General features: G+C 37.9%; 53 protein-coding genes and 1 tRNA gene (1 of these 54 running past the window's edge). 35 read left to right on the top strand and 19 right to left on the bottom strand.

From position 1 onward, the window contains the following. A protein-coding gene (locus RIB54_RS02440) for a sensor histidine kinase (protein WP_350099112.1) crosses the window boundary here: on the top strand, positions 1-138 show its end. Its footprint begins 1938 nt before the window's first position; 138 of the gene's 2076 nt are visible here — the last part of the coding sequence; its start codon lies beyond the left edge, outside the window; it ends in the stop codon at positions 136-138. Positions 139-147: 9 nt separating this feature from the next. Here the strand turns inward: RIB54_RS02440 and RIB54_RS02435 are convergent, their stop codons facing one another. Next, positions 148-1113: a phytanoyl-CoA dioxygenase family protein gene (locus tag RIB54_RS02435; protein WP_350099111.1), complete on the bottom strand. Its 966-nt coding sequence runs from the start codon at positions 1111-1113 to the stop codon at positions 148-150. Positions 1114-1261: 148 nt separating this feature from the next. Between RIB54_RS02435 and RIB54_RS02430 the strand changes: the two genes are divergently transcribed. Beyond that, positions 1262-2110, top strand: a complete 849-nt coding sequence (locus tag RIB54_RS02430; RefSeq protein ID WP_350099110.1) for an AraC family transcriptional regulator — start codon at positions 1262-1264, stop codon at positions 2108-2110. Between the two features lie 171 nt (positions 2111-2281). Here the strand turns inward: RIB54_RS02430 and RIB54_RS02425 are convergent, their stop codons facing one another. After that, a complete protein-coding gene (locus RIB54_RS02425) occupies positions 2282-2539 on the bottom strand; it encodes a hypothetical protein (RefSeq protein ID WP_350099109.1) in 258 nt (85 codons plus the stop codon). 17 nt (positions 2540-2556) lie between these two features. Here RIB54_RS02425 and RIB54_RS02420 point away from each other — a divergent pair, with 17 nt between their 5' ends. From RIB54_RS02420 to RIB54_RS02405, 4 genes are all read left to right on the top strand, one after another. Beyond that, positions 2557-3360 carry a restriction endonuclease gene (locus RIB54_RS02420; protein ID WP_350099108.1) on the top strand — a complete coding sequence of 268 codons (804 nt, stop codon included), beginning with the start codon at positions 2557-2559 and terminating at the stop codon, positions 3358-3360. Then, complete coding sequence (locus RIB54_RS02415) at positions 3353-3538, top strand: hypothetical protein (RefSeq protein ID WP_350099107.1); 186 nt, start codon at positions 3353-3355, stop codon at positions 3536-3538. The genes RIB54_RS02420 and RIB54_RS02415 overlap by 8 nt, the downstream gene beginning before the upstream one ends. Positions 3539-3761: 223 nt before the next feature. After that, complete coding sequence (locus RIB54_RS02410) at positions 3762-4433, top strand: hypothetical protein (protein ID WP_350099106.1); 672 nt, start codon at positions 3762-3764, stop codon at positions 4431-4433. Next, the gene (locus RIB54_RS02405; RefSeq protein WP_350099105.1) at positions 4415-5149 is read left to right on the top strand and encodes a DUF3307 domain-containing protein; all 735 of its coding nucleotides are present in this window, start codon (positions 4415-4417) and stop codon (positions 5147-5149) included. The genes RIB54_RS02410 and RIB54_RS02405 overlap by 19 nt, the downstream gene beginning before the upstream one ends. An 8-nt stretch (positions 5150-5157) precedes the next feature. On the opposite strand, the gene RIB54_RS02400 is transcribed toward RIB54_RS02405, so the two are convergent. The 3 genes from RIB54_RS02400 to RIB54_RS02390 form a co-directional block, all read right to left on the bottom strand. Further along, the gene (locus tag RIB54_RS02400; protein WP_350099104.1) at positions 5158-7923 is read right to left on the bottom strand and encodes an outer membrane beta-barrel protein; all 2766 of its coding nucleotides are present in this window, start codon (positions 7921-7923) and stop codon (positions 5158-5160) included. A gap of 4 nt (positions 7924-7927) precedes the next feature. Continuing rightward, positions 7928-8695 (bottom strand): GLPGLI family protein, encoded by a 768-nt coding sequence (locus RIB54_RS02395; protein ID WP_350099103.1) that lies wholly within the window; start codon positions 8693-8695, stop codon positions 7928-7930. 444 nt (positions 8696-9139) lie between these two features. After that, positions 9140-10003 carry a DUF2911 domain-containing protein gene (locus tag RIB54_RS02390; protein WP_350099102.1) on the bottom strand — a complete coding sequence of 288 codons (864 nt, stop codon included), beginning with the start codon at positions 10001-10003 and terminating at the stop codon, positions 9140-9142. A 61-nt stretch (positions 10004-10064) separates the two neighbouring features. Between RIB54_RS02390 and RIB54_RS02385 the strand changes: the two genes are divergently transcribed. The 4 genes from RIB54_RS02385 to RIB54_RS02370 all read left to right on the top strand — a co-directional run bounded on the left by RIB54_RS02385 (position 10065) and on the right by RIB54_RS02370 (position 13840). Beyond that, a complete protein-coding gene (locus RIB54_RS02385; protein ID WP_350099101.1) occupies positions 10065-10649 on the top strand; it encodes a DNA-3-methyladenine glycosylase in 585 nt (194 codons plus the stop codon). Between the two features lie 54 nt (positions 10650-10703). After that, positions 10704-11528 (top strand): universal stress protein, encoded by an 825-nt coding sequence (locus RIB54_RS02380; RefSeq protein ID WP_350099100.1) that lies wholly within the window; start codon positions 10704-10706, stop codon positions 11526-11528. 17 nt (positions 11529-11545) lie between these two features. Then, positions 11546-13114 (top strand): OmpA family protein, encoded by a 1569-nt coding sequence (locus RIB54_RS02375; RefSeq protein ID WP_350099099.1) that lies wholly within the window; start codon positions 11546-11548, stop codon positions 13112-13114. An 87-nt stretch (positions 13115-13201) separates the two neighbouring features. Continuing rightward, positions 13202-13840: a TetR/AcrR family transcriptional regulator gene (locus RIB54_RS02370; protein WP_350099098.1), complete on the top strand. Its 639-nt coding sequence runs from the start codon at positions 13202-13204 to the stop codon at positions 13838-13840. On the opposite strand, the gene RIB54_RS02365 is transcribed toward RIB54_RS02370, so the two are convergent. Genes RIB54_RS02365 through RIB54_RS02355 form a run of 3 tightly spaced genes read right to left on the bottom strand, consistent with a single transcriptional unit; the run spans position 13833 to position 15839 of the window. Then, a complete protein-coding gene (locus tag RIB54_RS02365) occupies positions 13833-14828 on the bottom strand; it encodes a glycosyltransferase (RefSeq protein WP_350099097.1) in 996 nt (331 codons plus the stop codon). The two genes, RIB54_RS02370 and RIB54_RS02365, sit on opposite strands and share 8 nt — an antisense overlap. Beyond that, positions 14825-15550, bottom strand: a complete 726-nt coding sequence (locus RIB54_RS02360; RefSeq protein ID WP_350099096.1) for a tetratricopeptide repeat protein — start codon at positions 15548-15550, stop codon at positions 14825-14827. The genes RIB54_RS02365 and RIB54_RS02360 overlap by 4 nt, the downstream gene beginning before the upstream one ends. Further along, complete coding sequence (locus tag RIB54_RS02355) at positions 15522-15839, bottom strand: hypothetical protein (RefSeq protein WP_350099095.1); 318 nt, start codon at positions 15837-15839, stop codon at positions 15522-15524. The genes RIB54_RS02360 and RIB54_RS02355 overlap by 29 nt, the downstream gene beginning before the upstream one ends. Positions 15840-15977: 138 nt before the next feature. Between RIB54_RS02355 and RIB54_RS02350 the strand changes: the two genes are divergently transcribed. Further along, complete coding sequence (locus tag RIB54_RS02350; protein WP_350099094.1) at positions 15978-17027, top strand: DUF6340 family protein; 1050 nt, start codon at positions 15978-15980, stop codon at positions 17025-17027. 21 nt (positions 17028-17048) lie between these two features. On the opposite strand, the gene RIB54_RS02345 is transcribed toward RIB54_RS02350, so the two are convergent. Together RIB54_RS02345 and RIB54_RS02340 are read right to left on the bottom strand one after the other, a co-directional pair. Then, positions 17049-17639 carry a hypothetical protein gene (locus tag RIB54_RS02345; protein WP_350099093.1) on the bottom strand — a complete coding sequence of 197 codons (591 nt, stop codon included), beginning with the start codon at positions 17637-17639 and terminating at the stop codon, positions 17049-17051. A gap of 53 nt (positions 17640-17692) precedes the next feature. Further along, entirely contained in the window at positions 17693-18901 is a 1209-nt protein-coding gene (locus RIB54_RS02340) for an AAA family ATPase (RefSeq protein ID WP_350099092.1), read from the bottom strand. A gap of 328 nt (positions 18902-19229) precedes the next feature. On the opposite strand from RIB54_RS02340, the gene RIB54_RS02335 reads away from it, so the two are divergent. Genes RIB54_RS02335 through RIB54_RS02325 form a run of 3 tightly spaced genes read left to right on the top strand, consistent with a single transcriptional unit; the run spans position 19230 to position 21649 of the window. Beyond that, positions 19230-20354: a ComEC/Rec2 family competence protein gene (locus RIB54_RS02335; RefSeq protein ID WP_350099091.1), complete on the top strand. Its 1125-nt coding sequence runs from the start codon at positions 19230-19232 to the stop codon at positions 20352-20354. Further along, positions 20338-21012, top strand: coding sequence for an SEC-C metal-binding domain-containing protein (locus RIB54_RS02330; protein ID WP_350099090.1), 675 nt, complete (start codon positions 20338-20340; stop codon positions 21010-21012). Before RIB54_RS02335 ends, RIB54_RS02330 begins: the two co-directional genes overlap by 17 nt. Continuing rightward, positions 21002-21649 (top strand): hypothetical protein, encoded by a 648-nt coding sequence (locus RIB54_RS02325; protein WP_350099089.1) that lies wholly within the window; start codon positions 21002-21004, stop codon positions 21647-21649. Before RIB54_RS02330 ends, RIB54_RS02325 begins: the two co-directional genes overlap by 11 nt. An 88-nt stretch (positions 21650-21737) precedes the next feature. Here the strand turns inward: RIB54_RS02325 and RIB54_RS02320 are convergent. Continuing rightward, positions 21738-21811, bottom strand: a tRNA-Asp gene (locus tag RIB54_RS02320). Between the two features lie 156 nt (positions 21812-21967). Between RIB54_RS02320 and RIB54_RS02315 the strand changes: the two genes are divergently transcribed. The 8 genes from RIB54_RS02315 to RIB54_RS02280 all read left to right on the top strand — a co-directional run bounded on the left by RIB54_RS02315 (position 21968) and on the right by RIB54_RS02280 (position 29260). Beyond that, the gene (locus tag RIB54_RS02315) at positions 21968-22915 is read left to right on the top strand and encodes an acetyl-CoA carboxylase carboxyltransferase subunit alpha (protein WP_350099088.1); all 948 of its coding nucleotides are present in this window, start codon (positions 21968-21970) and stop codon (positions 22913-22915) included. Positions 22916-22977: 62 nt separating this feature from the next. Continuing rightward, positions 22978-23622, top strand: coding sequence for a DUF6090 family protein (locus RIB54_RS02310; protein WP_350099087.1), 645 nt, complete (start codon positions 22978-22980; stop codon positions 23620-23622). A gap of 2 nt (positions 23623-23624) precedes the next feature. Continuing rightward, positions 23625-24464 carry an MBL fold metallo-hydrolase gene (locus RIB54_RS02305; RefSeq protein WP_350099086.1) on the top strand — a complete coding sequence of 280 codons (840 nt, stop codon included), beginning with the start codon at positions 23625-23627 and terminating at the stop codon, positions 24462-24464. Next, positions 24465-25241, top strand: coding sequence for a patatin-like phospholipase family protein (locus tag RIB54_RS02300; RefSeq protein WP_350067569.1), 777 nt, complete (start codon positions 24465-24467; stop codon positions 25239-25241). It begins immediately after the preceding gene. Next, complete coding sequence (hutU, locus tag RIB54_RS02295) at positions 25238-27223, top strand: urocanate hydratase (RefSeq protein ID WP_350099085.1); 1986 nt, start codon at positions 25238-25240, stop codon at positions 27221-27223. The genes RIB54_RS02300 and hutU overlap by 4 nt, the downstream gene beginning before the upstream one ends. Before the next feature lie 88 nt (positions 27224-27311). Further along, positions 27312-27851 carry a PorP/SprF family type IX secretion system membrane protein gene (locus RIB54_RS02290; RefSeq protein ID WP_350099084.1) on the top strand — a complete coding sequence of 180 codons (540 nt, stop codon included), beginning with the start codon at positions 27312-27314 and terminating at the stop codon, positions 27849-27851. A gap of 316 nt (positions 27852-28167) precedes the next feature. Next, a complete protein-coding gene (locus tag RIB54_RS02285; RefSeq protein ID WP_350099083.1) occupies positions 28168-28620 on the top strand; it encodes a hypothetical protein in 453 nt (150 codons plus the stop codon). Positions 28621-28678: 58 nt separating this feature from the next. Next, positions 28679-29260 carry a porin family protein gene (locus tag RIB54_RS02280; RefSeq protein WP_350099082.1) on the top strand — a complete coding sequence of 194 codons (582 nt, stop codon included), beginning with the start codon at positions 28679-28681 and terminating at the stop codon, positions 29258-29260. Positions 29261-29336: 76 nt separating this feature from the next. Here the strand turns inward: RIB54_RS02280 and tyrS are convergent, their stop codons facing one another. Continuing rightward, entirely contained in the window at positions 29337-30626 is a 1290-nt protein-coding gene (tyrS, locus tag RIB54_RS02275) for a tyrosine--tRNA ligase (protein WP_350099081.1), read from the bottom strand. Between the two features lie 204 nt (positions 30627-30830). On the opposite strand from tyrS, the gene RIB54_RS02270 reads away from it, so the two are divergent. The 5 genes from RIB54_RS02270 (at position 30831) to RIB54_RS02250 (ending at position 45770) form a co-directional block, all read left to right on the top strand. Then, positions 30831-32009 carry an efflux RND transporter periplasmic adaptor subunit gene (locus RIB54_RS02270; protein WP_350064555.1) on the top strand — a complete coding sequence of 393 codons (1179 nt, stop codon included), beginning with the start codon at positions 30831-30833 and terminating at the stop codon, positions 32007-32009. A gap of 6 nt (positions 32010-32015) precedes the next feature. Then, a complete protein-coding gene (locus RIB54_RS02265; protein ID WP_350099080.1) occupies positions 32016-35207 on the top strand; it encodes an efflux RND transporter permease subunit in 3192 nt (1063 codons plus the stop codon). Positions 35208-35228: 21 nt separating this feature from the next. Next, complete coding sequence (locus tag RIB54_RS02260) at positions 35229-36602, top strand: TolC family protein (RefSeq protein WP_350099079.1); 1374 nt, start codon at positions 35229-35231, stop codon at positions 36600-36602. 109 nt (positions 36603-36711) lie between these two features. Continuing rightward, on the top strand, positions 36712-37179 hold the full coding sequence (locus RIB54_RS02255) for a pyrophosphohydrolase domain-containing protein (protein WP_350099078.1): 468 nt from the start codon (positions 36712-36714) through the stop codon (positions 37177-37179). Between the two features lie 266 nt (positions 37180-37445). Continuing rightward, complete coding sequence (locus RIB54_RS02250; RefSeq protein ID WP_350099077.1) at positions 37446-45770, top strand: Ig-like domain-containing protein; 8325 nt, start codon at positions 37446-37448, stop codon at positions 45768-45770. 70 nt (positions 45771-45840) lie between these two features. Here RIB54_RS02250 and RIB54_RS02245 read toward each other — a convergent pair whose 3' ends face one another. The 3 genes from RIB54_RS02245 to RIB54_RS02235 all read right to left on the bottom strand — a co-directional run bounded on the left by RIB54_RS02245 (position 45841) and on the right by RIB54_RS02235 (position 47240). Next, complete coding sequence (locus RIB54_RS02245; protein ID WP_350099076.1) at positions 45841-46626, bottom strand: phosphatidylserine decarboxylase; 786 nt, start codon at positions 46624-46626, stop codon at positions 45841-45843. A 124-nt stretch (positions 46627-46750) separates the two neighbouring features. Next, a complete protein-coding gene (locus tag RIB54_RS02240; protein WP_350099075.1) occupies positions 46751-46933 on the bottom strand; it encodes a hypothetical protein in 183 nt (60 codons plus the stop codon). A 61-nt stretch (positions 46934-46994) separates the two neighbouring features. Further along, positions 46995-47240, bottom strand: coding sequence for a hypothetical protein (locus tag RIB54_RS02235; RefSeq protein WP_350064569.1), 246 nt, complete (start codon positions 47238-47240; stop codon positions 46995-46997). A 324-nt stretch (positions 47241-47564) separates the two neighbouring features. Here RIB54_RS02235 and RIB54_RS02230 point away from each other — a divergent pair, with 324 nt between their 5' ends. After that, positions 47565-48464 (top strand): hypothetical protein, encoded by a 900-nt coding sequence (locus RIB54_RS02230; RefSeq protein ID WP_350064571.1) that lies wholly within the window; start codon positions 47565-47567, stop codon positions 48462-48464. A gap of 130 nt (positions 48465-48594) precedes the next feature. Continuing rightward, complete coding sequence (locus RIB54_RS02225) at positions 48595-50640, top strand: carboxy terminal-processing peptidase (protein WP_350099074.1); 2046 nt, start codon at positions 48595-48597, stop codon at positions 50638-50640. 178 nt (positions 50641-50818) lie between these two features. Here the strand turns inward: RIB54_RS02225 and RIB54_RS02220 are convergent, their stop codons facing one another. From RIB54_RS02220 to RIB54_RS02210, 3 genes are all read right to left on the bottom strand, one after another. Then, complete coding sequence (locus RIB54_RS02220; protein WP_155178084.1) at positions 50819-51058, bottom strand: hypothetical protein; 240 nt, start codon at positions 51056-51058, stop codon at positions 50819-50821. A 115-nt stretch (positions 51059-51173) separates the two neighbouring features. Continuing rightward, entirely contained in the window at positions 51174-52466 is a 1293-nt protein-coding gene (locus RIB54_RS02215) for a M20/M25/M40 family metallo-hydrolase (RefSeq protein WP_350099073.1), read from the bottom strand. An 84-nt stretch (positions 52467-52550) separates the two neighbouring features. Next, the gene (locus RIB54_RS02210; RefSeq protein WP_350064576.1) at positions 52551-52820 is read right to left on the bottom strand and encodes a hypothetical protein; all 270 of its coding nucleotides are present in this window, start codon (positions 52818-52820) and stop codon (positions 52551-52553) included. Between the two features lie 116 nt (positions 52821-52936). On the opposite strand from RIB54_RS02210, the gene RIB54_RS02205 reads away from it, so the two are divergent. The 4 genes from RIB54_RS02205 to RIB54_RS02190 all read left to right on the top strand — a co-directional run bounded on the left by RIB54_RS02205 (position 52937) and on the right by RIB54_RS02190 (position 55663). Next, entirely contained in the window at positions 52937-53821 is an 885-nt protein-coding gene (locus RIB54_RS02205) for a helix-turn-helix domain-containing protein (RefSeq protein ID WP_350099072.1), read from the top strand. Positions 53822-54087: 266 nt separating this feature from the next. After that, entirely contained in the window at positions 54088-54798 is a 711-nt protein-coding gene (locus tag RIB54_RS02200) for a pirin family protein (RefSeq protein ID WP_350099250.1), read from the top strand. 2 nt (positions 54799-54800) lie between these two features. After that, a complete protein-coding gene (locus tag RIB54_RS02195) occupies positions 54801-55094 on the top strand; it encodes a hypothetical protein (RefSeq protein ID WP_350099071.1) in 294 nt (97 codons plus the stop codon). Next, a complete protein-coding gene (locus RIB54_RS02190) occupies positions 55091-55663 on the top strand; it encodes a nitroreductase family protein (RefSeq protein ID WP_350099070.1) in 573 nt (190 codons plus the stop codon). Before RIB54_RS02195 ends, RIB54_RS02190 begins: the two co-directional genes overlap by 4 nt. Before the next feature lie 32 nt (positions 55664-55695). Here the strand turns inward: RIB54_RS02190 and RIB54_RS02185 are convergent, their stop codons facing one another. Beyond that, complete coding sequence (locus RIB54_RS02185) at positions 55696-56241, bottom strand: hypothetical protein (protein ID WP_350099069.1); 546 nt, start codon at positions 56239-56241, stop codon at positions 55696-55698. 147 nt (positions 56242-56388) lie between these two features. Here RIB54_RS02185 and RIB54_RS02180 point away from each other — a divergent pair, with 147 nt between their 5' ends. Both RIB54_RS02180 and can read left to right on the top strand, forming a co-directional pair. Next, on the top strand, positions 56389-56691 hold the full coding sequence (locus RIB54_RS02180; protein WP_350099068.1) for a hypothetical protein: 303 nt from the start codon (positions 56389-56391) through the stop codon (positions 56689-56691). Positions 56692-56781: 90 nt separating this feature from the next. Next, positions 56782-57423 carry a carbonate dehydratase gene (gene can, locus RIB54_RS02175; protein WP_350099067.1) on the top strand — a complete coding sequence of 214 codons (642 nt, stop codon included), beginning with the start codon at positions 56782-56784 and terminating at the stop codon, positions 57421-57423. Positions 57424-57671: the final 248 nt, after the last annotated feature.

Here is a 57671-nt window from a genome sequence, read left to right as displayed (position 1 = left end):
GTGAACGTGTTGAAAGGCAGTATTGAAGTGGATTCCGTGCAGGGCGAATACACCAGAATAATTGTGAATGTACCCGTTGATGATTCAAAAGGCCATTCTTTGGACTTTTTGAGGCAAAATGAACTAGCTGAGGCCTGATTGAAGAAATCACCAATCTTCCAGCCCAAGCAATTTCTTTCCAAGTGCTGACAGCTCAGGTGTTTTGTATTTCGTTTGCTCAAACTTCCTTGGATCACCGGGAAAGGCGTGACCTTCAGGTGCCAGTCTGTTCTTCCATGAATTAATCCTCCATTCGCGCATAGCAATATTATCAGGCTCTGCAGGCATCATAGAGATATATTGCGCTATTCTCACCTTGTCTTTTGACAGATTGGGACGGATGCCATGTGGTTGTGAGCTGTTGAAGATCAATAGATCGCCAGCTTGCATTTTGGCCTTGTGATAATCATTTTCAAAGCCTGTAGTATCTGGTTTAAAATGGTCACGGTCTGCTGGTTGTGTTAGCTTCCACTGGTCATATGTTCTGAATAGCTCAGGAATGCACTGAAAGCCACCCATTTGCTCATCTTCCTGATCGGCCAGTGCCAGCACACCCTGCACGTTTTGAGGCTTGGTTTCAGGGTCATAATCCCAATGAATAAAACCTTTGTACTCAAAACCCGGCCTTAAGGGGAAGTTAAGGTTAGCACGGTCAATGGTCACCCATAGCTGCTCATGATCCCAGATGTCTACAAAAGCATCATACACTTTTTGCGTTTGCCTGTTGTCCCAGAGGTATTGGTGATTGTAAACCTCCACCATACCCGTACCGACAAGCTCTTTCATTCCGGCTGCAGCCCGCTCTTTGGTGTACCATGTGTCCTGATTGTTCTTGTCCTTTTCTTCAAACTCCCAGATAAAATCGGCAGTCTTTAGTGCTTGCTCACGTGGTACAGCATTTCTGATAATCACATAACCATTATGCCTCCAAAACTTCCAGTCCTCTTCTGTCAGTACACGAAGCGATTTGCTGTCGGCTTCTGTTCTAAGCTTTATTTTACTGCTGGTAGCCGTTGAAGGATTACCAGGAATGGCTTTATGGTTTTTATTTGGATTATCTACTGCTTGTTGCATGGTGGCGGTGTTTAGTCTTTTTACAATACAAATGTAAGCACATAAGGAAAACGTTTGCTTTATTGATTTTAGCCTAAATTTTCACAATATTGACTTCTTATAAGTTTTGTATCGATCTAAATGGTAATTTAGGTCAATAACCATTGCAATGAAAACACAACTCGAACAGATAGCATTACCAGCGGATAGTTCATTTAACATTATGGTTAACCCATATCTCAATGACTTTTTCTTCTGGCACTTCCATCCTCAATATGAGCTGGTTTATATTGATGGTGCCGATGGTGTGCGCAATGTTGGCGAGAATGTTTCTAAGTATGAGGGTAATGATTTGGCGTTTATAGGGTCTAATATTCCTCATTTGAATTTTGATTATGGGGTTAAGACCAAATATGAGATCAGGGTGCTCCATCTTGACGCTGATTTTCTAAGCCATGCTTTGAACAAAGTTCCGGAACTACAGTCGGTGCAAGCTCTTTTTGCCAGGGCCAGTCACGGTATTGCCTTTGGTGAGCGTACCAAACAGCTTGTAGGACAGAAGATATTGACATTGCATGAAATGGAACACTTTGAGCGTTTTGTTGAAGTGCTAAAGATTTTTAAAATATTGGGTGATGCTGAAGATAGTTTTCTACTGCATGATGAGCCCGTACGTACGCAGCACACGCGCAAGGATCATAACCGCCTAAAGACAGTATATGCGCTTATTGAAGCAGAATATCATCGCAAGATTGATATTGCAGAGGTGGCTGATCTGTCCAATCTCACCAATGAATCATTTTGCAGGTTTTTTAAACGCATGACCAAGCTGACTTTTATTGAGTTTTTAAACCACTACCGTATTAACATGGCCAAAAAGCTGCTGATGCAAGACAAGAACGTAACGGAAGTTTGTTTCGAATGCGGCTTTGAAAGTTTGTCTTACTTTAACCGAACCTTCAAAAAGGTGACCGGAGAGAACCCGTTGGCTTATAAGAGGGGGATGCTTACCACATAGGTAGAAATTGCTGAGGCTTTGTTAAGGATTGCCTCATTAATAAATAGTTTTAGTTTGGAAATCATTATAACCAATTCTGGTTTTGAACCCTTTTTTGTTGATAGGCGAACAAGTTGCAAACTTGAAGTAGGTGAAATACTTTTTAATGAAAATCAAAAATATGTAGAATTATTATTCAGAAGATAAGAAAAGACATTCCATTTCTATTGCTTTTTTGAAGAAAGGGTCGTTTTTCAAATCCTGACTTGATATCTCTTGATATGATTCATCTATTTCATGAATTATATAGAACTGGTCAAATTTACGGTCAAAGCTGATTCTCTTAGATGATTTGGCAATTCCACCTCCAAGAAGAATATAAAAATCCTGCATATCTCCGTTTTCTGATGTTGCCAATTCTTTTAAATGCTCAAAGTTGCGTATTTTCATATTTCATCAATAGTTATATGGATAATTTACCTAAAAGAGAGATGTTTTTCAAGCCTGTTTTAAAATCAATTCATGATTTAGGTGGATCTGGAAGTAATGATGAGATTAATAATAAAGTAATTGAGCTTTTGGCAATTCCTCCTGAATTACTTGAACTAACGCATAGTGAAACTCAATCTAAATTTCAATACGAAATGGCCTGGGTAAGGACTATGCTTAAAAATCAAGGTTTAATTGAAAATTCTTCAAGGGGAGTATGGGCATTAAAAGCGGACCAACCTCTTAACTTCAACTTTAATATTACCTCCAAGCAGTCAAAAAGAATCTCTGAAGAAATTGAAGAATCTAAGAGTTGGAAAGATGAATTAATTGGGACAATTACAGAAGAGTTATCACCTAATGCTTTTGAACGTCTTGTAAAGAGACTTTTAAGAGAAACAGGGTTCATTCAAGTCGAAGTAACGGGAAGGTCTGGTGATGGTGGAATTGATGGAAGGGGAATAGCAAAAATTAATGGGATATTAAGTTTTCATATAATATTCCAATGCAAGAGATATAAAGGGAAAGTTAGTTCAAATGAGATTAGAGATTTTCGAGGTGCCATGGTAGGCAGGACTGATAAAGGACTTTTTATTACAACAGGACAATTTACAAGAGATGCAATGATTGAAGCTTCTAGGGATGGAGCGCCTGCTATTGACTTAATGGATGGAGAGAAGTTAGCTGAAAAACTGAAGGAATTGGGCCTAGGAGTTGAAATTAAGATTAAAGAGGAAGTGCTTGTAAATAGAGAATGGTTTAAAAATTTTGAAAATGATTAAAGTAAAAATCCTTTTTGGTCAGGAAGAATGCTATAAGTATGAAGTTGAACAAGTGTCACTAAGTAATTTTTATAATTCGGTTCAAGTATTTAATTTCAATAGCCTTGTGGAAAAGGAATCATTCCTTAAAGGACTTGAAGTTGGTATGGGTTGGGAAAGATTTGTTGTGGTTAATTGATATTAAATATTTTCTGTTTGCTGTCACCCCTCATGCCACTCCCTAACCACAACATCCCTTTTATTTTTTATCCAGCACTTAGAACTTCCCAAGGTTCTACAAGGCACTTAGAACGGTATAGCGTTCTATTAAAGAGTAAGAAGTATCAGCAAAACAATAGATTTAGAACTTTATAGGGTTCTAATACTTGTTTAGAACGATATAACGTTCTATATTAGTTGATATGAACAAGGGCATACATGGCGTAATAACCGGTGATATTGTAGGTTCTACAAAACTGGACAGGGAATACAGGGCAATACTTGAAGGGATTGCTGAAGATATTGTGCGCTATAAAATGCCTGAATTCAGGTTGGAGTTTTATAGGGGTGACGGGTTTCAGTCAATAATAACCCACCCGGAAGAAGGACTTACCATCATGCTGCTGCTTAAGTCGGGGCTAAGAAGGCACCCTTTAAAAGCAGCGAGCAACCGGGTTGAAGATGCTATTGATGCCAGATTGTCTTTGGGAATAGGGGAGATCAGCGGTACACTAACCCAAGAAAAACCACTGGGGCAGATGGATGGTTCAGCTTTTATCAGGTCGGGCAGAAGTTTAGAGAAGATGAAAGAGGACAAGTCAATGTTAAAAATTACTACCGGGGTTGAAGAATTTGACAAAGAGTTTGAGGCCGTTTGCTATTTACTTGATGCCATTACCAGCAAATGGAGCATTAACCAGGCGCAGGCCATCTATTTTTACCTGCTTCAAAACCTAACCCAGAAAGAAATAGGCCAACAGCTGGGCATTTCACAAAGAGGGGCAGGCAAAAGGCTCATCACAGCAAGTATCGAAGAAGTAATGATCTATAATTCAAGATTTAAATCCCTTATGCAATGGAAGTACAGCAGTTAGATGTATTGCTGCGGCTAATTATTGCCCATCTATTGGCTGACTTTGTTTTTCAAACAGACAGTATGGTGCAGGGCAAGAGGAAGAAGGGAATAAAATCACCCCATTTCTACTGGCACCTGTCTATTGTGGGTTTGTTATCCTATGTGCTTCTGGCAGATTGGTCAAATTGGAAGGTTCCGTTATTAATTGTGCTGCTCCATGGTGCAATTGATTGGTTGAAGATAAAAATCAATAAAGACAACATATTGCTGTTTGCCGCAGACCAGGGGCTGCATATTGTAAGTATCGTGTTTGTATGGTTTATTTTTTCGGGCAACAGCCTGACAGGGATCATTGAAACCCAGGATTTCTTTAAACTGGATTCCAAACACTTAATAGTATGCATTGCCTATATCATCACAACACTGCCTTCAGCCATACTAATAGGGTACCTTACAAAAACATGGCAAAAGCAGCTAAAAAAGGCCAAAAGGGAGAGTTTGAGGGATGCTGGCAAATGGATTGGGGTCATTGAAAGGGTGTTGATACTTACTTTTATCATTAACAACCAGTGGGAGCCCATTGGGTTTCTATTGGCCGCCAAATCAGTTTTCAGGTTTGGGGAGCTAAAAAACGATGCTGAAGAAAAGAAAACGGAATACATCCTAATCGGAACGCTCATGAGCTTTGCGTTTGCCATATTCACAGGGATTTTGACCCAATATCTGATAAAATAACCAAGCGACTATCTCCGCTCATGCCCCTCTTTAATCACAATACCACTTTTATCACCCCCGAACTTGGACAGTGAGTAGGTAAAAGTCAGCATGGCATATTGGGTAACCACATTAATGCGCTGGTCCTGAATGTAGTTGAAGTTGCTGGTTCTTGATACGCCACTGATTTTATTTAGCAGATCATAAACGCTCAATTTCAATTCGCCACGGTCATTTTTCAGGAAGGTTTTGGCCAAATGCATTCTCCAAATCGGCATTTCTATCTTCTTGTCAAAGGCATCACCATCAAATATCCGGTAGTCAAATGAAGAACCAAGGTTCCATGTTTTCAAAAAGGTAAGGCTCAGATCGGAATACAGCACATTGCGGAAGTAGCTCTGGTTCAGGTTGTCAGACTCAGAGTATTTGGTGTCATTCAGCTCAGTCTTATAACCCACCACCACGTCTACAGCATTTTTCTTTCTGTTCTCCACATTAAAGTCTATCGAGTTCTGAAAACGCTCCACACCATTCTTCTGGTCATTGATAAACAATTGCGTTTTAGTATACGTGTGGCTGGTGGAAATATGGAATTTAATACCCAAGGGCTTCACAGAGGTGCCAAAGGAGAAATAGCCATTGCCGCTCCATTCTTCATTAATATTGGTAGGGCTCACGGTCTGTGTCAAATCATCAGAAATTAGGGTGGTGTTGGTGATCCTATTCTGCACAAGTCGGGTATTCAGTCTGGCAAATAAGTTGGTGAAACTGAAATTATCGAACAAAGAGAAGTTCAAATAAGCATTGTGCATATATTCAGTCTTAAGGTCAGGATTACCAATGTAGATGTTCAGCGGGTTGCTATTGTCCACTACTGGCTGCAACTGGCGCACGCTCGGCTCATTTACACTGGTGCTGTAGCCGAGGCTCAATGATTTTGACCTGGCGAAACTGTAGCGCAAATCCATAGAGGGCAGCACATTGAAGAAATTCTTGTTAATCTTCACATCTTCATTAATCAGTTTGCCTTTAAGGTTTGATGACTGTGCCATTACGCCAGCAGAGAATGTTAAGTCTTCACTATTCATTTGAAGCTTAAACCCTCCCTGATCGTAGAAGTAATCGCGTCTGTAGAGCTGGCTTAACTGGTCGTTCCTGATCCTGTCGGTGCCCACATTGTCGAAGTAAAAAGATTTGTTTTCAGTATCGTAATTTTGTCTTTCATAAATGGCACTAAGGAATTTTAAATTGCCCAATGGTTCCGTATAGGCCACTCTCAGGTTATAATCAAAGGCATCATTTGACATGTCCTGTAACTGATCAAGATTAATGGTGTTTGGGTTATTGCCATAAAAAGACGTGGTAGACAGAATATTCTGATTCTGAATGGTATTGCCATAGCCAATAGTGGCATTGGCGGTGATCAGACGGCCTATATCACTGAGCTTCTTGCGGTAAGCAATTCTTGAGTCAAATGAGACATTGTCTGATGTGCCGTTGTTGTTATTATAACTCTCATTAAGCAGTGCATCGCCCGCATCAAAGGTCTGATTGGAGCGGGTCAGCCTGTTGGAGCCATTATTGAGTTTGATGTTTGACCTTAGAGTAATATCTTGACCGTCATTGATTTTATGTTCCAGTTTAAAAGTAAGGCGGTGGTTGATGTTGTTGCTGGTAGAGTAGGAGGTGTCTCCTGAATTGTAGATGGAGCCGTTCAGGAAGTTCTGCCGAGCAGAAGTCTGATCAATGGTGTTGTCTATGCCATTGAAGAAGTAGGAGGAAGTAAATTCTGTCCTTTTACTAAAATCATGATTGAAATTAATACCGCCAGATGTGGCAGTTGATACTCCACCTTGCTGGCCGCCCATGCCACCATCCACACCTTCAACGGACATCATCATGCCACCACCTGATAGCGCTGATAGCCCACCGGAAAAACCCATATAATCTTGGAATGAGAAATTCTGCTCATTGATGTTATTGGTAGCTGCTAGTGCTGAAAGCTGTGTTTTTTTATTGAACTTGTTGATACTGGCCTTACCTTGAAAACGGTCATCAGTACCATAACCGCCAGCTATTTTACCAAATACACCATTCTTTTTATCATCTTTCAAATCAAGGTTGATGGTCTTTGACCTTTCACCATCATCCACTCCTGTAAATTCCGCCATGTCAGACATTTTATCAAATACCTGCACTTTGTTAATGGCATCAGCGGGCAGGTTTTTAGTGGCAATTTTAGGATCATCGCCAAAGAACTCCTTGCCATCTACAAAAACCTTGTTCACCTTTTCGCCTTGGGCTTTTATATTGCCATCCTGATCTACTTCCACACCGGGCAGCCTCTTGAGCAGTTCTTCTACAGTTGCGTTAGGCTGGGTTTTAAAGGCATCAGCATTATATTCAATGGTATCGCCATTGATCATGATGGGAATTCTGTCCGCAGAGACAGAAACGCCATCCAATATCTCGGTTTTCTCCATGAGTTTTAGCTGCCCCAGGTCTATTGACTCTTTCTGGTCACTTACTGTAAATGGTTTCGAGAGTGTTTCATAACCTACAAAAGCCACCTGCAGTATATAAGAGCCTTTATTGACCTTCTTTAGCAGGAAATTGCCTTCATTGTCAGCAATAGTGAAGCTCTGCATAATGGAGTCAGAAGCATTGATCAGCACTGTACTTGCCGAAGGCAAAGGGTTGTTGTCTTTGTCCATAACTTGACCTGTAACTACGACAGACTGTGCCAGTGCCACACTTGCAATGCAGGTGAGGAGAAAACCGAGTATATAACGCATGGAGCTAGTTCTTTTGAATAAATACCTTTACTCCACCACCTTGATGCGCGCCACCAAATTCAGCTTCCATCTCCTTCAGCTTCTCTTCACGAATCTTGTTAAACTCTTCGCGTGTCACTTTTTTACCTTTTCCGGGCGACTCAATTTCGCTGCTGTAGTCGGCTTCTAAATCAACACTGGTGGCTACATAAGTACGTTCACCATCATTTACGCTCAGTTCTAGAATAGCTCCTGGCAGTCCTACAAATCTGGATGGCCCAATGGATGCGGGGATTTGAGTAGTAAACCATGCTTCATAAGTGGTGCTGTCTTCAGTATAGGTAGCCTTTTGACAATTATAACTCAGTACTGTTTTATTATCAGGTTCAATTTTCCATTTCAGGCTTTTTAAATCATCTTCAATAAGGAAGACCCTGTCCATAAAGTCAACTTTCTGTACGAGCTCCTTTTTAGGCATATTGTAAAAAGTCACATCTTCTGAACGCTTGGTTTTGATTTCTATCTGGGCACCATCATCACTGGTAAACATTTGTTTAGGAGCTTCTTTTTGTTCGGGGTTGGTAGAGGTGCGGTACAGGCTTTTGTCATTACCGAAGATCAATTCATAGGAATTGGTATTGCTTTTTGGAATGTTGGCAAACATGGCCTCATCCATATCACCACCGAAGTTCATTTTGAATTGAACCGTTTCATCATATTCAATTTTGCCCTTAAGGTCCTGTGCCTGGGCGAAACCTGCGGTTAACAAGAATAGTAGTATTAGTCGTTTCATAGTTTTATTTGTTTGTTCAAGGATACTATGAAACGTGATGTATAGGCAGGGAAGGACTCTTAAAAAATGTTAACGTCTTGGTTAAAAAATGTTAATTAATCAATATAAGGCACTATTTTGAAGATTAAACCACAGAGGAAGCAGAGTTACACAGAGAAAATAAAATAGCTACGGACTATGTTTAATCAAATATATGGATAGCCTTTCTCTGAGATCTCTGTGTTCTCCGTGGTGAGATTAAACCGCAAAGTAAACAGAGTTACGCAGTGGTAGAAAAAAAGTACTCGGGATCAAAGGCTGTATGAAATATCAAAAATCTCTGTGCCCTCCGTGGACTCTGTGGTTAAGAATAAAAAGTGAACTAAGGATAACAACACTTGGTATAAAAAAGGCCATCCGCTAGCTAGCGAACGACCTCTTTTCAGTTCTGATTGATTGTAATAATTACTTCAAAGTTGCGATAAGATCTTCGTTTCTTTTAACGTAACCAAAATCTCCGTTAGGGCTAGCCTTAGCTAATTCCATAGACTTAGTAGCAGTTTCTTTAGCCGCTTTTTTGTCACCCATTTTCGCAAGAATTTGTGCTTTGGTGTGTACATGCCAGAATTGCTTGCTATTCTCACCAACAGCAAGGTACATGTCCATCCACTTCAAAGCCTGGTTCAAGTCTTTACCAGCAGCTAAGTAATAGTTTGCAGCAGCAACGTAGTTTCCTGGGTTTACTTTAGTATTAGCCTCAATAGATGCCATTACTTGTGCATCAAAATCTACCTTGATAGGCACTTTAACAGAAACATCAGACCATCTTAGTTCTATAGCAGCAGTTGTATTATCATCACTAATGTCAGCAATATTGTAAGTTAATACTTCAACAGGGGTAGAAAGTGTTCTTGGTTTCACTTTAGCTAGAGCCACTTCTTTTGATTTGTCATAACCACCTACATTTCCACCTAAAGAAATGTCAGAGTATAAAGAAACAGACCACTCATCTTTACCAGGAGTAGCAAAGATTAAGTATTCGCCAGCTTTTACTGCAGTACCACCAAAAGTGATGTCAGTGCTAATGATCAATTTAGAACCTGCGTTGGCACCTGCTCTCCATAGTTGTCCGTATGGCTGAAGAAAATCACTTCCTTCACCGAAGATTTTACGGCCTTTAACTTTAGGTCTTGAGTATTCGATAGTTACATCTGTCAATCCAACTTTGCTGTAAACAGAGCCAGCTGGGCTAGGTGCAGGCGTTTCAATTTGTGCATTAATGCTAAATGCCATAACGGCAGCTAATGCGGTTAGTAGTGTTTTTTTCATTTTGTATAAGTTTAAGTTTGTTACGTTTTGAGTACGCAAATTATATAATTTTGGTTAGAACATGGTTCAAAAGAAACTCGATAATTCATATTATTTAGCTGATGATGTAGTGGCGCTGGCCAAAGACTTGGTGGGTAAGGAGCTACATGTTAAAACTGATTTGGGTCACAGATCAGGGATTATCGTTGAAACAGAGGCCTATTCTTATTTAGAGCGTGGTTGCCATGCCTTTGATAATAAGCTTACGGCAAGAACGGAGCCATTATTTATGACCGGAGGCATAGCTTATGTATATCTCTGCTATGGCATTCATCACCTGTTTAACATTGTTACCAATATTGAGGATAAGGCAGAAGCGGTGCTAATTAGAGCCATACAACCGAATCTCGGTTTTGATCCGGAGGAGCTTAAACCATCATCAAGGATCACTTCAGGACCCGGTAAATTATCAAAAGCATTGGGCATTGGCCTAAATCATAACAAAATAAGCTTAACAGAAGATACTATATGGCTTACAGAACCAGTTGGTAATTCAATGGATGTTGTGGCTTCTAAACGAATAGGCATTGATTATGCTGGTGAGGATGCTAACCTTTTATGGAGATTTACTGCTAAAAACAGCCCATGGGTAAGTAAGAAAATGTAAGCATCCTGGATTTTAATAATATATTACTAACTGAACTTATATATTTGTAGAGCTATGAATAAGATTCTATGTCCGGTCGATTTTTCAAGTGCTTCGCTCAATGCTATTGAGTATGCGCTGGAAATAGCTAAGAAGTTCAAGTCGAGGTTGACTCTTCTACATGTTTTTACTGAAGATGACTTTAATAAAGCATTGGGGCAGGAGGCTAAAGGAAAGACATTCAAGGAGTTATTGGCACTGGCCAATTCTAAATTGAAGTTATTGGTTAACTCAATAGTCGAAGAAACCGAGGGGCAAATAAAGTGCGATTTTCATATTGAAATGGGCGACCTGATTGATAAAATCAAGGAAGTGGCCTATGATGAAAACTATGATTTAGTTGTGATGGGTACCACCGGTGTAAGCAGGGTGCATGGTGTATTTTTTGGTAGCAATACTGAAGATACCATCGATGAAGTACGCAAGCCCATTTTGTGTGTTCCTAATAATGCTAACTTTAAGCATTTCAAAAAGATTGTATATGCCTCTGATTTTCTTGAAGAGGATAAAATGGCCATTCAGGAAGTAATATCTTTTGCCACTATGTTTGATGCACGAATCTATGTACTTCATATCAACCTCAGTGATTCCCAAAAAACCTATAACAGGTTCGTTGAAGAGTTGAAGAGTTTTATTCAATACAACAAAATCACTTTTGTTAACAAGAATTATAAAGATGAAGTAGGGGGAGGTATCAATGAATATATGCAGCAAGAAGATGCCGATCTGCTTGTAGCCTTTAAAAGAAAGCGCAATATAGTAGAAAGTATGTTCAGCAAAAGCATTACCCAGGTGTTGTCCTACTCAACTGACAAACCATTATTAGTTCTAAAATTATAGTAAATCACTCGTTTTAAATGTTTAAAAGCTCTCTGACAGTCCTTGTCTTATCGTTGGTATTTGGTTCTTTGTCTGCTCAATCAATTGATACATTTCATAAAATCAATAGTATTTATGATGAGCAAAACCCGGTTTTATCTCCTGATGGAAGAACTTTGTACTTTACAAGAAGCAGACATCCGGAAAATGTTGGTGGTGTTATAGATTTAGGTGACATCTGGTACAGCAACCTGATGCCTAATGGCATGTGGTCTGAGCCAATAAATGCGAAAAAGCTTAATAATAAAGGGTGGAATGGCGTTTTAGGTTTTGTTGGCGGCAGCGATGTTATCTATCTGTTCAACCATTATTCTGATGACAATAGCCTGATAAAAACGCAGGGAATAGCAAGGTCAACCAAAACTACTTCAGGTTGGTCATTTCCTGAGAACATTAACGTGCCATATTATAAAAACACTTCTGAATATCATGGAGGAGCTATAACCGAAGACGCAGCTGTTATGGTGGTTTCATTGGAAAGCTACGGCAGCGCTGGAGGGGAAGATTTATATGTGTGCATCAACAAAGGAAATGGCCAGTGGTCAGAGCCTAAGAACCTTGGGCAGACTATAAATACCAAGTTTCAGGAGTTTTCACCTTTTCTATCTGACGATAATAAGACATTATATTTCTCTTCCAATGGGCATAACTCAACAGGGGGGACAGACATCTATTATTCAGAGCGGCTAGATGACTCATGGATTAACTGGAGTGCTCCCACACCTTTTACGGAGTTAAATACAGAAGGCAAAGAGCTTGGCCTTCATTTATATAACAATACTTATTTCTACACGTCAACATTAAACAGTGATGGTTTTGGTGACCTTAGAATTTACATTGATCCTGAGTCAGATGAGCCAACACCTTTGGATACCACTGTTGTGGTCGAGCCGACTGGTGTTACCATCGCAGAAAACCTTCCTGTATTTGATGATAAAGTGATAACGCTTTACGGAAATACAACTAATAAAAAGGATAGAAGTATGGTAGAAGCTAAAATTTCTTTAAAGACCACGGATGATACAATGATCAATTCTATAAAATCCGAGAAAGGAAGTTATGCTTTAAAAATAGATGCCATTGGAGATTATCTCATCCGTGTTGAGGCCCCAGGTTATATAAGTCATCAGGAGGTTTTGGAGCTCAAGTCAAATGAGATCAATGCATTTGAAATGAACTTCGCACTGGATCCTATTGAGGTGGGTACTACTGTAAACCTTAAAGATGTGCTGTTCCAGCAGTCAAAAGCAGAGTTTCTGGAGTCATCATATCCAGAGCTTAATCTGGTAGCTGAGTTTATGAAGGAAAACCCTAAGGTAAAGATCAGACTTGAGGGGCATACGGATAATAGAGGTATTGCCAAATACAATGTTCAGCTCTCTAAAGACAGGGTAGAGGCCGTGAAAAAATACCTGGTTAGAAAGGGGATTTCTGCTAAGCGTATTTCGGGCAAGGGGTATGGTGGTAGCCGACCAATTGCTGATAATGAAGACCCTGCAAAACGTATTTTAAACAGGCGGGTGGAGTTTACTATTGTTAAGAATTAAAACAAGTAACACACGTAAGTTTTTTGCCTACTTTCTACTTTTTTTCTAAGCTATTTCATTTAACTTACCTGAGTAAAGTAAATTTAAATGGAAGCAAGTGTAAGGGAAACCAAGTCAGCAAAGATTAAAATAGATATTTTAAATGCTACAGTCAGTCTTGTGGGCAAAAAGTCGTTTAAAGACTTGTATGTAGATGAAATTTGCGAAAAAGTAAATGTTTCCAAAGTAACCTTCTTTAAATACTTTCCTCAGAAGGAAGATATTCTGCTTTATTATTTGCGTGTTTGGTGCCTTGACAGGGTCGTTGATCTTGATAATCAGAACCGTGAAGGCCTTGATGGCGTTCGTTACCTCTTTGATAAGATGGCCAATGCATATGAAAGACATCCGGGCTTAATCTTGAGTTTGATCAGTTATCTTACATCACTACAAAGACCACCTGCACCATTTCCATTGAAAACGGTAGAAAGAGAAATTTTGCACCCTTCTTTGATGATGTCTGATAAAGTTGAACTACTGTCATTACAACAAATGATGGAAAAATTCCTTCTGGAAGCAGTATTCAAAAGCCAGATCACCACTAAGAGCGATACCAAAGAATTAGCTTTAGTTTTTATGACCCTAATGTATGGCTCAATTGTAATGGCTCATCTACGTCAGGTATCACCAATCAATGTGCTCTTCAAGAGAAATATAGATAACCTATTGAAGGGTTTGACTAACTAAGCATAAAGAAGTTCCTGCCTTCATTATAGCCCTGTTCATTTAAATAAGCTTCAATTCGCTTTTTTCCATTTCTATCTCTAACCAAAGAGATAATTAAAGGATGCTTATCCTTATCCAGTTCTGTAAAGTGAATAACCGATCCATCAAGGCTGGTAGTTTTTACATCTATTTGTCCTTGTACTTCTAGATTATACCTATTTAGAAGGTTAATCCACTTGTTGATCTGCCGCCCAGTACCCCAGACCCAAAGGTTATCAGTAGGTATTTGTTGCTTGGCAAGGTGCTGAGCCAGATACTTGATCTTGAGCTCGTAAAACTTCTCCAAATCATAATTAGCATGATTGCGAGAAAGCCGGGCGGCAGAATCATGCCAATGAAGTAGTGGTAAGTTGACCTTTTCAACAACTACGTCATTATGCATCCAGCGGAGCCAGAGCTCATAATCCTCTGGCAGGTGACCTTCATTATAGCCGCCATATTTGTATATCAATGATTTTCTGAACATCACAGATGGATGGGGAATAGGTGACTCGGTAAATCGCTTTTTTAATATGGATTGGCGATCTATAATTTGATTGATTTCATCGACATACAAGGCGTATCCTGTGTTGGCTTCGCGGTTACCTTCGTATTCCACCAGTGAAGAAACGACACCAACTTCAGGATGTTCCTGGAGATAATTGAACTGCAGTTCCAACCGCTGGTGGTGGCAAACGTCATCAGCATCCATTCTGCAAATGATGGCGGAGCTGGACATTTTAATTCCAAAATTTAAAGCTTTGGCTATGCCTCTGTTATTGGTTTTAAAATGTGTAACCCGCTCATTATTAATGGATTGAATTATGCTATTAGTATTATCTGTAGAGCCGTCATCAATGATGATAAGCTCCCAATCCGTAAAGGTCTGATGGGTAATGCTATCAATGGCTGCCTGTAAAGTATGCTCACCATTAAAGACTGGCAGAATAATGGAAACAAGGGGTTTCAATTTTCGGCCTTGAATATTTGTTTGATGAATTTGAAGAACTGCTTTCTTTCCGATTTGTCAGAAGCTAAAGATTTTACAGATTTAAGATATCCTTTGACCGTCAGTTTATCAACAGACAAATCTGTTTTAGCCACTTTCTCAGTTTGTGGTTTATTTAGCTTTGCTCGTTCTTGTCTGGACTTTTCAATTTTATCTGCGTCATAATTGGGGTCAAGTTCATCTGCTCTGGCAAAACTCGCTTTAGAGCGTGCCTGGTAGCCCAATTTCTCTTCTACAAGGCCTTTGTTATTGTGCGCTATGGCATCATCAGGATCTAAGGCAATGCAGCGTTCATAGTCTTCAATAGCCCCTTCAAGGTCACCCATTCTTTCTTTTATATAAGCACGACTGGAATAGCGAAAGGGTTTATTCGGTTCAAGTTCAGCAGCCCTGTTAAGATCAACCATGGCCAGTTCATTCTGCTTGTTCAAATGAAATGCCACAGCTCTTTCACTCAGGAAATAGCCATTATTTGGTTCCTTTTCCACTAAAAAGTTGAAATCAGATATCGAGGCATCAAACTCGCCTAGTTTGAAATGAGCCTTGGCCCGGTCATACCTGATTTTCAGATTGTCCTCATCCAGCTTAATTGCCTTAGAAAATAGGGGTATAGCCTCTTTGTATTTTTTGTTTTGGCAGAGGGTTGTTGCTTCGTTAAAATAATCCTGTGCTGTCTTGCTCATCCGTAGTTTCTTCTATATCCTCAACAGAATCAGTGGTTGTGGTGTTCAGGGAGTCTGATTTAATCTTCTTCTTTTTAGGAGGCTTTACCTTTGCTGGTTTTACTTCAGCCGATTTCTTAAGGATCTTCACTTTTACGTACTTCACCTTTTTCTTGCGCTTGTCCTTTTTAGGATTGTAGTACCTGTTCCTGTTAATAGGCTTAACATGCTTTACAGTGATGTACTTGGAATTGTTGCACCCCTGAAGCAGCGAAAAAGTAAAGAATATGGTTATTATCAGTAGTCTCAAAGCTTACGAACGTAAAGAAGATATAATTATTTGAGAAAATGAAGAATGGCATCAAGCTTGTTTACAGATTTGTGAAATGACAGTACATGACATTATATAAATTTCACTAAATTATATACCAAACCACACCTCAGAACGATGAAAAAGTTAGCCATTCCTATTATAAGCTTAGTTGCCATTGTTATAGTATCATGTTCAGGAACAAGAACCGTGACCATGAATGCCATGCGTCCTGCGGAAATTACATTTCCGCCAGAGGTCAATACCTTGCTGATTGTGGATAGAACAAAATTCGCAAAAGAAAGCATTAATATTCTGGAAGGCGTGCTCACCGGTGAGATGCCTGGTGATGATAAGGCCGGAGTTCAGGAATTAATCAATTCATTTCAACAGCAATTGGGCCGATCACCGAGATTTAGTACTAAGATAGCTGCTGAGCGATTGAACGGTAATAGTATGACCTCAGCTTTTCCCTCACAGCTATCATGGATGGAAGTGCAAAATTTATGTAATAAGTATGGAACTGATGCCATGGTATCCATTGAAATGTTTGATACTGATTTTGTGGTGACCAATGGAAAGAGAAAAGTTAAAAAGACTGTTACTGAAGGTGAAGTTAAAAGAGAAGTTGAAGTCGATGAGTTTTATGCCGAGGGCGTAGGTAATATTACCATAGGTATCAGACTTTATGATCCTGTTGCTAAAACTATAGTTGATCAGCAATTATTGAACAAATCAAATACCTGGAATGCCGCTGGAAGCACCTTAAAGGATGCTCTGGCTGCACTTATCGATAAATCTTCAGCTACACGATATCTGAGTAGAAATGTTGGGAGCGATTATGCCTACAAGATTGCACCCATGCCTGTTAGAATCTCCAGAATGTTTTATGGCAAGTCTAAAAAGGCCATTCAACTAGAACAGGGGAGTAGGCTAGCTGATGTTAACAAATGGCAGGAGGCCGCGGATAAATGGGAAAGTGGTATAAGTTCAGCCCCAACCAAAGAAGCTGGAAAACTAGCTTACAATACCGCTATCGCTTATGAGGTGCTGGGCGACTTACCTAAAGCCAAAGAGTGGGCTCAAAAAGCTTATGTGGATTTTGGTAATAAAGATGCAAGAGACTACGTGCGCACCATACAGAACAGAATGTATGAGGAGGAGAGGATTAAAGAGCAGATGAATTAGATGTCTGCTCTTCTACTTCAACTAATTCTCAGCAGGTGGAGTAATCATAATATGGGCCCTGTGCGTTCCCGGATCCATTATCCAGGGGCCACCTGGCACTAACGGACGAATAGGTAAGCCTGTTGATTCGGGAGTAGCAAAGGGAATATAGACCACGTACCTAAGGTTGGCATTGATAACTTTACCAGAAGCGGCATCATATTTTCCTTCAGCACCCGAGAGTACATGCAGTGTTGACGGATTCTCTGGCATTTTGAGTTTGCCTTCTTTTACCTCTTTCTCCCTGATATCAAATATCTCCTGTCTTTCCTTACCTTCTTCCTTTAAGGCCCGGCCTCTTGCCATGAATGGTTCCAGGTCCTTATGGTAGCATGAAGCATTAAATCCTTCCTGATTAGGGTCATCAGCTAAGCAAATTAATTCATTAGTACCTTGCCTTATCACTACTAGCTTTTCATTTTCATCAAAGCCCATCACTGTGGCTTCAGCTCTTTTTTCTTCAGGCGCAGCCATCACAGCTCCGGCTATTTGCTCTTCCTTGTTAGGAATCTGAGCCTCGCAGCTCATGGTTATAACTACTAGTAGGATTAGGAGGGAATTGAAATTTTTCATGACTTGGATAAGTTGGTTTCCATCAAGTTAATAAACTAATGATGAAAAATAGATTACTCATCTTCATTTTTAAAAATTCCTAATTGATTCATCTTTATGTTAGGTATGCCACCATATTTACCCTTTAGGTAATCTCGCTCAAACGATGCGTCATATCTAATCCCCATACTTTGAACAGTTTTCAAGGTTGTCCCTTTTATTCCTCTTTGTAACATTATCATTTGATCAGTTCTAAGTAATTCAGATGACAATATATGCGGCATATGACTTATCGCAATAAGTTGTCCACCATTTTTATTTTCCGGACGGCAAAAAAGTTCTAGAATGAATTTAACCAATTCACTATGGAGTCTTGAGTCTAATTCATCTACAAACAGAGGATATCCGTTTCTAATACTATTAACAATAGGGCCAGCAAGGGCAAAGAATTTTTGAGTTCCTGAGGATTCTTCACTGAGATCAAAATTAATGAGCTCTTCTCCCAATTTTGTTTCTTCATGGGATCTGTGTTTAGTCCATATTTTAAGCAAATAATCCGTTTGTTGTTTCACAATATCTCTTAATTCAGGAGTAAAATATTTCAAGGAATTGTCATCAACGGACTGTGTTTCAATTTCAATATCGTCAATATCCAACTTAGCGTCTTCGAAGAGTTGTAAAAGTGTTTTTTTGAACTTTTTATCTAATGCTAGTTTGGCTGTCAGCGATGTGTTTGTACCAATGTTATTGTCTGTTATAATATTGGTATTTTCAAACCAATTCATTATTTGTTTTGAAATTGGCCCATTAAAAATCCCAACAGTGCTTAAAAATAGTGAGTCAGGCCTGGCAAATTTCTGTTTACCAAATCCTTCTCCAAATGATGGATTGACCTCAATAGAATCTAATTCTCTACTAAATAGAGTTTTGGATGTTGTTTTTAAAATAGAAATGAGGTTTTCACTATGTACTCTTTTTCTGTCAATACTAAAAGAGTAGTTATAGCGCTCACCGAAAACAATAAATTCTATTTCAAAATAAGTTGGAGCTGTTAAGTTTCTTTTATTAAGCCTGTAAGGTTCCAGGGTTAGCAACTTACTTGAAACAAAACTATTAGCAGATTCTAGGACAAAAGATTTCATAAAACTTAGCCCTTTGAATAAATTAGATTTTCCTGATGCATTTGCACCATAGATAATTCCCGCTTTTAATAGACTTAAGCTTCTGTATTCAGTGTCAAATGTATTCTCTTTGACTCTCTGTCTAATAGGTTCCGCAACCATCGATAGCGTGATTCTCTCATTTATCGACTTGTAATTAGCTATTGTAAAATTAATTAACATGTTATGAGAAATATTCTCTAAAATTAGTAATTTTATTCAACATTATTAGAATCGCTAACAAAGAATGAGACAAACTCATCATGACATGTTGGCAGCAAAAAATATTGTGGAATGATTCTTGATGGAAATGGGGCGAGCGTGGAAGGCTCACCCCAAATTAAAATGGTTGCTCATTAAGAGCGAATAACTTACTGCAAAGATAACAAAGCTAAATGAGCAACCATAATTTTTAAATTTTAAATGTAAAGATTATGATGAAACATGACGATTGCAGGAAAGGGGATTTCCTGTGGGCAATTTAGCTAAAGAAAAACTAATCCCTGATGAAGGTGTGCTAAGATGTGCGCATCTGTACGTTGGACAAGGTGAATCTACTTTGTTTGTTATTCCAAATGGAAGCAATTTTATTTTTGTTCTTCTTGATTGTAATGTAGATCGGAAAAACCGTGGTATTGACTTAGTTAAATTATTAAAGGATCTCCTTGATGATGGTGATGAACTTATTTTTATTAATACACATCCTCATAATGATCACTTAATAGGTCTTAAAAAGCTTCATGATGAAATTGGTTTTAAAGAGGTATGGCACAGTGGACACAAGCCAGGAAAAAAACATGAAGGTGCATACGAGGAATTAAAGTATGTTATTGAGCAGATTGGTGATGAGAATGAGTTTGTATTGTGTGGGAGTAATAGTGATAACACTGTTAGAACTAGCGATAAGGAAACTTCTATAATTAAGAAGCTAGGTGACATTGATTACCAAGTTCTTTCACCTGCCGAGTATGTATCAGATGATGTTGATGGAGAAGATGATGACACTAGATATAATAGAATACATGAAATGTCTGGTGTTATCAAATTTAAATATGGTGTCAATCTAAAGTCTATTTTGCACACTGGCGATTCTGACAAAAAGGCCTGGCAAGATCACATTACCGATTATCATTCCAATAGCCTAGGTTCTGAAGTACTTAGTGCCTCTCATCATGGCTCAAGGTCTTTTTTTAAGAATGATAAAGATGATCAAGAACCATATGAAGATCATATGGATAAGATTGAGCCTGAATATCTTGTTATTAGTGCTCCGAAGCAGTCCGAAAGTCAATTTGATCACCCACATGATGATGCGATAGAGCTTTATAAAAAGTATGTGAATGATGAAAATATTTATCATTTAGGAGATGATAGGCATTCTCTGTTTGTGGATATCACTTCTGATGGAGAAATATCTATTGAAAAGGATTTTGACTTAGTAAAAAGTTACTCATTGTCCGAGAATGAAGATGATGATCCAGATGATTCTGAAAAAAATCAAAAGCTCAAGGCAGCAATGATAATGGCGGAGAGAGCAGTTTCACCTAAACCATATTTTAATGGGGATGTCTCCTGAAGTTCTAAGTAGCTTGCAAGAAGAACTCAAGACTTATGAAAGTCTTGAGTTATCTTCTAGTAATGGTATTTCAATAAGTGGGAGTATTGATTTAGTCGAAGGGGGGGTGCAATTTGAGACTTATGATATCAAGTTACTGTTTCCCTCAAACTATGGAGATTTCTCATCTAAAACGTTTCCGTATAGATACCCATTAGTCTATGAAACAAGTAATAAGATACCGAGTAATATCGGGCATCATAAATCTAAACATGGGCAACTATGTTTAGAAATTCCACCAAGAGAACTTGTAATATGTAAAGACGGTATTACATTAACGTATTTCATTGAAGAAATTTTGAAACCTCATTTAGCCATTCAGTATGTAAAGGTGAATTCAAATGAAAAAAAGTATTTATATGCTGAATATGACCATGACTTGAATGGATATTGGGACTACTTTAAAGAGTACTATCAACTTGATGATAAACAATTAGTATTGAAGGCCTTAGCATACACAACATATAATTTAAGCTGGTCTAAGTCAAAACCGTGCTTTTGTGGAAGTGAAAGACAATATAGCGAATGCCATATGTTGGCAGTAGAATCAGAAATTCATTTAACCAGCAAAGAAATAAGAAGGATATATTTTAAGCTTAAAAGGAATTATGAAAATTGATAAATATGATTGGCAGGCTAGAATTTTGCCATCATTACTTGCGTTTATTCCAATGGTCTGGGTTATCAATAATCTGTTTTTTACCGATCTATCTATTTTGGAAACAGTTTTCTTCAATGGAATTTCATTATTATTAGTATTGGTGATAACCTTATCTTATTTGGTAAGAGAAATCTCGAAGTTTTACCAAGATAGGATATTTGCTAAATCAGGAATGCCAAGTATATATATGCTGATGAATTATGAAATGTATTTTTCAAAAGATTTCTTTAAAAGATATGTCAGTAAGATAAATAAATCTTTTAAATACAAGATTAATAAAAATGATCAACGAAGTTGGCAAGAAGCCTTTGAATTAGTTCTTGCTGATGTTCGAGATTCACAATTTATACTAAAATTAAATATTAGGTATGGGTTTTTAAGGAATCTGTTAGGTTCAGTTTTAATAAGTTGGGTGATTTTATTTTTCGCTACATTGTATTTGTATTTCTGGCCATCAAATCCTGAACTTTTAAGGCAGGCTCTGGTATTGTTGATTTGCTATTCAATTCCTATACTAACAATGAAGAAAGTGATAGTAAAGAATGGTGAATATTTCGTTGCTAAAGTAGTGTCTGAATTTGTTTCTTCTAAGTAAATAAGTTCCAATAACTGGTTCAAAGCGAAAACCATAAAATAAAAAACCCCTTCAAATGTTAATCTGAAGGGGTTTTTAAACTTAAGAGCGGTCTGGACGGGACTCGAACCCGCGACCTCCTGCGTGACAGGCAGGCATTCTAACCAGCTGAACTACCAGACCCTTTCGTTTAAGGTGGTGCAAATGTATAGTTGTGGTTTTTTATTTCCAATAGTTGACCCTAAAATATTTTATATTTTTTTCAACAGGGTAAATACCACACCTTTACTTATCATAAATCAATATAAGTTATAATTTTGTACCTTTAACTAAAAGGATATGCTATTGGATTTTGAAAAGCCTATTGCAGACTTAGAGGCAAAACTCGAAGACATGAAAAAAATCGCTGCTGACAGTGATGTAGATGTAAAAGAAGCCGTAAAATCACTAGAAACCAAGATAAAGAACCTGAAAAAGGATACTTTCAATAACCTCACCAGATGGCAAAGGGTTCAGCTCTCAAGGCACCCTGAGAGACCATACACACTCGATTATGTTTATGAAATACTTGACGATTTTGTTGAGTTGCATGGCGATAGAAATGTGGCTGATGATAAAGCAATGATCGGTGGGTTTGGTACTATTGATAAGCAGACTTTCATGGTTATTGGTCAGCAGAAGGGCAGAAATACTAAGCAGCGCCAGATGCGTAACTTCGGTATGGCTAATCCTGAAGGCTACAGAAAAGCCCTTAGGTTGATGAAGCTTGCTGAGAAGTTTAATAAGCCCATCATAACATTTATTGATACTCCTGGTGCATTTCCCGGACTGGAAGCTGAAGAGCGTGGACAAGGTGAGGCTATTGCCAGAAACCTGAAGGAGATGTTTATGCTTAAGGTACCTGTTATCTGTATCATTATTGGTGAAGGTGCTTCTGGTGGTGCGTTGGGTATTGCCATCGGTGATAGGGTAGTGATGTTGGAAAACACCTGGTACTCTGTGATCTCGCCAGAGTCTTGCTCTTCAATCTTATGGAGGAGCTGGGATTACAAAGAACAGGCTGCTGAGGCACTGAAGTTAACAGCCAAAGATATGCTTGATGTTAAACTTATCGATGGCATTATTAAAGAACCATTAGGTGGTGCACATACTGACCTTAAATTCATGGTAAAAGAAATTAAGAAGTATATTAAAGATACGCATGCAGAATTGGCTAAAATGACGCCTGAACAGCGCATAAGCGAGAGAATTGATAAATTCTGCGCCATGGGCCAGTTCAAAGAATAAAAAATAAAGATTTACTAAATTAGAGCCACAGAATTTTCTGTGGCTTTTTTAATGCTTAAAATATGAAAAAGATTAATTGGTTAGATCACTTTGTAAATCTTATTGTAGTTATAACTGGTATCTCAATAGCCTTCATGTTAAACAATTGGCAGGAATCTAAAAAGGTAAAGAGGCTGCAAGAGGTATATATTCAATCCATGATTGATGACATTGATGAAGATATTGCAGAGTTGGATTCATTGGTGATAGAAGACAGTGAAAGTCTTGAATTATTTAGAAGGGTACTAGAGGCGAAAATTAAACCTCTGCCCAAAGACTCTCTTTCCTTGGCAATTTCTAAAGTAGCATCAATGAGCTCATTTAACAGTAGAAACATAACCTATGAGTCTATTAAATCTTCTGGAAAGTTCGAGCTACTAAGCCTAAAGCTCAGAATTGATATTATAGAATTCTACCACTCTGGCTATGATCAAATTGAGGAAATAGAAGAGTATTATAAAATGAATTTTGATAACCAGATCATCCCATTTCTAATTAATGAAGCTTTTGCTGGATCAAATGGCCCTGACACTTCAAAAATATTATCCGATAAATTCAGAACGGTTTTGGGTCTTCATGCTAACTTTTTGGTTCAGAAAATAGAGGCCTATAAAAATGGTCACCGACTGGCACAAAAGTTAAAGGACGAGTTAGAAGCCAATAAATAGAGATGAATCTACACGTAATCAATACAGGATTTTTTAAGTTGGATGGCGGGGCGATGTTTGGTGTTGTGCCTAAGACGTTGTGGCAAAAAAGCAATGCACCTGATGACAATAACCTTTGTACATGGGCCATGCGATGTTTGTTGATTGAAGATGGCAATCGTTTGATTTTAATTGACAACGGCATAGGCAATAAGCAGAGTGAAAAGTTCTTTAGTCATTATGATTTGCATGGAGATGCTTCTCTCGAGAAATCATTAAAAGCCAGTGGTTTTAATAAAGATGATATTACAGACATGTTTCTTACCCATCTGCATTTTGACCACTGTGGTGGTGGTGTGGTTTATAAGGGCGATAAACTTGAGCTGGCTTTTAAGAATGCTAAATACTGGTCGAATCAAGATCACTGGCAATGGGCCACTGTTCCAAACCCAAGAGAAAAGGCCTCTTTTCTTACCGAGAACATTATGCCCATGCAGGAAAGTGGTCATCTGAACTTTGTTCCATTAGACGCGGTTTCTCCATTTTCACAATTTGACATAGCCACATTTGACGGGCATACAGACAAGCAAATGTTGCCTAAGATTAGGTATAAAGATAAAACCATTGTGTTTATGGCTGATCTTTTGCCATCAACGGCACACATTCCATTACCGTATGTTATGGCCTATGATACGCGGCCTCTGCTTACCATGTCTGAGAAGGAGCAGTTTCTCAAAGAAGCCGCTGATAACGAATATATCCTGTTTCTTGAGCATGATCCTGTAAATGAATGCTGTACTGTCAAAAACACAGAAAAGGGTGTGAGGCTGGATCGAACTTTTCCACTAGCTGAGGTACTATAAATGGCTCCTAAAAGTGTAGGCTTAACATTATCTGGAGGCGGAGCAAGGGGCATTGCTCACCTTGGCGTAATTAAAGCTTTTGAGGAACATGGAGTTGCGTTTGATGTGCTTTCTGGTGCCAGTGCTGGCGCTATCATTGGAGCACTTTATAGCTATGGCTACTCTGTTAATGAAATCCTTAAGATTGTTTTGGATCTTAAGGCCTTCAAGTTTATTCAACCAGCCATGAGTACCAAAGGCCTCCTGAAAATGGATGTGATTAAGAAGTTTTTGGAGTCGTATCTTCCAGAAAATTCATTTGAGAAGTTGAAAATTCCGCTTGCAATAGCAGCTACTAATATTAGAACCGGTACCACTACATACTTTGAAAGTGGTGATCTAATAGGAATCATTTGCGCTTCATCTTGCATACCCGTTCTTTTTCAGCCGGTAATGCTCGAAGATGAGCTCTATATAGATGGAGGTATATTGAATAATCTACCAACAGAAGTGATCAGGGATAGGTGCGACATACTGATAGGCAGTCACTCTAACCCCGTTGATAAGAATTTTGAAGTTAAAAATGCCCGTTTTGTTTTGGAGAGGGCTTTGATGCTGGCCATAACCAGAAATGCTATTGAGAGTGCCAGGCTCTGCGATATTTTTATTGAACCAGAGGGTCTTGAGCCTTTTAAGGTGATGGATTTGAACAAAGCCAAAGAGATTTTCGGGCTTGGTTATAAGACCACTATAAAATTAATTGAAGAACAAAAGTTGATTGAAAAGATTGGAATATGACGTTTAAAGAACAAATCCTTCAAGGAATACCCAATGAACTACCGGCTGCCAAGCCTTATGATGTTAACACTAATCACGCTCCAAAGAGAAGTGAAATCCTTTCTGAAGATGAGAAGAAGCTTGCCTTGAGAAATGCTCTTAGATATTTTGATCAAAAGCACCATGAAACGCTAATTCCTGAATTTAGGGAAGAACTTGAAAAATATGGGCGTATATATATGTATAGGCTGAGGCCGGATTATGACATGTACGCCCGTCCATTAGAGGAATATCCATGTGTGTCAAAGCAAGCTGGAGCCATCATGCTAATGATTCAAAATAATCTTGATCCTGCAGTGGCACAGCACCCTCATGAGTTAATAACCTATGGTGGCAATGGCGCTGTGTTCCAAAACTGGGCACAGTACCTGCTCACTATGCAGTATTTAGCCACTATGAATGACGAGCAGACACTGCACATGTATTCAGGGCACCCCATGGGTCTTTTTCCATCTTCAAAGTCCGCGCCACGGGTCATTGTTACCAATGGTATGATGATTCCTAACTACTCTTCGCAAGATGACTGGAATAAATTCAATGCATTGGGAGTTACCCAATATGGTCAGATGACGGCCGGCTCTTACATGTACATCGGCCCACAGGGCATTGTCCATGGCACAACTATTACTGTATTGAATGGAGGAAGAAAGATTTCTAAGCATGGTGAAGGCCTGGAAGGCAAGCTCTTCGTTTCTTCAGGATTAGGAGGGATGAGTGGTGCGCAGCCAAAGGCAGGTAATATTGCAGGCTGCATCTCCGTAGTGGCGGAAATCAATCCCATGGCTACACATACCCGCCATTCCCAGGGCTGGGTGGACGAAGTGATTAATGATTTAGATGAACTGGTAAGCAGGGTGAAGTCTGCCAAAGAGAATAAAGAAGTTGTATCTATCGCCTATCAGGGGAACATTGTTGATGTATGGGAGAAATTTGATCAGGAGAATGTTTATATAGATTTAGGCTCTGATCAAACCTCACTTCATAATCCATGGGCAGGAGGCTATTATCCAGTAGATATTTCATTTGAGGAATCTAATAGGTTGATGGCTGAAGATCCTGCAGAGTTTAAGAAGCAGGTTCAGTCGACATTAAGGCGCCATGCCGCAGCTATAAACAACCACACCGCCAAAGGCACTTATTTCTTTGATTATGGCAATGCTTTTCTGCTTGAAGCGTCAAGGGCGGGGGCGGATATCATGGCTAAGAATAATATAGATTTCAGATACCCTTCTTATGTTCAGGATATTATGGGGCCAATGTGCTTTGATTACGGTTTTGGTCCGTTCAGGTGGGTGTGTACCAGTGGGAAAAGTGAAGATTTGGACAAATCTGATGAAATAGCTGCAACTGTTCTTGAAGACCTTCAGAAAAAATCTCCTCCTGAGATTCAGCAGCAGATGGCTGATAATATTAAATGGATAAGGGCTGCCAAGACCAACAAACTGGTGGTTGGTTCTCAGGCCAGAATATTGTATGCAGATGCTGAAGGTAGAATTGAAATAGCGCGCGCTTTTAATAAAGCCATTGAAGAAGGTAAGATTGGCCCAATTGTGTTAGGCAGGGACCATCATGACGTTTCAGGTACTGATAGTCCGTATCGAGAGACCTCCAATATTTATGACGGTTCAAAGTTTACTGCAGATATGGCCATTCATAATGTTATTGGCGATTCTTTCAGGGGAGCTACCTGGGTATCCATCCACAATGGTGGTGGAGTGGGGTGGGGCGAAGTGATCAACGGAGGCTTTGGTATGTTGCTCGATGGCACTGATGAAGCAGAACGTAGATTAGAGAATATGTTGTTCTATGATGTGAACAATGGAATAGCCAGAAGAAGCTGGGCGCGTAATGAAGAGGCCATTTTTGCAATAAAAAGAGCGATGCAAGTTAATCCAAACTTAAAAGTAACGCTGCCTCATGTAGTTGATAAAGAACTTTTGTAATTAAAAATTAAATTCTTGTAGAATAGCTTTGTGACAAATAGCTGGAATGTTAATTTTGAAATATCTTTAATTTTTTAAATTATATAATATGAAAAAATTTTTATATACGTTATTACTACTTTTTGGTACATTCGCTTCATCTTTTTCTCAAACCGAACAGGGTTCTTTTCAGTTAGAGGTAGGTCTGAGCCCATTCTCTGAAGGTCTAATGAGAGGAAGTAATACAGGAGTAGCACTTTTTTCAGTCGATGGAACAACTTTATGGTCGATTGGTGGAGAAGGCGGATATTTTGTTCAAGATGACTTTGCAATAAAGGCTGGTGTAGGTTATACTGATTTGGACGGGGGCTCCTATTTTAGCTACAAGATTGGTGCAAAATATTACGCTGGAGGATTGGTGCCTTTTCAATTAGATATTACGGGAGCAACAAGAGAAGATATCGATAGCCCTTTTGGAACCTTTGAAACACCTGATCCATTGTACCTCGGTTTACAAGGTGGCTATGCAGTATTTTTGAATGACAACGTTTCATTTGAGCCAAGCCTCAGGTATAATATCAGCTTAAATAGTGATTTTTCTGATCAAGGTATTTTTGAGCTTAGGTTCGGATTCGTGATATTCCTTTAATAATAAATAGATGTCATCTCTTTGATGGTATTAAACTTTAAAGCTTATCTATTTTGGTAAGCTTTTTTTTGTGTACCATTGGACATGCACTAATGAAAAAGCTTGATACGTAATGAAGAGGCCATTTTTGTTATAAAAATAGCGATGAATGTTAATCCAAACTTGAAAGTAACGCTGCCTAACCATATCAGCGACAATTTGTTAAGTTTAAATTATCATTTATATCTTGTAAGTTTTAGTTTCATTTAGCTTAGATTCCGTTTGAATTAATGGTTTGGCTTTTTCTAACTTAGTAGAAACTTTAAAAATGTAAAAAATGAAAAAAGTAATACTGCTTTCTTTGCTACTAGTTGGGTGTTTTACTAGTTACTCTCAAACCAGGTTAGGTGGAGGGCTATCTTATGGAACAGATGTAGAAGAACTTGGTCTAAATTTGAATGGAGAGTTTTTCTTAAAAAGTAATCTGGCTCTTTCCCCTGAATTTAACTATTTCTTTATCGATGGCCCGGGTAGTTTTTGGACTATAAATGCGGATGGACATTTTTATTTTAATCGTTCAAGTCAAGCTTCTTTTTATGGATTAGGAGGGATAAACTTAGCAACAGCAGGTTTTGATGGTAATACGGATACGGAATTGGGAGTTAATCTGGGCGCAGGTGCTAATTTTGAGTTAAATAAAAGTGTTACACCTTTTGCTCAATTGAAATTTGTAGTTGGCAACGCTGATCAGGCAGTATTTTCATTTGGGGTCAGATTTGATTTAAATTAATATCAAATATTTTAATTTTAAAACTAACATAAATTCATAAACCAAAATTTTTAGAACTATGAAAAAGACATTTTTTTTATTAATCGTTTTAGTTGGCCTTGGTTACAACGCCTCATCTCAAGTTTCTGGAGGTATCAAAGGAGGTTTGAATTTCGCTAATATTGATAGTGATATTGATCCAGACGGAAAAACAGGCTATCATGCAGGTGTATATTTAAAGGTTGGATTTGCAGGTATTTCGCTTCAACCTGAAGTACTATATTCTGTTAAAGGAGCCGAAGACTTTGAAGTAACGTATATAGATGTTCCCATAGTTTTGCAGAAGAACTTTGCCAAGGTTTTAAATATTCACTTAGGGCCACAGTTTAGTTTTTTAACAAAAGCCGAAGGTATTACTGAAATTGATCTTTTTACAGGTGACACTACAAAAGGTGACATTAAAGATCAGCTAAAATCATCAGATTTGAGCATACTATTTGGAGCTGGTGTTAATCTGCCTGGTGGTCTATCTGGAGGTTTGAGGTATATTATTGGTTTATCAGATGTTAATGATAAGTATTTTGACCTTGGAGATGGAGCGCCAGAAATCAAAAACAAGACTTTTCAAATTTATTTGGGATACAGATTATTTGGAAACTAGGAATCACACATTATAAAGTAAACGCCCTCTAGGTCAAACCTAGAGGGCGTTTCTAATTTGTAGCTATGCTGAACTGTTAACTCACACAAATCACATAGTAATTTTTCTTTCCCTTTTGTGCTAACAAATATTTGCCTTGCAATAACTGAAAATCGACTTTTTGGTCAGGGCTATCAATTTTAACTTTATTGATACTAACACCACCTTCCTGAATCATTCTTCTGGCTTCTCCTTTTGACTTAAATATCAGCCCTTCTATGGTTTGGGATAAGAAGGTAGTAACATCATCTGCATTGTCAAAGTCTGATTTGCTAATCTCCGTTTGCGGCACACCATCAAACACAGAAAGGAATGTCCTTTCATCTAGAGAGGCCAAATCCTCAGTGGTAGATTTACCAAAAAGTATTTGAGAGGCTTTAATGGCTGATTCCAATGCTTCCTTCGAATGGGTTCTTACGGTTATATCCTCAGCAAGTGCCATTTGCAATTTCCTCATATGTGGTGCTTCAGCATGCTCTTTCTCTAAGGCCTCAATTTCTTCTTTGGACTTTAGCGTGAAGATTCTAATATAATTAGCAGCATCAACATCAGAAGCATTTAACCAGTATTGGTAAAACTCATAAGGAGAGGTTCTCTCAGCATCAAGCCATACATTACCACCCTCAGTCTTTCCAAACTTGGTTCCATCAGCTTTCTTAATAAGCGGAGTGGTAATGGCAAAAGCTTCCCCGCTGGCTTTTCTTCTTATCAATTCAGTGCCTGTAACAATGTTACCCCATTGGTCTGATCCCCCGAGCTGGAGCTTACAGTTTTTGTTTTTGTATAACCAGTAAAAATCATAGCCCTGAACTAACTGATAGGTAAATTCTGTAAATGACATGCCCGTTTCTCCTTCCAGTCGTTTCTTGACCGAATCCTTGGCCATCATGTAGTTTACAGTAATGTGTTTCCCCACATCCCTGATAAAATCTAGAAAAGAGATATCCTTAAACCAGTCATAATTATTAACTATCTCAGCAGAAGTTTCCCCGCAATCAAAATCAAGAAAACGCTCTAGCTGCGCTTGCACACCTTTAAGGTTTTTTTCTAGTACCTCTTCCGACAATAAATTTCTTTCTTGTGATTTTCCGGTAGGGTCACCCACCATACCTGTCGCACCACCCACCAAAGCATAAGGCTTGTGACCTGCGCGCTGGAAGTGTACTAATGTCATAATTTGTACCAAGCTGCCAATATGAAGAGAATCTGCAGTGGGATCAAAACCTATATATGCTGATGTCATCTCTTTATTCAACTGTTCTTCCGTTCCAGGCATGATATCATGAATCATCCCCCTCCATTGCATTTCTTCTATAAAATTAGTCATTGGATCGTGTGCTTTTTTCTAAGTTTGCAAATATAGAAAAGCGTGATTTAATCGCATTAGTAAATTAACATTATACATTTTTTCAATATTCATTCAACACTATTATTAACCGCTAGACTGGTTTATGATTTATTTATGTAAACCATTAAACTAAAACTACTCAAACCAGTCTACCGTATTAAGCAACAAACTATTCAATTCTCGATGAAACTAAGACAAGTAATTATTGTTGGGATAGGTCTGACCATCCTTTTTGGCTCTTTTATATTAAGTGGTGTGCTCAGCAGCATGAAAGAACCACCAGAGGTAAAAACTCCTGAAGAAATAAAAAAGTATGTTAAAACAGAAAAAGTAAAGTACACAAGTATACCTACGGAGGTAATGGCCTTTGGCAGGGTCAAAACAGCCGAGTCTTTGGATCTTATAGCAGAAGTTTCTGGTAGAATGAACGCAAATTCAATTCCGTTAAAGGAAGGGCAGAGGTTTAATAAAGGTGCTTTGCTATATAAAATCGATGATAGGGAAGCTCGTTTAAATCTGCAGTCTCAGAAGAGCAACTTCTTGAAGGAACTTGCAGCCATTTTACCTGATATAAAAATTGATTTCAGTGACAACTATGAAGCATGGTCAAAGTATTTTTCAGCAATAGATATTAACAAGCCGCTTCCGGAACTTCCGGAATATAAAAATGATAAGGAGAAGACATTTTTAGCAACTAAGAATATTTTCAGTTCATTCTACACCATCAAAAGTGCCGAGGTAAACCTTAATAAGTACAGCTTCTATGCGCCATTTGGTGGGGTTATTTCAATGGTAGACTTGCAATCAGGTTCTTTTGTGAACCCTGGAAATAAAATAGGTACTATACTTAGGTCTGATAAACTAGAGATGAAGGTTGATGTGAGCGTGTCTGATATCGACTGGGTGGAATTAGGTTCTCAGGCTCAGGTAGTAACAGAAAGTGGTAGAGTGTGGGAAGGCAAAGTAGCCAGGATAGGCGAATTCGTTAATCAGAATACTCAGTCCATAGATGTGTTTATTGCCATTAATTCAGACAAGGATCGTAAGATTTATGATGGTGAATATTTACGCTCCATTATTCCTGGCCGTGAGGTGAAATCAGGAATGTTAGTACCAAGAAATGCCATTTTTGATGGTAACAAAGTATTTGTTCTTCAGGACTCATTGTTGAAAGTAGAGGAAATTCAGATACACAAACTGAATGCAGAAAGTGTTGTTTTCTCGGGTTTGCAAGAGGGTTCAGAGCTCGTTATAGAGCCTTTGATCAATGCGCATAATAATATGAAAGCGTTCAAACTTGAAGAGAAAGAAGATATCGATATCGAGCAGAAAAGTAGCGATGTTAAACTGGTTAAAAACTAAGGAGCTATGAATTCTATCAAAAGTATGGTTGAGTATTTTGTGAAATTTCCGATACTCGCCAACATAGTCATTGCCTTGACACTTTTAGGTGGTATCATGGCCATGGTTAATACAAAAAAGTCCTTTTTCCCAACTCAGAAGGATAAATTCATCAATATTCAGGTTGCTTACCCGGGAGCCTCGCCAGAAGAAATGGAAGAGGGAGTGACCTTGAAGGTGGAAGAAGCACTTAAGAGTATTGCTGGTATAGATGAAATAACATCGACATCATCTGAAAACTCAGCAAATATTAGCGTAGAGACACTTGAAAACTATGACATTGACGAGGTTTATACTGAAATAAAAAATGCTGTCGATGGGATTAGTTCATTTCCGGTAAGTGCAGAAAAACCCATAATATTCAAGCAAAGACAGCAATCTACCGCTCAGTGGCTAGGTTTAACGGGGGATGTGGATATAAAAACCCTGGAGATGTATGCTGACAAGATCAAAGATGAATTGCTGGCATCAGGTGTTATTTCTCAAGTTAATATTAATGGACTAACTGGTAAAGAGATATCTATTGAGGTTTCAGAACAAGCATTAAGCAGGTATGGAATCACCTTTGATGAAGTGGCTAGTGCAGTTCGTCAAAATAATAGAGATATTTCAGCAGGCTCTATTAAAGCTGAAACTGAGGAAATACTTATTCGCTCTAAGGCCAAAGTTTCTGATGCTGATTTTATCGGAGAGATAATCGTTAGAACTGATGTAGATGGATCTAATCTCTTATTAAGGGATATAGCAGCCATTAAGGAGCAATTTGCTGATCAGCCCAATAAGGCGCTTTTAAATGGCAAAAGAGCTGTTTTTATTGAGGTAAAGAAACTTGAAGAAGAAGATCTTCAAAAAATCTCAGAGTTTGTTGTGCCTTATGTAGATGAGTTTAATGCGAAGCACTCAGGTGTAAAATTGGATTTGACATGGGACTTTATGTCAATGCTTAATCAAAGGTTGGATCTCTTGACCAATAATGGAATGGTTGGTTTGTTCCTTGTTCTTGTTGCACTTGGAACCTTTCTGAGCCTAAGACTTTCTTTCTGGGTAGCCTGGGGTATCCCATCATCTTTCTTGGGAATGTTTATTATAGGAAGCTTTTTTGGTCTGACCATCAACATGATCTCTCTATTTGGGATGATATTGGTTATTGGCATTCTGGTGGATGATGGTATTGTGATTGCTGAGAATATCTATACCCATTTCGAAAAAACCAAAAACCCAGTTAAGGCGGCTGTTCAGGGTACTATTGAAGTACTACCTGCAGTATTTACTTCTGTAACAACCACTATCATCGCCTTTACACCTTTATTACTGCTTACTGGTGGCTTTGAGTTCTTGAAAGATATGGCGTTTGTGGTAATTTTCAGCTTAGGATTCTCATTGCTGGAAGCGTTTTTCGTGTTACCAGCCCATCTGGCTAGTAAATCGGTTTTAAGTGTTAAAAAGGAAGATACAAGAAGTTATAAGATCAGAAGCAAGATCAACGCTGTCATCGATTTTATGCGTTATAACCTTTACGGAAACGCCCTGCGCTATACATTAAAGTACAGGGCAATATCAATATGTGTATTATTAGCACTTTTTCCGATAACTATTGGGTTGTTCGGAGGTGGTTTTATCAAAGCTACTTTCTTCCCTCAGATACCTTTCAACAGCTTTAATATCAATATTGCCTTCAAGCCAGGAGAAAGGGAAACTAAGGTTGAAGACTATCTTGCAAGATTTGATAATATCGTTTGGGAGGTTAATGAAGACCTTAAAAAAGACCTTGACACTGAAGACGATTTAATAAATTATACTTTCGGTTCTGTGGGTAACACTACCGATGGGGAATCCGGGTCACATGCAGGAAATATTAATGTGTTTTATGACGAGTTGGATGATTACGGTATTAACAGCTATGACATCATCAACCGCCTTTATGCAAAAATAGGGAAGGTTCCTGAGGCTGAGAAATTCAGTATAGGCGGAATGAACCGCTTCGGTAAGCCGGTTTCTGTAAGGTTATTAGGTGCCAATTATGAGCAGCTTCAGGCGGCTAAGGATTACCTTAAAGCTGAATTAAATAAGATTACAGACCTTAAAGACGTACAGGATAATGTTGCCATTGGCAATAGGGAAATGCTCTTTGATTTGAAGCAAGAAGCTTATTTCCTCGGTCTTAATCATACTGAAATAACTAAACAGGTGAGACAAGGTTTCTTCGGAGAAGAAGTACAAAGACTTCAAAAAGGAGATGATGAAGTTCGTGTGTGGGTCAGATATCCGGGAAAAGGCAGATTAAATGTTGGTCAGTTGGAGGATATGAAGATCAAGACCACGGATGGAAAACAGTTGCCTCTCCGACAATTGACTTCTTACACTATAGAAAGGGGGATCAGTGGCATTAAGCACTATGATGCCGATAGAGCGGTGACTGTAGAAGCCGACATGGTTGACCCGTTTGGAGAAGTACCACCTATTTTAGCGAAAGTGACAGATGAGATAGTACCCAAGTTGAAAAGTCAGTTTCCAACTGTTATGGTTGACTATGGAGGTCAGGCTAAGGAAAGTGCCAGGGCAGGGCAGGAAATAGCCACTTATTTCGGAGGTGCTTTTGTGCTTATATTTTTCGTGGTCATGATTACGTTCCGTTCCTTCTATCAGGCCGTTATGGTAATTGCCATGATTCCGTTAGGATGGTTAGGTGCAGCATGGGGGCATGGAATAGAAGGTCATCCCGTATCTATATTGAGTGCCTGGGGTATGATTGCTTTATCCGGTGTAATTATCAATGACGCAGTAGTGTTTCTAGCAAAGTTTAACTCATTAATAAAAGAAGAGGGTTATAGTGTTTATGACGCTGCTTATGAAGCCGGTATTGCCAGGTTTAGGGCTATTATGTTGACTTCAATAACTACTGTTGTCGGCTTGTGGCCACTAATTATGGAAACAAGCTTTCAGGCCCAGTTTTTAATACCAATGGCAATTTCCGTGGCCTATGGGGTTTTGGTTGGAACGTTCGTAATACTGTTGTTCTTCCCTGTATTAATCCTTGTCTTTAATGATGTGCGTAGATATGCTAAATGGCTGTGGACGGGTGATAAACCATCAAGAGAGGGTGTAGAGCGTGTTATTATCGATCAGGAAAGAATGACCGAGTGGGTCGAGTCAGTTTAATTTATTCAAATTCAATTATCGATGTTTTATAAAAGACTAGTTTACAGCTTTTTAGCATTAACTATTTCAACTAACTTATTATTTGCCCAGTCAGAAACTTTATCCCTATCAGATGCTATACGCATAGGATTGGAAAGAAACTATGACATAATCATAGAGAGAAGCAATGTTCAGGTAGCTGAAAATAACAATGCCTGGGGCGAGGCCGGCAGGTACCCAACGGTAACATTAAACCTCAACCAAAATAATTCACTTACAGACAATGTGAAAACGGCCAGTCCTTTTCAACTGCAGGATCAGACAATATCCAGTAGCTTGAACCCGGGGGTAAATCTAAATTGGACACTGTTTAATGGTTTTAAGATCAATATTTCAAAATCGAGGCTTCAAGAATTGCAGTCAGAGTCACAGGGTAATGCTGACATTGTTATCGCCAATACCCTACAGTCAATCATTCTTGGTTACTATAAGGCTGTTTTAGAAAAAAGGAGATTGGTGGAATTCGAGCGTCAGCTCAAGCTATCTGGCGATAAGTACAGTTATACAAAAGTGAAATCAGAATTGGGAAGTGCAGTAAGCACCGATCTGTTTTTAGAAGAGGGAAATTACCTCACTGATTCAACCAATTATATTAACCAGCAGTTGGTATATAGAAATGCCATGCGTGATTTAAATGTAATGTTGGCAGAAACCGATGTTGATAAAAAATACAATTTTACTGATGACCTTTTATATGAAGAAGAAAATTATAAATTAGAGGATTTATTAACTAAGCTAAATTCTAAAAATGTTGATCTTAAAAAGCAGTACATCTCGCAACAATTGATTATTTACAACCGAGGTTTGGCCAGGGCAGATCGTTACCCCACAGTTACGCTAAACTCCGGGTATTCCCATAACAGAAGCAGGGTAGATTTGAGTAATGCTACTTTCCCGGGGCAGGACGGCACTTCATCACCAGGGCCCACAGAGGCTTTAAATGCTATAACAGATAATTATTTTGCCAATTTTACTATTGCATTTACACTTTTCAATGGTGGTAAAATCAACCGGGCCATACAAAATACTGTTATACAGGAAGACATTGCCAACATTACCACTCAAAGGTTAAAGACATCTTTATACCGTGATTTGACACAGGCTTATGACCAATATCAGATACGGAAACAGCTGTATGGTATTACAGTCAGAAAACAAGATGTAGCCGATACGAACCTTTCTATTTCGGAAGAGAAGTTTAAAAATGGCTCTATAAATTCATTCGACCATCGAACCGTTCAAAATAACAGCTTGTCGGCAGCACTTGAAGAATTGCAGGCCGTGTATAACCTTATTGACTCTAAGGTGTCATTGATGCGGCTAACAGGCGGTATTATAGAGACTTATACCGAATAGACTATATCCTCATAACAAAATTAACCCGATGTAATTCAATTACATCGGGTTAATTTTTTAATGCAAATTCATATTTATGTATCATTGCGCAACTTTAAAATTTGATATTATGCAGCAGCCAGATTCACTTAATCAAGTAGCCGATTTTCATAAAACCTTTAAGCACCCAATATTGGGATTCCCAGGTATTCCTGATGAGAAAAGATGTGCCTTAAGAGTTGAACTCATTGCCGAAGAGCTGAAAGAGCTTGAGGAAGCAATTCAAGATAAAGATCTGGTTGAAGTGGCAGATGCGTTGTGTGATATTCAATATGTGCTTTCTGGTGCTATTTTGGAGTTTGGCCTTGGTGATAAATTCAAAGCACTATTTGATGAGGTACAGCGCTCCAATATGAGCAAGGCATGCAATACTGAAGAGGAAGCCAAGGCTACCGTGGAATTCTACAAAAACGAGAAAGACACTGAGTGCTATTACAAAGAAGAAGATGGTAAATTTCTAGTCTATCGCACTGTAGATGATAAGACCATAAAGTCTATCAACTATTCTCCTGCGGATTTAAAAAGCATACTTCAGTAAAAGGATTTATTTGCTGAAGTATTTCTCAATTGTTCATGTCAGCTAAGTAGTTAATAATTAATGCATTGATTATTAACATGTTATGAGATGGGATTGGTTTTTATGTTATTTTTTAAAGGTTTTTACTTTTAATTATATAATTTGCAAACATTCCCATGTTATGGATGCAATAAAATATCAATTAAATTTAATTTATTAGCCACTCGATTAATCACTCTTGCCAATACATTCTAGTAGGAAGTCTGAATGTATTCAAATCCTTGTCTATGAAACAGCTTTTAACCATTTTTTTTATCACCATTTCTTTTATTGGATTTGGTCAGGAAATCAATTTTAAAACAATAAGAGTAAAAGTAAAACCACAACATGTCCAAAAATTCAATCTTAAAAGCCATAAGAAGAGCGCAGCAGGTTATGTGCAAACTGGACATACAAAACTTGATAAGGTTAACGATGAACTTGAAGTTATCTCTTACAGCAGAGTCTTTTCAGAGGGTGGAGTTTACAAAAAAAGAAGGGAAGCTTTTGGTTTGCATTTATGGTATGATGTGACTTTTAAGAGGGTATCTCCCAGCTTGCATGCAGATAGACTTTTACAATTCAAAAATCTTGAGGAAATTGATGTAGCTGAGCCCGTATATGAGAAGAGTCTGGATTTAATAGAGGGTGTTTCGCCAAAAATCAGTCAGATAGAAAATACTAGACTTAGTGATAAATCACCTTCATTTTTACCAAATGATCCTAGATTTGATGAGCAGTGGCATTATAATAACACTGGACAGACCGGAGGGCTTGATGATGCAGATATAGATTTGCCAGAAGCATGGAACACTCAGAAAGGTTCAGACAATGTCATTGTGGCCATTATAGATGGTGGTATTGATGTAAGTCATGAAGATTTATCTGGAAATATTTGGGTAAATTCTGTTGAGCTTTCGGGAACACCGGGTGTTGATGACGATGGCAACGGCTACATAGATGATATTAATGGTTATAATTTTGCGGATAATACAGGTCCAATTTCAGCTCATAATCATGGAACACATGTCGCAGGAACCGTGGGTGCTGAAACGAATAATGGTATAGGAGTTTCAGGAGTAGCTGGCGGGACTGGTTCTGATGATGGAGTCAGGTTAATGTCTGTTCAGGTTTTCAGTAATGCTTCCCAAGGTGGCTTTGCAGAATCTTTTGCATATGCTGCTGACAATGGTGCAATTATAGCTCAGAATAGTTGGGGGTATACTTCTGCAGGTTTTTATGAACAATCAGTTTTGGATGGTATAGACTATTTTATTGCCAATGCAGGATATGATGCTGACAACAATCCTATTGGGCCAATGCAAGGTGGAATAGTTATTTTTGCTGCTGGAAATGACAATTCTGATGGAGCACACTATCCAGGGTACTATGAGCCCACGCTTGCAGTATCCTCAACTAATCATAACGACCAGAAGTCGTGGTATTCAAATTATGGTAGCTGGGTTGATATTGCGGCACCTGGGGGAGAAACAAGCATCACTAGTCAGGGTGTTTTAAGTACACTTCCTGGAAATTCCTACGGATTTTACCAAGGTACATCTATGGCATGCCCTCATGTTGCAGGTGTAGCGGCCCTAATAGTTTCGCAATTTGGTGGTGATGGATTTACTCCTGCTCAATTGAGAGCGCGACTAGTAGAAACAACTGACTACATAGATGATAAGAACAGTGGCTATGAGGGTTTATTAGGACAAGGAAGAGTAAATGCAGCAGCTACATTACTGGTGAATGATGGCATACCTCCGGAAAATATAAGTGATTTAACGCTCGAAAGCACTAGATTTAACGCAATAGATTTAACATGGACAGCACCATTTGATGAAGATAATGGTTCTTCCGCTAGCTACGAAATACGTTACAGTACAAGCATTATCAATGAAGAAAATTTTGATATGGCAGTACTAGGTGCTGTAAAACTAGCAAGTGATGCTGGAGCTTCTGAAGAACATACTCTTGAAGGTCTCGTTTCAGAAACCACATATTTTGTAGCCATCAAGTCAAGCGATTATTTTGGAAACAGTTCATTGATATCAAATGTCATATCTTTCGAGACACCTGCACCTCCGGTAATTTCAGTTTCACCCTTATCCTTAGTGTCAGATCTATTTACTGGAGGTACAGAAACACATACTTTAACAATATCAAACAATGGATATAGTGATTTGATTTTTGAAATTGGCAGAAGCAGCACTCAGGAATCTGCCGTTAAGCAAGTCGATAATACATTGTTGTCAAAAGGGCAAACCGATAAAAGGGTTGGTACTCCAGTGCTCAATGGACAAGGAGAAGATGGTTCCGAATACGGATACAACTGGAAAGATAGTAATGAGCCGACCGGGCCAGATTTTGTGTGGGAAGATATCAGCTCTACAGGGATTAACTTAAATCTTGGTGATGACAATTATGAATTACTATCATTACCCTTTGAAGTTGAATATTATGGTGAAGTAAAGTCAGATATTTATATTTCCTCTAATGGTTTTATTTCTTTCAGTCAAACTGGGGCGTCATCTTTGAGCTACAACAGTTTTCCAAACCCAAATACACCCAATGATGTTATAGCCGGTTTATGGACAGACCTAAACCCTGGCGCGGGAGGTGGTGTTTACTATCAGACAGAGTCAGATAAAGTTATAATCCAATATGATCAGGTTCCACTATACAGCGCAGGGGGGAGCTATACTTTTCAAATCATTCTATATGAAAATGGTGAAATTAGGATTCAATATTTGTCATTGAGTAGTATACTCACATCTTTTTCTACGGGAATAGAAAATTCTGATGGAACAGAAGGAATGACGATAGCATTCAATACTGCCTATCTTGAGAACGAGTTAGCCATATTAGTGAGTAACTCCGGCAGTTTAGGGCTAGAATTTGAACCTGACTTCGGCTTAGTGGGCGCAGGAGAAAGTATAGATGTATTGGTAGATGTTGACGCTTCAGGTTTAATAGGAGGTGTTTATGAAGAAACGATAAAAGTGTTTAGTAACGACCCTTTAAATCCCGTTGTTGAAGTTGATTTAACTGTTAATGTCACAGGTGCTCCACATCTTGATTTAGATAAAAATGAGTTTGACTTTGGTGATATTTTTATTGGGGACACGCTATCTGACTCAGTTTTGGTGACCAATGGGGGTACAGATGTACTCAATATCACATCTATCACAAATTCCGAACCTGAATTTACAATTTCAAACTCTGAACTATCTCTGGACCCTCAAGAAAGTGTTTATGTTCTTATCCAGTTCAACCCAACTTTGACCGGAGCAATTAATGATATTATAGTATTTGAATCAAATGACCCGGACTTTCCGGTTCTGAATGTTTATTTAACTGGTAATGGAGTTGAACCCCCAATTATTGACGCATCTCCAGGCTCTTTCGCGGCTTCGTTATTAACGGGTGAGTCAGAATTTCAGGAACTTGTAATTTCAAACAATGGATCAAGTGATCTGAATGTTTCAATAACTCCAAGGGCCTTTAATGTAAGCGCGACATCAAATGAACCTAAAAATACTCCAATACTTAAATCAGTTGATTATTCAAAGAAAGATACAAGCACAAAAAATGGACAACATTTTTCGAGTACTATAAAAAATAGTTTTATTGAGACTTTGTCAGATAGTATCATTATCTATAGCCAGGATTTTGAAGCTGGTGCCATAGACTGGTCTCATTACAGTGTTGATGGAGCAATTGATAGTTGGATGCTTACAACTGCCCGGAGCAATTCAGGAAGTTACAGCTACAATGTAGCCCAACATGACAGTCAAGGCAGCGATGCTTTAGAAAGTCCACAGATCATTCTTGATGATTCTGATGAACTAATCCTTGCTTTTAGTCATTGGTATGAATTTGATGATTGCGCTGATCCAAACTTTGAAGTTGATGGCGTTATTATAGAAATAAGTACTGATGGATCTAATTGGATGAAATTGGAACCTCTTTCAGGATATCCTTATATACTAGACGATGAATGTGGCAACCCTATCGCTGGAGAAGATGCATATTCACATTCTAATGGAGAATTCACTGTTGACTTAGTTGATTTAAGTGATTATGCTGGTCAATCAGTGCAGGTTAGGTTTTTGGCAGGCTGGGACTGTGGAAACTGTGCAATTAATGAAGGGTGGTATTTAGATGATTTTGTGATTTACAATTCTGCTTCTTGGTTAAATGTTAGTCAACGTGAGTTGAGCATATCACCTGGAATGTCTGAATCAGTTGATGTCCTGTTTGATGCAAGTGGTCTTTTCGGTGGAGTTTACGATGGTGATCTACAACTTGTAAGCAATGACCCAATAACACCTGAAATACTGTTACCAGTTACTTTGAATGTAACAGGAGCTCCCGATATAGAAGTTGAAGAACTTACTTTGGATTTTGGAGATGTATTTGTAGGTATTTCAAAAACAGATTCGATTTTAGTTTCGAATTTGGGAACCGATGTCTTAAATATATCAAATATAACTAATGGGTTAACAGAATATGTTATTAGTATAGATGATGTGACCTTAGACCCGTTCGAAACTACTTATATTAGACTTTCATATAACCCAACATCTGCTAGTGTTAATACAGATGTAATCGAGATATTATCTGATGATTCTGATGAATCATTAATTGAAATTGATTTAATAGGAACAGGTATTCAACCGCCTGTTATTGAGGTTAACCCATTAGATGTAACATCTAATTTATATTCTGGTGAATCTGAAGTTCAAACTATAACAATATCAAACGCTGGGGTTGCTGATTTAAATTATTCCCTAGTGTCATCAGGATATATATCTAACAATGATTTTCAGATGTTAGATTCAGAAGTCGATAGATCGAATTCTTCAGTTAATTCTAGTGACGATATTATTGAAGCTGTAAATTCTATAAATTCCTCAATACTAGTTATTCAAAATACAACTGAATGGGGATTAGATATGCAATCTTATATTATGGCAAACTTTGGTATATCTTCAACTGTAATTGGTTATGAAAGTATATCATCAACAAATTTCGATTCTTATGATTTAATAATAACGCTTGGAGATCAAATTGGTTCGTATTATGATGCTATATCGACTAACGTTGCCAAGTTTGAAGATTTTGTCTCAAATGGAGGGATAGTCCAATACCAATTGGCAACACAAGGAAGTAACGTATCAATTGTAGATGGCGTGCAAGTAATTTATGGAAGTCAAGAAAACTTCAATGTTTTCATAGATGGAACTCATCCTGTAGTTAAAAATGCTGTGAATCCACTGGAAGGAAGTTTAGCAAATCATGCAGTTATTTCAAATTTACCAGCTTCAGCTATAATTATTACGCAAACTCAAGATTCCGATGAGGTAACAACTGCTGAATACAAATATGGAAGTGGAACCGTACTTGTAACTGGAATGACTTGGGGTTTTCTTGTAAATAATAACTACCCTGCAGGAATATTATTAAGTAATACACTGGATTATTTAATAAATGAGCTGAACACCTTTATCGACATTAATCCAATTGAAGGAGTGATAACCGCAGGTCAAAGTGTCGAAATTGATTTAACAATTGATGCATCCAATTTGAACGGAGGAATTTATGAATCGAGTATAATTGTGAGCAGCAATGATCCAGCCAATGCTGAGATAATTGTTCCTATTACGTTAAACGTAACAGGAGCTCCTGACATCTACCTTGATGACAATTCTATAGATTTCGGTGAGGTGTTTTTAAGCGGAGCATTAATGGATTCGCTTCGAATAGTTAACACAGGGACTGATGTTTTGGAGATATCTGATATTTTAAATAGTGGATCTGATTTTGAGTTAAGTATTGGCTCAATGTCTTTGTCACCTGGTGAGAGTACTTACTTGTACATTACGTTTACCCCTACATCCTTTGGTGAGATAACAGATCAAATTGAGATACAATCAAATGATGTTGACGAATTGTCTGTATTTGTAGATCTTGTAGGTGTAGGGTTAGAATTGCCAATTATTACAGTAGATCCGTCATCATTGACTTCAAATTTAAATATTGATCAATCAGAAATTAAAGAGGTACAAATTACAAATACAGGTGGTTCCCCGCTATTATATGATTTAGTACTTGAAAGTATAGCCACAAGTCAAACTAAAGTATTAAATAATAGTATTCAGTTTATTGGCACTGAAAGGTCTAAAGATGAAAGCCCTCAAAATGACCCGTCAACAATTGAAAATCAATCGGTAAGTTCTAATGATATCCGGCCTATGAACGTAGGATCAGTGTCTTCCTTGGAAGAGGTGCTTGGTAGTTTAGAATTAATAAACTCAGAATTGGTGGACCTAATTCCTAACAGGTATAATTTTAGTGGAGGTGTTTCTGGATCAACTATTAGTGATGGTGGTGGTGATATGTATGATGGCGGAAATGCTCTATTAACTAATTTGGGTGGAAATTTTAATTATTCAGATAAACTAATTACTAGTACTCCATATTTGAATGGACAAGATTACTTTACAGCAAAGTATGATGGACTTTTTGTTTTTGCATCGGATCTAGATAATAATTCTGAATTCATTATTGAAGGAAACCTGGGCGCAGATGGTGGAGGATCGGTTGATGCGTCAATATTAAACTTGGAAATATCTGGCAGATCATTCCTAGGTTTTGTAAAAAGGGTTTACGGAACCAGTGACCCTTCAGTAAATCATTTGATCATAGTTGAAGATCGTGGCACACTAGGTCATGAATTTTCCACTGATTCGGATAATGATTTCCATAGAGTATACGGTCTTGAGGATTCTCAGAGATTGTATTATTTACTTTTTGCAGGAACAAGTGGTGGGTATATCAATGACTCTGATATTCTAAGTATTATGGAATCATTTGTTTTATCTGTTGATAAAACTAGGCAGATATCACTAGTTAGCCCAAATAACGGATCATTAGCTCCCGGGTCTTCTGAAATAATAGAAGTAGAGTTTAATTCTTACGGAGTATCTGAGGGAACCTATGGTGCAGAATTGGTAATATCTGGACAGGATCAACACATTGACAATATGATAGTTCCCTTAACCTTAAATGTCGCTCTTGATGCTTACCCTGAAATATCTATTGATAAGGGATTAGTAGATTTTGGAGCGGTCCAACTTGGAGATATAAAACGGGATACGATTGTTATATCCAATAATGGGACTTCCAATTTAAATATTGATGATTTGGCATCAATTAATTCTTCATTTAGTTACTCCATTCCTGATAGAGTTATTGCACCAGGTGAAGAATCGAAATTAGTAATAACGTTTGAGGCAGATAAGACAGGTTCATATTCAGATGTATTAAATATTGTGAGCAATGACCCTTCCAACTCCTCAAAATTTGTATCAGTTAGAGGCGATGTTATTGGGACACCCGATATTCAAATTGATCCAGAGTCATTTCATAAAGAAATAATTTACGCAAGATTGGATTCTATAGAATTCATTATTTCAAATGATGGTGCTTCACAGTTGGAAGTAAATTTACTCGGAGGTGATTTGATAGTAATTGATGACAAGATTAGGAATGTAGAAATTCAGCCTGGCTCAAGTAGAAAAATTACCATAAAGATCGATGCTGCTGGTTTTGAAATTGGCCATTATGAATCTTATGTTAGGGTAACTAGCAATGACCCTAATAAGAGCTTGATTGACATCCCCATTATAATTGATGTTGTTTTAGGGGCTCAGATTTCAGTGGCCTCACAAGTTGATTTCGGGTCTGTGCATGTTATGGATATAATGAGGGACAGTGTGTTTATTTATAATGAAGGTGATTCCGATTTAGAAATCTTAGACATTCAAGTTGATAATGACGCATTTATGGTTTCGGTTAATTCTAATACCATTGCTTCAGGTGATTCGACTTTATTGAAAATTGAATTCGCACCGAAGAAGGAAGAAAGTTACGAAGGGTTTATATTGATTAATTCTAACACTTCCAATAATTCTCCACTCAGCATTGATCTATCCGGGTCTGGTTACTGTAATGCTCCCTCAATAACTCAAGAAATTGGACGACTTGAAATGGTTAAAAGTGAGACAAAGGTTTTAATTTTAACTGAGTTTTTCACTGATATGAATGGAAGACAACTTTCTTACTCTAATTTTGAATTTGATGCTTCTATATTAGATGTATCAATATCAGGAGAACAGTTAACAATAGAAGCAAACAAACCTGGTTTATCCAATGTTATTTTTAACATAGATAATGGATTGTGCGAAGCAATGGAGTATCTCTTTACCGTAAATGTAGATGAGGTTACTTCAGTTACTGATTCAGATAATTTGTATCAAAATCTTAAATTATATCCCAATCCGGCAGGAAATGAAATTTCAATACAAATTTCTAATAATGATATTGCAACAAATGATGGGAGAATAGTGATAACCGATGTTGCCAGTAAGGAGGTATTAAGTATAAGTGTTGTATCAATAGAAGACACTTTATATAAAATTGATATATCTTCATTGGAGGAATCATTATATTTCATTGAGTTCCATCAGGGGAACACCATATACAGGGGAAAGTTTATTAAGAAATAATGAATTTTACGAATGAGGAATTATTAAATATAATTCCTCATTTGTTTTCGCAGATAGCCAAATTCATCTATTAAAAACATTGCCCTACACAAACCTTGGTCAGGTTTGGTGTTTCTGTGCTTATAGGGCTCACCATGCAGCATGTTGAGCCTAGCAGGAACTTCCCAATTTCTTCACCTATTGATAATTGGTAGCCTGGCCTCACTGATGGTCTAAGTTGTATGGTTCCGACAGCAGGGCCACCAACAATGGATAAATACCAGAATCGGTTTTTTTCATCTACCAATTTCAAATTTACCCTTTCATTTCTCATGGCTGGCAGCGAAGGAGCCTCTTTATAAAGCCATGGGCGAAGCATAACCAAATCACCAGGAATATGCTCAATTTCTTCTACTACTAAATTAGTCGGGGCGTGTATCCTGTGATAGTTGTTATTATGCAGAAAGACATTGGAGAAGTTGTAATTATCATCGATGTCATTTCCTGGGGCACCAAATATACTTTTAATGTTTTTATGATCCCCTTTGATATTCACAGTATCAAAAGATTGAACAGTGCCATAATCGCAAAGGAGCCCTTCGCATGGCCATATGTAATCTGTCGTAATGTCCAGCGGTTTCTTAAATACCCTTGTGAAAAAATCCTGAAAGCTGGCGTAGTACTCAGAACCAGATTCAGACACAAACTGATTCAGGTATTCTTCATTAAGCCTGTTGAATTTGCAATAAGGTTTAATAATGTATTTGGTAAATGACTTATTATAAATGTTGGCGTAGAGTTTAGAGATATTTCGCTGTATTGGGGAGGGCAGGTTTCCCCAAATGTTAAGTGAAACAAATCGATATATTGAGGTCATAGTTGTTGAATTTGAGTTCACGGATAAAACGTAAATTCAATTTTCAACGGTGAAAATTATCAAGATTTTAGACCGACAGCTAAAGGGTGGACATTTACTGCATAGTACCGTAGACTAACTACAGCTATATAAAAAATTCTAATTGGAATACTGGAGATGATTTCTCCTGTAAAGGGCGAATGGCCAGTATGGTTGAAGTGTTGAATACTTCAATAAATTCTGTACGGCTAATGCGTTCTTTCGATACACCAGGGTTGACTTTATGATACTGCATCCTACCAGATTTATTGGCAGTAGCACTGTACATAAAAGTATATTGAAACCGAACAGGGGAGGGGACAAACCGCATTTTAGTAAAACAGCTACAATTAGTAGCTGTTTTTAAAGTTGGCAAACACTAGTTGGTTTTGCAGTGTGTTATACTGTGTAAGCAGATTGTATGCCGAATCAGGCACATAGTTAAACCTTCTCTTAAAATCTTCTACCAAGGTTGATAATTCTTGCACATAGAACCTGATCTGATCAAGGTTTTTACATCTTTTAGGGCTTTCGAAATTCCTCGAAGTGAAGATTTGAAACTCTCTGTCTATTCTTTTTTTCTCAAACTCGCTCATAATTTTGTGTATTTATGCACTATTAAAAAATGAATTATGATGTAATAATATCTATATAGATTGATATATGCAAATATTTATGTGTAAAAATACACAAAATAATTACAATCTTTGATTGCTGTCCATATTCATTTATTAGTTTATATAAATATTGTTAACTCATTATTAATCAGTTATATATGTTTTTAATGAAAATGAAGAACCTTTCTTATAGCAAAAAATGATTGTGCGGATGTGCACTTTTATCTAATTCAGAAATCACAGAGAATGAATTAATTAACTATATTTAAACGATAGACTTAATACTTGAACATAAACATTACTATGGAACCAACAGCCCCAAATGAATTTCTTCAAATCTGGCAGATGATATTAATTGTAGGCGCTGCAGCCTGCTTTGTTATAGCTTTGCTCATTTATATATTTCATAATATCAAGCTTGCAGGAATTAAAGACTACAAGATGAAATATGACTACTTGAGTTTAAGTGAGATTAAAGCTTATAAGGTATCGGTTATATTTATTGCTATTGGTATTGCTATGATTATCAATATGTATGGCAGGGATATGCAGACGTTTGATCCTGTATGGTTTTTTGTATTAATATTTATATCTATAGCGGGTGCTACTCTTGTTGGGTATGTAGGTGCGTTGATATTGCAGTATTATTACCCAACAAGGCTGCATAAAAAATTACAAAAATGGAGATATATGCCGAGGATTAATCCTAAGACCGGCAATAGAATGAGACTCTTAAGTGAAGATGAAGAAGATGTTCATCTTGATGAAGGTATGCAGGCTGAAGAGGAAGTTTTCTCTGTTGACTATGATGTATGGATAGACGAAGCTACGGGGGATACCAAGATAGAAAAGTATCAGGGGCATTTGGAAGCTTTACAGTGTAATAACTGTGGTTTCTATACAATGAAAATCATTAGAGAGGAAATCATTCAACAGCCTACTGCTGATCAGGAAGGCGAATTGCTAAAACATTATAAGTGCCAGTACTGTAGTTCTGTAAGGGCCACACAATTCCATATTGCAAAAGAAGAAGATTACTCGCACTTCAAGCCAGAGAAAGCTGTTTTCAAAAAGAATACAACAGTTGATGTAGTCAGAATAGAAGTGCTTTCATCCCTTGGTGAAAAAAGAAGCTATGAATTCCAGTCTGTGGAGCAAGCTGAGAAATTCTTATCTGAGTTTGACATAGAGAAAACCAAATAGTTAATTAGAAATTCAACAAATGAGATCGTATTGTATATGGTCTCATTTTTGTTTCTCTATATTTTTATACGAGTGGCAAATCTTTATTATAGATGCAGCGTTATTAGTGTAGTATTTAAAGCTATAAATTATGAATAGATTGAAGGCGGTAGTTGTATGTGGACTAGTTTTAATTTTCAGTGGTGGGTTTTCTTTGGCCAATCCATCAGACAGTACAGATTTAGTGCCCAAGCCACATTTTGCAAGTGAAGCACAGTTGGCAGCTCAGATTCTGAGCACTTATCATTTTAGAAAAATTTCATTCAATGACTCTTTATCGTCAGTAATTTTAGATGATTATATTGAGACACTGGATAATAACAAATCTTATTTTCTACAATCGGATATTGAAGAGTTTAAGAAGTACAGATATGTTTTGGATGATTATACGAAGGAGGGGCAGATAGAACCAGCGTATGACATATATAAGGTGTTTAAGCAGCGCTTTGACGAGCGAATGGACTATATATATAGCACATTGTTGAATTATAATTATGATTTCACTATCAATGAATACTATAATACAGATCGTTCTGAAGAGCCGTGGTCTAAAGATGAAGCTGAGCTAAATGATCAATGGCGGAAAATTGTAAAGAGCCAGGCGCTAAGCCTGACTCTCAATGGCAAAGAAAAAAATGAAATAGCCAAAACAATAAAAACAAGGTACGATAGATTTAAGAAGTCTATTGATCAATATAATGCAGAAGATGTTTTTGAACTGTATATGAATACCATAGCAGAAGCATTTGATCCGCATTCAAATTATTTCTCTCCCAAAACATCAGACCGATTTCAACAGAATATGAGCCTGTCCCTTGAAGGTATTGGTGCTCGTCTGCAAAATGACAATGATTTTACCAAAGTGGTAGAGATTTTACCTGGCGGGCCTGCTATGAAAAGTGATGCTATTCATGCTGACGACAAAATAATAGCAGTTGGTCAGGGAGAAGAAGGTGAAATGGTTGATATCATTGGCTGGAGGGTAGATGATGTGGTAACTCTTATTAAAGGGCCTAAAGGAACTACCGTAAGGTTGGAGATATTACCTGCTGAAACAGGTGTTAATGGACCGTCAGAAACCATCACATTAGTGAGGGAAAAGATAAAGCTGGAAGACATGGAAGCCAAAGCTGAGGTTATTCCGGTTACAAGAAATGGTTCTTCATTTGAAGTGGGTGTTATCACCTTGCCAAGTTTCTATATGGACTTCGAGGCTTATCAGAAGGGTGACCCTAACTATAATAGCACAACAAGAGATGTTAAAAGGCTGGTAAACGAATTAAAAGCCAAGGAGGTTGATGGTATTTTAATAGACCTAAGAAACAATGGAGGTGGGTCGCTGTCCGAAGCTATTGACCTTACAGGTTTGTTTATTGAAAACGGACCCGTTGTGCAAGTAAAAACCGCTTCAAACAAAGTTGAGGTGGGTGAAGATGAAGACCCTGAATTGGTATATAATGGGCCATTGGCTGTTTTAATAAACAGGTTTAGTGCCTCTGCTTCTGAGATATTTGCTGGTGCCATTCAAGATTATCATAGAGGAGTTGTTTTAGGGGAAACTACCTTTGGCAAGGGTACTGTTCAAAGTGTAATAGACTTGGGCAGGTACATAAATCTACCTGAAGGTGAAAAGGCAGGTGAATTGAAGTTGACACTACAAAAATTCTATAGAGTCACGGGCAGCAGTACTCAGCATCTGGGTGTAAGTCCTGACGTGAATTTTCCTTCGGCTTTTGAGGCCAAAGAGTTTGGCGAGAGTTCAAGGCCAAGTGCTTTGCCCTGGGATCAGATAAAGAGCACAAAATTCAAACCTTCCAACCAGATATCCCCTCAGATGATATCTGCATTGAACCAAGACTACACCAAACGTTTAGAGTCAGATAAAGATCTTATTCAACTAGTAGATGAAACAGCCGAGTTAAAGGAGAACATTTCCAGAACAAAGATTTCTTTGAATGAAGACATTAGAAAGAAGGAAATTGAAGATGCTGAGAAGCGTAAAGCAGCCCGAAATGATCTTTCCGGAACCAAAGTAGAATTAGAAGGTCAGCAAAAACCTGATGCTATTGATGTTGATGATAAGTATCTTAAGGAAGGAGTTGTTATCTTATCTGAGATTATATCATCTGTAGGGTAATAAATAGTAAATATTAGATGGCCTGAGCCAACAATTATTTAATGAACTGATAAAGAAGATGTGATTACTGTAAGAACAGAAGATTCTAACTTCACATCAGTAAAAACTTCTTCATACCAAGAAAAAAGTCCTGCAAGGTAATACCAAACAGGACTTTTTAATTTATTTCTAATGTTATTTAGTTCTCAGACCGAGTGACTATATCCTCAACTACATTCATCAAATATTCCCGGCTATTCTCAGAAAGAAGGTATTTTCTTTCCAATAGTCGTAGCGACATTTCATCCATAATGAAGTGGCTTCTTAAAAAAGAAAGCTTCTTCTCGAAGGTGTCTAAATTTTTGTATTTGTTGCGTTCTGTTGGAGAATCCATAATAAGTTCAACCTTATTTATGAAACGATCAGATGATGACGACATAGACGAATTTTATACTTAACTGATGCAATATATTAATTCTTAAATTAACTGATAGCCTCTAATAAAATTATTCTCAAAAAAACTTTTTGATGTTAAAATAGTCCAATTTATGAGCCTATTTTTTCGTCAATCTATACATCAATAATGCAGCTCTTTTAGCCTGAACCGGCAGCATATTAAGATTGCCTGTTTCATTTATTGTATGATCATCTGCACCACTTAAACCCAGCCCATCAACGGCCATATCTACAAGACCTGCAGTGAATGATACATCAGCAGCACCTGCATTTCTTGGGTTGACAGCAGTTACTGATCCATAGCCCAAATTCCTGCTTACCTCATCATATATTTTCAAAAGTTGCTCGTTTCCTTCAGTCACAGCGAGGGGAGGATAACCACCCGGATCAAAAGTTAAAGTGGCCTTAGTACCGGGATAGTTCTTGCTAACGATTTCGGTCATTATTCTCTGTGCTTTGTCTAGCTGCTCCAAAGACACTGCCCTTATATCACCTTTGACAATAACATCCTGCGCGACAACATTGGTCTTGCCATAAGCGGTACCACCACTTTTGGAGTCATCATGCTCTACCGCTGTGCCGCCCAGAATTGTGCCGGGATTAAAAGTTAAATTTTCTTCTGTTGATAGTTCTTTATAGAAAGAGTTCAATATTCTAGAAGCTTCATAGATGGCACCAACCCCAACTTTATCTGTAAAGATTTGGGAAGAATGTGCGGCATTTCCCTCAACCTTTAATTCCCATCCTGAAGATCCTCTTCTTGAAGTAACAATGGTCTTTGGCTTGCCATCTGCATTCTCGAAACCTAAGGCGATGTCTGCTCTGTCAGCAGCGTCTGTCAGGGCCTTCTTTGATAGCTCTAACGGAGCCCCACTTCTTTCTTCATCACCAGTCATCACTACTTCAATAGTCATCTTGTCCAGTAAGCCAGCTTCTTTAAGGCCCTTCAGTGCTAACAGAATGATTACATCACCACCTTTCATATCGGCAACCCCGGGAGCCTTCATAATTGAGTCGTTGATCATGGTATATTCCTGAAATGGGCTTGAAGGTTCAAAAACCGTATCAAGATGACCAATCATCATAATCTTTGGACCCTTTGAACCATTGTTGGTTGCTATGAGGTGACCTGCTCTACCAAAGGCATCGCCAGGAACCATCTTAGCATCCATTCCTATTTTTTTGAATTCTTCAACCAGAACATTGCCCACTTGCTTAACACCCTCAAAATTCATAGTGCCGCTATTCATGTTGACCAGCTTCTTTAAAAGTTCAACAGATGCAGCTTCATTGGCATCGATAGCCTTCATAATTTTTGACTCTACTTTGGAAACCTGGGAGTAACCATTGATGAATAGAAAAAGCAGTAACACTAGAGCAATACTTCTCATAATAGATAATGATGATAAATAAAACGTACTTATTTATGCTCCTTTGGCTTAAAGGAGAAATTGTGAGTTAGGATTGAAGAAGAACTATTTTGTTTCAGCTGTGCACTCGTCAAATTGATTTAGTGCTTTTTCTGCAGCTATTTTATCAGCTTCTTCCATAGTAACTCCTTCTTCTTGTGTGTTGTTAAACTCCACAAACCAGGCTTCCATTGTATTGTCATAGCAATCTGTAATGGGCTCATCAGCCATTAATGCATTTAACTGTTGGGCAGGATTACTATAATTTGTAAACATCAGTACGAAACCAACTACAACTACCAACACGAAACCGAAAAAGAAAATAGGATATTTCATTTTTAAAACTTTTATTTTACAAATTAAACCACTTGCAGAGTTAATCAAAGTAAGATAAAGCAAGGACTCGCAATGATTTAGTATGTATAAAGCTAACTTAATTTTTACAAATCTCTATGCATTTTAACAACGTTCAGAAGATTAAAGTGCATCATCTTGAAGATGAGGATATAAACAAGCGGTTTTTTAGAATGGAACGGCTTGAAGATCATTATGACAGGGTCGGAGGTCAAACCAGTAAACCCCACAGACATGATTTCTACACAATTATCTGGCTGCAGGATGGTAAAGGTTTTCATATTATAGATTTCAATAAATTCAAATTCGCTCCAAATCAGGTCTACTTTATATCTCCAGGTCAAATTCATCAGATCTCTCATAATAGCAGACCAAAGGGCTGGTCTTTTTCTTTTACGAATGACTTTCTGATTAAAAACAATATCTCAAACTCATTTCTGAACAATATAAATATGTTCAGGCAATATGGCGAGTCACCACCACTTGTGGTAAATAATGTTGTAAAGTCAGAACTTGAGCTAATTGTTGATCAAATGATGCCTTTTTATGAAGGTACTGACGAGCATAGGCTGGAAGGTCTGGGAGCTTTGTTGTTACTGTTTTTGATTCATTGTAACAGGGCCTGTGACTTACCTTACAATGTTGGCTCACCTGCTTCATGCCTTCTTATTGATTTTAGAACTAAAGTTGAAGACCAATTCAGGGATTTACATAAGGTAAATCAATATGCTGATCAGATGAGTATTAGTGCAAAACATTTAAACGAAGTGGTGAAAGACACGATTGGCCAGACGGCCAAAGACTATATTGTGGACAGGATCATTTTAGAAGCCAAGCGAATGCTGACCCATACGCACATGACTGCTAAACAAATAGCCTTAGAATTAGGTTTTAAGGAGGCACTTCATTTTAGCACATTCTTCAAAAAAGTAACAGGGGAGACGCCTATTCAATTTAGAAATAATCAGAAAGTTTCAGTTTAAAAGTGCATTATAGGGCAGTTAAAACGCACTTTTAGATTTTTGTAGCCATTCCCGACATTTTCGTAATATCCTTTTGCATGTCTTTGGCGTTATTTGATGTGTAAACATTGATTATTGATATGGACAGAAAGAAATTCTTATCAAAAGCAGCATTGGGAACATTATCGGCAGTTGCCGCTAGTAGTATTCTTAAAGCTGAAACCAATGACAATCTTGCATTTAAACAGGTAGGGTTTAATCACCTACCAAATAAGGAGGAAAAAACAATGAAAACGGTTTTGCACAAAGCAGAAACAAGAGGTCACGCTAATCATGGTTGGTTGGATTCACATCATACTTTTAGTTTTGCAAACTACTATAACCCTGAAAGGGTACAATTTGGAGCATTACGCGTATTAAATGATGATGTGGTAGCACCCGCCCGGGGTTTTGGTACTCACCCTCATGATAACATGGAAATTATCTCCATACCACTTTCGGGGGACCTTAAGCACAAAGACAGCATGGGCAATGAGGCTGTGATCAAAGAAGGTGATGTTCAGGTGATGAGTGCGGGTACTGGCATTTTTCACAGTGAGTTCAACAAGAATGAGAATAAGGAGGTGAGGTTCCTGCAGATCTGGCTTTTTCCAAGGGAAAGAAACGTTGAGCCAAGATATGATCAAATCTCAATCAGGGATGTTGAGAAAAAAAATGCCTTCTACCAGGTACTGTCACCAAATAAGGATGATGAAGGGGTTTGGATACATCAGGATGCATGGTTTCATCTTGGAAATTTTGACATTGGTGTCTCTGATGAGTATACTATAAAGAAACAAGGCAATGGTGTTTATGCTTTTGTTTTGGAAGGTGAAGCTGAAATTAATGGTCAGAAGCTAAGCAAAAGAGATGGACTTGGGGTAACAGAGGCTAATAAAATCACCTTTAGAGCGACTTCCGATGCTAAAGTGTTGATAATGGAAGTTCCGATGGATTAGTTATGGGTTACAAAGTTGCTGTCATTGCAAAAACGCTTTCCAAATTATTGGTTAGGCTGGTAAATGAAAACAAGGAATTTGAGGCCGTTGGTTTTACTTCTGTAGATGAAATGGATATGAAAACTATTGGCGACTATGATATTGCATTGATAGCGGGAGGTATCGAAAACAACGATATTAAATTAATAAAAGGAATAATTTTAAATAATAAGTTAAACACAAAGCTCATAGAACATTATGGCGGTGGAAGCGGGTTGTTGCTGCAGGAGTTGTATGATGCTATTAATAAGAAATGATGAAGCCAAAGAAAGATAATAAATTTCCTCTTGAAGGAAATCTTGAAAAAAGATGGAGTGGTAGAATATATGCTGACAAGCCGGTTGAAAAAGACGATCTGTTGTCGCTATTTGAAGCGGCAAGGTGGTCAGCAAGCTGCTTTAATGAGCAACCATGGCGCTTTTTGGTTGGAGTTAAAGGAGAGGAGACCTATGACAAAATATTTGATATGCTGGTAGAGTTTAATCAGGATTGGGCAAAGACAGCACCTGTTTTAGTCTTGGCTTATGCTAAAAAGACTTTTACCAAGAATGGTAAACCAAATATGCACTATTGGTATGACACAGGGCAGGCCATGGCCAGCTTAACTGTTCAGGCTACTCACCTTGATCTTAACGTTCATCAGATGGGTGGATATGACAGAGATAGAGCCCAAAAGGAGCTGATTCAGGATGATGACTTCGAGTCAATCTGTGTGGCCGCCATAGGTTACAGGGCTGAGCCTTCTGATGTGCCTGAAAACTTAAAGGAACGTGAGTTTGCCCCTCAGACAAGACTTGCTTTAAAAGAAGTGATTAAGGGCATTTGATCATAAGTAGGCCATAAGCTCATCCCCATTGATTATAATGTGTAACCCACGGTGACGAGGAATGTGATTATTTGAAAGGTCAGGTGAGCTTTTGGCTGTTTTATATTAAAAATTACAAAGGCAGCGTAAGCTGCTCCATATAAAAACTGTGGCCAAAGTGAAAGAAGAGTAGCATTAGATATTACAATATTTTGTATGATACTGACGCCTACTTTAGCAAATCCGATAATGAATATATAGCGCCATTGATCAAAGTAGTATTCTTTAAAATCAGTTTCATTGCCTCTAATGCCAGTAGGAAAAATCATTCTGGCCATTACAAATAGTAATATAGGGTAAGCGAGTATGGCCAAAACAGTTTTTAACGTCCAACTGTCTATTTCTGTGGCGTATTGGTAGTTAATCCACCATTCCTGAATTAGCAATAAGAATATAACTACGGTAAATAATATATGAGGAAGATAGATTTTGGTATTTTTAAGGTTCGACAGTACATCGGCAAAGCCTGTTAGTATTTGGGCAATACCAAGGCCGATTATTAAAGAGGTGAGTACTACAACATATTCAAACGGATCCATACGCTAAATACCATAACTTTAATGACTAATTTACTTATAACGGGGCATATGTGTTTCTTTCTTTTCTAATCGGTTCGGTGCATACAAACTTAAGTTAAATGCAAAATGATAACTATTTTAACCTGATGATCGTATCTTTGGATACCAATGCCCAAGCTGATCCCACTAATATTAATTATCTGTTTTACAATTACTGAATTTGAGGTAATTGCAAATATTCTTGATAACAACTATGTAGTTGAGCATTTAGAGACATTTCCTGATTCAGAGGGTGAAAAAGGGGATGAGCCTCTTAAGGATTATTTAGAAAAGGAAGACAAGTCCCTAGCACTGCATAAATCGTTAGTTGAAAACTCATTTGTTAAAATTTCTTTCAGATATAGCCAGATGTTTCTGATGTACTGCCCGCCAGTTCAGAAAATACCCGTACCACCTCCCGAATACAGCTAATAGTAAATTATTAAAAATTTTAGGTCATTGATATATAATGACTTAGACATCATTTATTTAATTGAATTATAATTTAACGTTTAGCTTAAAATGGATAAGTTTTACAATCAACTTATAGAAAATAATAAGAAGTGGGTAGCAGAAAAGCTTTCTGAAGATGCTCAGTTTTTCGAAAAATTAAAAAATGGACAAAAGCCGCCATTGTTGTGGATAGGATGTTCAGACAGTCGTGTTCCTGCCAATGAAATAACTGGCACCAAACCAGGAGAAGTTTTTGTCACGCGCAACATTGCCAATATGGTGGTGCATAGCGATATGAGCATGTTAAGCGTCTTGGACTATGCAGTAAATGTGCTTGAGGTACAACACATTATAGTTTGTGGTCATTATGGTTGTGGCGGTGTGCGTGCTGCAATGAGCAACCAACAATTGGGGTTAATTGACAACTGGTTACGCCATATCAAAGATGTCTATAAGATGCATGCCAAAGAACTGGATGCAATTTCAGATGCCCACGAAAGGGAGAATAGGTTTGTAGAGGTTAATGTTCAGGAGCAAGTGCACGATTTAAGCAAAACAGCAACGGTTCAAAATGCCTGGAGCAATGGTAAGAATCTCCATGTGCATGGATGGGTTTATGATATAGGAAATGGTATTGTCAAAGATTTGGATGTTTCTTTTAGTGATAATTCTAAATTGGAAAATGTTTACCAATTTGAATTGGCACAGTAGTAAATAAATTTAGTTCTGAGTTTGATGGACGTGGCTGTGGTTCCCTTTTATAGGGTGACTGCAGCCATTTTTTATTAACTGCATTTCTGAAAGAAATAAATGAAAAAGAAGGTGTCTTCTATGTTGAAAAACAAGCCTCAGGTCGATTAAATTATATTTCGATCAAAAAATAGACATATCATTACCATTATAGTTGTTGGAATGTTGTAAACCTTGGTTTTCCACATTTCAACAACTTATCTAATCCT

The organism is Fulvivirga sp., from assembly GCF_040218215.1.
Lineage (GTDB): Bacteria > Bacteroidota > Bacteroidia > Cytophagales > Cyclobacteriaceae > Fulvivirga.
This window is presented reverse-complemented; position numbering and strand designations above follow the sequence as displayed.

What these genes read in the sequence shown, in the direction of transcription:
- RIB54_RS02435 (WP_350099111.1), bottom strand. Translation starts at nt 1,113, where the DNA reads ATGCAACAAGCAGTAGATAATCCAAATAAAAACCATAAAGCCATTCCT.
- RIB54_RS02430 (WP_350099110.1), top strand. Translation starts at nt 1,262, where the DNA reads ATGAAAACACAACTCGAACAGATAGCATTACCAGCGGATAGTTCATTT.
- RIB54_RS02425 (WP_350099109.1), bottom strand. Translation starts at nt 2,539, where the DNA reads ATGAAAATACGCAACTTTGAGCATTTAAAAGAATTGGCAACATCAGAA.
- RIB54_RS02420 (WP_350099108.1), top strand. Translation starts at nt 2,557, where the DNA reads ATGGATAATTTACCTAAAAGAGAGATGTTTTTCAAGCCTGTTTTAAAA.
- RIB54_RS02415 (WP_350099107.1), top strand. Translation starts at nt 3,353, where the DNA reads ATGATTAAAGTAAAAATCCTTTTTGGTCAGGAAGAATGCTATAAGTAT.
- RIB54_RS02410 (WP_350099106.1), top strand. Translation starts at nt 3,762, where the DNA reads ATGAACAAGGGCATACATGGCGTAATAACCGGTGATATTGTAGGTTCT.
- RIB54_RS02405 (WP_350099105.1), top strand. Translation starts at nt 4,415, where the DNA reads ATGGAAGTACAGCAGTTAGATGTATTGCTGCGGCTAATTATTGCCCAT.
- RIB54_RS02400 (WP_350099104.1), bottom strand. Translation starts at nt 7,923, where the DNA reads ATGCGTTATATACTCGGTTTTCTCCTCACCTGCATTGCAAGTGTGGCA.
- RIB54_RS02395 (WP_350099103.1), bottom strand. Translation starts at nt 8,695, where the DNA reads ATGAAACGACTAATACTACTATTCTTGTTAACCGCAGGTTTCGCCCAG.
- RIB54_RS02390 (WP_350099102.1), bottom strand. Translation starts at nt 10,003, where the DNA reads ATGAAAAAAACACTACTAACCGCATTAGCTGCCGTTATGGCATTTAGC.
- RIB54_RS02385 (WP_350099101.1), top strand. Translation starts at nt 10,065, where the DNA reads ATGGTTCAAAAGAAACTCGATAATTCATATTATTTAGCTGATGATGTA.
- RIB54_RS02380 (WP_350099100.1), top strand. Translation starts at nt 10,704, where the DNA reads ATGAATAAGATTCTATGTCCGGTCGATTTTTCAAGTGCTTCGCTCAAT.
- RIB54_RS02375 (WP_350099099.1), top strand. Translation starts at nt 11,546, where the DNA reads ATGTTTAAAAGCTCTCTGACAGTCCTTGTCTTATCGTTGGTATTTGGT.
- RIB54_RS02370 (WP_350099098.1), top strand. Translation starts at nt 13,202, where the DNA reads ATGGAAGCAAGTGTAAGGGAAACCAAGTCAGCAAAGATTAAAATAGAT.
- RIB54_RS02360 (WP_350099096.1), bottom strand. Translation starts at nt 15,550, where the DNA reads ATGAGCAAGACAGCACAGGATTATTTTAACGAAGCAACAACCCTCTGC.
- RIB54_RS02350 (WP_350099094.1), top strand. Translation starts at nt 15,978, where the DNA reads ATGAAAAAGTTAGCCATTCCTATTATAAGCTTAGTTGCCATTGTTATA.
- RIB54_RS02345 (WP_350099093.1), bottom strand. Translation starts at nt 17,639, where the DNA reads ATGAAAAATTTCAATTCCCTCCTAATCCTACTAGTAGTTATAACCATG.
- RIB54_RS02340 (WP_350099092.1), bottom strand. Translation starts at nt 18,901, where the DNA reads ATGGTTGCGGAACCTATTAGACAGAGAGTCAAAGAGAATACATTTGAC.
- RIB54_RS02330 (WP_350099090.1), top strand. Translation starts at nt 20,338, where the DNA reads ATGGGGATGTCTCCTGAAGTTCTAAGTAGCTTGCAAGAAGAACTCAAG.
- RIB54_RS02325 (WP_350099089.1), top strand. Translation starts at nt 21,002, where the DNA reads ATGAAAATTGATAAATATGATTGGCAGGCTAGAATTTTGCCATCATTA.
- RIB54_RS02315 (WP_350099088.1), top strand. Translation starts at nt 21,968, where the DNA reads ATGCTATTGGATTTTGAAAAGCCTATTGCAGACTTAGAGGCAAAACTC.
- RIB54_RS02310 (WP_350099087.1), top strand. Translation starts at nt 22,978, where the DNA reads ATGAAAAAGATTAATTGGTTAGATCACTTTGTAAATCTTATTGTAGTT.
- RIB54_RS02305 (WP_350099086.1), top strand. Translation starts at nt 23,625, where the DNA reads ATGAATCTACACGTAATCAATACAGGATTTTTTAAGTTGGATGGCGGG.
- RIB54_RS02300 (WP_350067569.1), top strand. Translation starts at nt 24,465, where the DNA reads ATGGCTCCTAAAAGTGTAGGCTTAACATTATCTGGAGGCGGAGCAAGG.
- hutU (WP_350099085.1), top strand. Translation starts at nt 25,238, where the DNA reads ATGACGTTTAAAGAACAAATCCTTCAAGGAATACCCAATGAACTACCG.
- RIB54_RS02290 (WP_350099084.1), top strand. Translation starts at nt 27,312, where the DNA reads ATGAAAAAATTTTTATATACGTTATTACTACTTTTTGGTACATTCGCT.
- RIB54_RS02285 (WP_350099083.1), top strand. Translation starts at nt 28,168, where the DNA reads ATGAAAAAAGTAATACTGCTTTCTTTGCTACTAGTTGGGTGTTTTACT.
- RIB54_RS02280 (WP_350099082.1), top strand. Translation starts at nt 28,679, where the DNA reads ATGAAAAAGACATTTTTTTTATTAATCGTTTTAGTTGGCCTTGGTTAC.
- tyrS (WP_350099081.1), bottom strand. Translation starts at nt 30,626, where the DNA reads ATGACTAATTTTATAGAAGAAATGCAATGGAGGGGGATGATTCATGAT.
- RIB54_RS02270 (WP_350064555.1), top strand. Translation starts at nt 30,831, where the DNA reads ATGAAACTAAGACAAGTAATTATTGTTGGGATAGGTCTGACCATCCTT.
- RIB54_RS02265 (WP_350099080.1), top strand. Translation starts at nt 32,016, where the DNA reads ATGAATTCTATCAAAAGTATGGTTGAGTATTTTGTGAAATTTCCGATA.
- RIB54_RS02260 (WP_350099079.1), top strand. Translation starts at nt 35,229, where the DNA reads ATGTTTTATAAAAGACTAGTTTACAGCTTTTTAGCATTAACTATTTCA.
- RIB54_RS02255 (WP_350099078.1), top strand. Translation starts at nt 36,712, where the DNA reads ATGCAGCAGCCAGATTCACTTAATCAAGTAGCCGATTTTCATAAAACC.
- RIB54_RS02250 (WP_350099077.1), top strand. Translation starts at nt 37,446, where the DNA reads ATGAAACAGCTTTTAACCATTTTTTTTATCACCATTTCTTTTATTGGA.
- RIB54_RS02245 (WP_350099076.1), bottom strand. Translation starts at nt 46,626, where the DNA reads ATGACCTCAATATATCGATTTGTTTCACTTAACATTTGGGGAAACCTG.
- RIB54_RS02240 (WP_350099075.1), bottom strand. Translation starts at nt 46,933, where the DNA reads ATGTACAGTGCTACTGCCAATAAATCTGGTAGGATGCAGTATCATAAA.
- RIB54_RS02235 (WP_350064569.1), bottom strand. Translation starts at nt 47,240, where the DNA reads ATGAGCGAGTTTGAGAAAAAAAGAATAGACAGAGAGTTTCAAATCTTC.
- RIB54_RS02230 (WP_350064571.1), top strand. Translation starts at nt 47,565, where the DNA reads ATGGAACCAACAGCCCCAAATGAATTTCTTCAAATCTGGCAGATGATA.
- RIB54_RS02225 (WP_350099074.1), top strand. Translation starts at nt 48,595, where the DNA reads ATGAATAGATTGAAGGCGGTAGTTGTATGTGGACTAGTTTTAATTTTC.
- RIB54_RS02220 (WP_155178084.1), bottom strand. Translation starts at nt 51,058, where the DNA reads ATGTCGTCATCATCTGATCGTTTCATAAATAAGGTTGAACTTATTATG.
- RIB54_RS02215 (WP_350099073.1), bottom strand. Translation starts at nt 52,466, where the DNA reads ATGAGAAGTATTGCTCTAGTGTTACTGCTTTTTCTATTCATCAATGGT.
- RIB54_RS02210 (WP_350064576.1), bottom strand. Translation starts at nt 52,820, where the DNA reads ATGAAATATCCTATTTTCTTTTTCGGTTTCGTGTTGGTAGTTGTAGTT.
- RIB54_RS02205 (WP_350099072.1), top strand. Translation starts at nt 52,937, where the DNA reads ATGCATTTTAACAACGTTCAGAAGATTAAAGTGCATCATCTTGAAGAT.
- RIB54_RS02200 (WP_350099250.1), top strand. Translation starts at nt 54,088, where the DNA reads ATGAAAACGGTTTTGCACAAAGCAGAAACAAGAGGTCACGCTAATCAT.
- RIB54_RS02195 (WP_350099071.1), top strand. Translation starts at nt 54,801, where the DNA reads ATGGGTTACAAAGTTGCTGTCATTGCAAAAACGCTTTCCAAATTATTG.
- RIB54_RS02190 (WP_350099070.1), top strand. Translation starts at nt 55,091, where the DNA reads ATGATGAAGCCAAAGAAAGATAATAAATTTCCTCTTGAAGGAAATCTT.
- RIB54_RS02185 (WP_350099069.1), bottom strand. Translation starts at nt 56,241, where the DNA reads ATGGATCCGTTTGAATATGTTGTAGTACTCACCTCTTTAATAATCGGC.
- RIB54_RS02180 (WP_350099068.1), top strand. Translation starts at nt 56,389, where the DNA reads ATGCCCAAGCTGATCCCACTAATATTAATTATCTGTTTTACAATTACT.
- can (WP_350099067.1), top strand. Translation starts at nt 56,782, where the DNA reads ATGGATAAGTTTTACAATCAACTTATAGAAAATAATAAGAAGTGGGTA.